54 protein-coding genes and 1 tRNA gene (1 of these 55 running past the window's edge) are annotated in these 53272 nt (G+C 59.2%); 30 read left to right on the forward strand and 25 right to left on the reverse strand.

Annotated elements, in window-relative coordinates; translation table 11 throughout:
* The 7 genes from AEQ63_RS10725 to AEQ63_RS10755 all read left to right on the forward strand — a co-directional run.
* Nucleotides 1–335 carry the final stretch of an ABC transporter ATP-binding protein gene (locus AEQ63_RS10725; RefSeq protein WP_064363370.1) on the forward strand. The gene continues 439 nt to the left of window position 1, outside the view, so only the last 335 of its 774 coding nucleotides appear in the window; its start codon lies beyond the left edge, outside the window; the stop codon is at nt 333–335.
* Nucleotides 336–348: 13 nt separating this feature from the next.
* Nucleotides 349–1101: an ABC transporter substrate-binding protein gene (locus AEQ63_RS10730; RefSeq protein WP_042608621.1), complete on the forward strand. Its 753-nt coding sequence runs from the start codon at nt 349–351 to the stop codon at nt 1099–1101.
* Between the two features lie 77 nt (nt 1102–1178).
* Nucleotides 1179–1874 (forward strand): ABC transporter permease, encoded by a 696-nt coding sequence (locus tag AEQ63_RS10735; RefSeq protein WP_064363371.1) that lies wholly within the window; start codon nt 1179–1181, stop codon nt 1872–1874.
* Complete coding sequence (locus AEQ63_RS10740) at nt 1871–2560, forward strand: ABC transporter permease (protein ID WP_064363372.1); 690 nt, start codon at nt 1871–1873, stop codon at nt 2558–2560. The genes AEQ63_RS10735 and AEQ63_RS10740 overlap by 4 nt, the downstream gene beginning before the upstream one ends.
* The gene (locus AEQ63_RS10745; protein ID WP_064363373.1) at nt 2541–3776 is read left to right on the forward strand and encodes a methyltransferase; all 1236 of its coding nucleotides are present in this window, start codon (nt 2541–2543) and stop codon (nt 3774–3776) included. The genes AEQ63_RS10740 and AEQ63_RS10745 overlap by 20 nt, the downstream gene beginning before the upstream one ends.
* A gap of 346 nt (nt 3777–4122) precedes the next feature.
* Complete coding sequence (locus AEQ63_RS10750; protein ID WP_064363374.1) at nt 4123–4959, forward strand: FkbM family methyltransferase; 837 nt, start codon at nt 4123–4125, stop codon at nt 4957–4959.
* A gap of 75 nt (nt 4960–5034) precedes the next feature.
* A tRNA-Thr gene (locus AEQ63_RS10755) sits at nt 5035–5110 on the forward strand.
* A 404-nt stretch (nt 5111–5514) separates the two neighbouring features.
* Here the strand turns inward: AEQ63_RS10755 and AEQ63_RS27940 are convergent.
* On the reverse strand, nt 5515–5775 hold the full coding sequence (locus tag AEQ63_RS27940; protein WP_152972346.1) for a hypothetical protein: 261 nt from the start codon (nt 5773–5775) through the stop codon (nt 5515–5517).
* Nucleotides 5776–6200: 425 nt separating this feature from the next.
* Here AEQ63_RS27940 and AEQ63_RS28935 point away from each other — a divergent pair, with 425 nt between their 5' ends.
* A complete protein-coding gene (locus tag AEQ63_RS28935; RefSeq protein WP_236705255.1) occupies nt 6201–6338 on the forward strand; it encodes a DUF3077 domain-containing protein in 138 nt (45 codons plus the stop codon).
* A gap of 43 nt (nt 6339–6381) precedes the next feature.
* Here the strand turns inward: AEQ63_RS28935 and AEQ63_RS10765 are convergent, their stop codons facing one another.
* The 4 genes from AEQ63_RS10765 to AEQ63_RS10780 form a co-directional block, all read right to left on the reverse strand.
* Nucleotides 6382–7062, reverse strand: a complete 681-nt coding sequence (locus AEQ63_RS10765) for an RES family NAD+ phosphorylase (protein WP_064363376.1) — start codon at nt 7060–7062, stop codon at nt 6382–6384.
* Nucleotides 7059–7466 carry an MbcA/ParS/Xre antitoxin family protein gene (locus AEQ63_RS10770; RefSeq protein WP_064363377.1) on the reverse strand — a complete coding sequence of 136 codons (408 nt, stop codon included), beginning with the start codon at nt 7464–7466 and terminating at the stop codon, nt 7059–7061. Before AEQ63_RS10770 ends, AEQ63_RS10765 begins: the two co-directional genes overlap by 4 nt.
* A gap of 134 nt (nt 7467–7600) precedes the next feature.
* Entirely contained in the window at nt 7601–7915 is a 315-nt protein-coding gene (locus AEQ63_RS10775) for a type II toxin-antitoxin system YafQ family toxin (RefSeq protein ID WP_064363378.1), read from the reverse strand.
* On the reverse strand, nt 7881–8171 hold the full coding sequence (locus AEQ63_RS10780; RefSeq protein WP_042608613.1) for a type II toxin-antitoxin system RelB/DinJ family antitoxin: 291 nt from the start codon (nt 8169–8171) through the stop codon (nt 7881–7883). Before AEQ63_RS10780 ends, AEQ63_RS10775 begins: the two co-directional genes overlap by 35 nt.
* 469 nt (nt 8172–8640) lie before the next feature.
* On the opposite strand from AEQ63_RS10780, the gene AEQ63_RS10785 reads away from it, so the two are divergent.
* Nucleotides 8641–9567: a LysR family transcriptional regulator gene (locus tag AEQ63_RS10785; RefSeq protein WP_042608612.1), complete on the forward strand. Its 927-nt coding sequence runs from the start codon at nt 8641–8643 to the stop codon at nt 9565–9567.
* Here the strand turns inward: AEQ63_RS10785 and AEQ63_RS27170 are convergent.
* From AEQ63_RS27170 to AEQ63_RS10825, 9 genes are all read right to left on the reverse strand, one after another.
* On the reverse strand, nt 9484–9801 hold the full coding sequence (locus AEQ63_RS27170; protein WP_042608611.1) for an AzlD domain-containing protein: 318 nt from the start codon (nt 9799–9801) through the stop codon (nt 9484–9486). The two genes, AEQ63_RS10785 and AEQ63_RS27170, sit on opposite strands and share 84 nt — an antisense overlap.
* The gene (locus AEQ63_RS10790; protein ID WP_064363379.1) at nt 9780–10496 is read right to left on the reverse strand and encodes an AzlC family ABC transporter permease; all 717 of its coding nucleotides are present in this window, start codon (nt 10494–10496) and stop codon (nt 9780–9782) included. Before AEQ63_RS10790 ends, AEQ63_RS27170 begins: the two co-directional genes overlap by 22 nt.
* Nucleotides 10493–10870 carry a GNAT family N-acetyltransferase gene (locus tag AEQ63_RS10795; RefSeq protein ID WP_042608609.1) on the reverse strand — a complete coding sequence of 126 codons (378 nt, stop codon included), beginning with the start codon at nt 10868–10870 and terminating at the stop codon, nt 10493–10495. The genes AEQ63_RS10790 and AEQ63_RS10795 overlap by 4 nt, the downstream gene beginning before the upstream one ends.
* Before the next feature lie 79 nt (nt 10871–10949).
* Nucleotides 10950–11696 (reverse strand): 2OG-Fe dioxygenase family protein, encoded by a 747-nt coding sequence (locus AEQ63_RS10800; RefSeq protein ID WP_064363380.1) that lies wholly within the window; start codon nt 11694–11696, stop codon nt 10950–10952.
* 231 nt (nt 11697–11927) lie between these two features.
* A complete protein-coding gene (locus AEQ63_RS10805) occupies nt 11928–13214 on the reverse strand; it encodes an OprD family porin (RefSeq protein ID WP_064363381.1) in 1287 nt (428 codons plus the stop codon).
* Between the two features lie 457 nt (nt 13215–13671).
* Entirely contained in the window at nt 13672–13890 is a 219-nt protein-coding gene (locus AEQ63_RS10810; RefSeq protein ID WP_064363382.1) for a hypothetical protein, read from the reverse strand.
* Nucleotides 13891–14134: 244 nt separating this feature from the next.
* Nucleotides 14135–15241 carry an agmatine deiminase gene (aguA, locus tag AEQ63_RS10815; RefSeq protein ID WP_064363383.1) on the reverse strand — a complete coding sequence of 369 codons (1107 nt, stop codon included), beginning with the start codon at nt 15239–15241 and terminating at the stop codon, nt 14135–14137.
* A complete protein-coding gene (aguB, locus tag AEQ63_RS10820; protein WP_064363384.1) occupies nt 15241–16119 on the reverse strand; it encodes an N-carbamoylputrescine amidase in 879 nt (292 codons plus the stop codon). The genes aguA and aguB overlap by 1 nt, the downstream gene beginning before the upstream one ends.
* 305 nt (nt 16120–16424) lie before the next feature.
* Nucleotides 16425–19337 (reverse strand): aminotransferase, encoded by a 2913-nt coding sequence (locus AEQ63_RS10825; RefSeq protein WP_064363385.1) that lies wholly within the window; start codon nt 19335–19337, stop codon nt 16425–16427.
* A gap of 212 nt (nt 19338–19549) precedes the next feature.
* On the opposite strand from AEQ63_RS10825, the gene AEQ63_RS10830 reads away from it, so the two are divergent.
* The 5 genes from AEQ63_RS10830 (at nt 19550) to AEQ63_RS10850 (ending at nt 24527) form a co-directional block, all read left to right on the forward strand.
* Nucleotides 19550–20074 (forward strand): DUF3916 domain-containing protein, encoded by a 525-nt coding sequence (locus AEQ63_RS10830; RefSeq protein ID WP_064363412.1) that lies wholly within the window; start codon nt 19550–19552, stop codon nt 20072–20074.
* A gap of 83 nt (nt 20075–20157) precedes the next feature.
* Nucleotides 20158–20703, forward strand: a complete 546-nt coding sequence (rfbC, locus tag AEQ63_RS10835) for a dTDP-4-dehydrorhamnose 3,5-epimerase (RefSeq protein WP_042608602.1) — start codon at nt 20158–20160, stop codon at nt 20701–20703.
* A gap of 184 nt (nt 20704–20887) precedes the next feature.
* Entirely contained in the window at nt 20888–22696 is a 1809-nt protein-coding gene (locus AEQ63_RS10840; protein ID WP_064363386.1) for a sensor histidine kinase, read from the forward strand.
* Nucleotides 22693–24075, forward strand: coding sequence for a sigma-54-dependent transcriptional regulator (locus tag AEQ63_RS10845; RefSeq protein ID WP_042608600.1), 1383 nt, complete (start codon nt 22693–22695; stop codon nt 24073–24075). Before AEQ63_RS10840 ends, AEQ63_RS10845 begins: the two co-directional genes overlap by 4 nt.
* Complete coding sequence (locus tag AEQ63_RS10850; RefSeq protein WP_064363387.1) at nt 24072–24527, forward strand: YiiD C-terminal domain-containing protein; 456 nt, start codon at nt 24072–24074, stop codon at nt 24525–24527. Before AEQ63_RS10845 ends, AEQ63_RS10850 begins: the two co-directional genes overlap by 4 nt.
* Nucleotides 24528–24730: 203 nt before the next feature.
* Here AEQ63_RS10850 and cysQ read toward each other — a convergent pair whose 3' ends face one another.
* Both cysQ and nudE read right to left on the reverse strand, forming a co-directional pair.
* Nucleotides 24731–25558, reverse strand: a complete 828-nt coding sequence (cysQ, locus tag AEQ63_RS10855; RefSeq protein ID WP_064363388.1) for a 3'(2'),5'-bisphosphate nucleotidase CysQ — start codon at nt 25556–25558, stop codon at nt 24731–24733.
* Nucleotides 25559–25565: 7 nt separating this feature from the next.
* Nucleotides 25566–26135 carry an ADP compounds hydrolase NudE gene (gene nudE / locus AEQ63_RS10860; RefSeq protein ID WP_042608597.1) on the reverse strand — a complete coding sequence of 190 codons (570 nt, stop codon included), beginning with the start codon at nt 26133–26135 and terminating at the stop codon, nt 25566–25568.
* Between the two features lie 88 nt (nt 26136–26223).
* On the opposite strand from nudE, the gene yrfG reads away from it, so the two are divergent.
* Nucleotides 26224–26886 (forward strand): GMP/IMP nucleotidase, encoded by a 663-nt coding sequence (yrfG, locus tag AEQ63_RS10865; RefSeq protein WP_064363389.1) that lies wholly within the window; start codon nt 26224–26226, stop codon nt 26884–26886.
* 97 nt (nt 26887–26983) lie between these two features.
* On the opposite strand, the gene lysM is transcribed toward yrfG, so the two are convergent.
* Nucleotides 26984–27424, reverse strand: a complete 441-nt coding sequence (gene lysM, locus AEQ63_RS10870; protein WP_042608595.1) for a peptidoglycan-binding protein LysM — start codon at nt 27422–27424, stop codon at nt 26984–26986.
* A gap of 137 nt (nt 27425–27561) precedes the next feature.
* Here lysM and AEQ63_RS10875 point away from each other — a divergent pair, with 137 nt between their 5' ends.
* The 4 genes from AEQ63_RS10875 (at nt 27562) to AEQ63_RS10890 (ending at nt 32558) form a co-directional block, all read left to right on the forward strand.
* Nucleotides 27562–28449 (forward strand): LysR family transcriptional regulator, encoded by an 888-nt coding sequence (locus AEQ63_RS10875; RefSeq protein WP_064363390.1) that lies wholly within the window; start codon nt 27562–27564, stop codon nt 28447–28449.
* Nucleotides 28450–28541: 92 nt separating this feature from the next.
* On the forward strand, nt 28542–29381 hold the full coding sequence (fdhD, locus tag AEQ63_RS10880; RefSeq protein WP_064363391.1) for a formate dehydrogenase accessory sulfurtransferase FdhD: 840 nt from the start codon (nt 28542–28544) through the stop codon (nt 29379–29381).
* On the forward strand, nt 29378–31726 hold the full coding sequence (locus tag AEQ63_RS10885; RefSeq protein ID WP_042608592.1) for an FdhF/YdeP family oxidoreductase: 2349 nt from the start codon (nt 29378–29380) through the stop codon (nt 31724–31726). Before fdhD ends, AEQ63_RS10885 begins: the two co-directional genes overlap by 4 nt.
* A 346-nt stretch (nt 31727–32072) precedes the next feature.
* A complete protein-coding gene (locus AEQ63_RS10890) occupies nt 32073–32558 on the forward strand; it encodes a glycine zipper domain-containing protein (protein ID WP_039756448.1) in 486 nt (161 codons plus the stop codon).
* 54 nt (nt 32559–32612) lie between these two features.
* Here AEQ63_RS10890 and AEQ63_RS10895 read toward each other — a convergent pair whose 3' ends face one another.
* The 3 genes from AEQ63_RS10895 to AEQ63_RS10905 all read right to left on the reverse strand — a co-directional run bounded on the left by AEQ63_RS10895 (nt 32613) and on the right by AEQ63_RS10905 (nt 36475).
* Nucleotides 32613–33044 carry an acyl-CoA thioesterase gene (locus tag AEQ63_RS10895; protein ID WP_064363392.1) on the reverse strand — a complete coding sequence of 144 codons (432 nt, stop codon included), beginning with the start codon at nt 33042–33044 and terminating at the stop codon, nt 32613–32615.
* A 145-nt stretch (nt 33045–33189) separates the two neighbouring features.
* Nucleotides 33190–34416, reverse strand: coding sequence for a 3-hydroxyacyl-CoA dehydrogenase (locus AEQ63_RS10900; RefSeq protein ID WP_064363393.1), 1227 nt, complete (start codon nt 34414–34416; stop codon nt 33190–33192).
* Nucleotides 34417–34540: 124 nt separating this feature from the next.
* Nucleotides 34541–36475, reverse strand: coding sequence for a RecQ family ATP-dependent DNA helicase (locus AEQ63_RS10905; protein WP_064363394.1), 1935 nt, complete (start codon nt 36473–36475; stop codon nt 34541–34543).
* A 297-nt stretch (nt 36476–36772) separates the two neighbouring features.
* On the opposite strand from AEQ63_RS10905, the gene AEQ63_RS10910 reads away from it, so the two are divergent.
* The 4 genes from AEQ63_RS10910 (at nt 36773) to nadS (ending at nt 39270) form a co-directional block, all read left to right on the forward strand.
* The gene (locus AEQ63_RS10910; RefSeq protein WP_064363395.1) at nt 36773–37915 is read left to right on the forward strand and encodes a hypothetical protein; all 1143 of its coding nucleotides are present in this window, start codon (nt 36773–36775) and stop codon (nt 37913–37915) included.
* 345 nt (nt 37916–38260) lie between these two features.
* On the forward strand, nt 38261–38560 hold the full coding sequence (locus tag AEQ63_RS10915; protein WP_064363396.1) for a hypothetical protein: 300 nt from the start codon (nt 38261–38263) through the stop codon (nt 38558–38560).
* Nucleotides 38561–38665: 105 nt separating this feature from the next.
* Nucleotides 38666–38980 carry a type II toxin-antitoxin system RelE/ParE family toxin gene (locus AEQ63_RS10920; protein WP_064363397.1) on the forward strand — a complete coding sequence of 105 codons (315 nt, stop codon included), beginning with the start codon at nt 38666–38668 and terminating at the stop codon, nt 38978–38980.
* Nucleotides 38981–38982: 2 nt separating this feature from the next.
* Entirely contained in the window at nt 38983–39270 is a 288-nt protein-coding gene (nadS, locus tag AEQ63_RS10925) for a NadS family protein (RefSeq protein ID WP_064363398.1), read from the forward strand.
* Nucleotides 39271–39395: 125 nt separating this feature from the next.
* Here the strand turns inward: nadS and AEQ63_RS10930 are convergent, their stop codons facing one another.
* Both AEQ63_RS10930 and hslO read right to left on the reverse strand, forming a co-directional pair.
* Nucleotides 39396–40937 (reverse strand): phosphoenolpyruvate carboxykinase, encoded by a 1542-nt coding sequence (locus AEQ63_RS10930; RefSeq protein WP_016772179.1) that lies wholly within the window; start codon nt 40935–40937, stop codon nt 39396–39398.
* A gap of 181 nt (nt 40938–41118) precedes the next feature.
* On the reverse strand, nt 41119–42021 hold the full coding sequence (hslO, locus tag AEQ63_RS10935) for an Hsp33 family molecular chaperone HslO (protein WP_064363399.1): 903 nt from the start codon (nt 42019–42021) through the stop codon (nt 41119–41121).
* 106 nt (nt 42022–42127) lie between these two features.
* On the opposite strand from hslO, the gene AEQ63_RS10940 reads away from it, so the two are divergent.
* Nucleotides 42128–42931, forward strand: coding sequence for a phosphatase PAP2 family protein (locus AEQ63_RS10940; RefSeq protein WP_064363400.1), 804 nt, complete (start codon nt 42128–42130; stop codon nt 42929–42931).
* A 158-nt stretch (nt 42932–43089) separates the two neighbouring features.
* Here AEQ63_RS10940 and AEQ63_RS10945 read toward each other — a convergent pair whose 3' ends face one another.
* A complete protein-coding gene (locus AEQ63_RS10945) occupies nt 43090–43494 on the reverse strand; it encodes an RNA-binding S4 domain-containing protein (RefSeq protein WP_064363401.1) in 405 nt (134 codons plus the stop codon).
* Between the two features lie 116 nt (nt 43495–43610).
* On the opposite strand from AEQ63_RS10945, the gene rimA reads away from it, so the two are divergent.
* Genes rimA through rimK form a run of 3 tightly spaced genes read left to right on the forward strand, consistent with a single transcriptional unit; the run spans nt 43611 to nt 45788 of the window.
* The gene (rimA, locus tag AEQ63_RS10950; RefSeq protein ID WP_064363402.1) at nt 43611–44390 is read left to right on the forward strand and encodes a S6 modification regulatory phosphodiesterase RimA; all 780 of its coding nucleotides are present in this window, start codon (nt 43611–43613) and stop codon (nt 44388–44390) included.
* A 16-nt stretch (nt 44391–44406) separates the two neighbouring features.
* Nucleotides 44407–44886, forward strand: a complete 480-nt coding sequence (gene rimB / locus AEQ63_RS10955; protein WP_016772184.1) for a retropepsin-like aspartic endopeptidase RimB — start codon at nt 44407–44409, stop codon at nt 44884–44886.
* Nucleotides 44883–45788, forward strand: a complete 906-nt coding sequence (rimK, locus tag AEQ63_RS10960) for a 30S ribosomal protein S6--L-glutamate ligase (RefSeq protein ID WP_024011184.1) — start codon at nt 44883–44885, stop codon at nt 45786–45788. Before rimB ends, rimK begins: the two co-directional genes overlap by 4 nt.
* A gap of 202 nt (nt 45789–45990) precedes the next feature.
* Here the strand turns inward: rimK and AEQ63_RS10965 are convergent, their stop codons facing one another.
* Together AEQ63_RS10965 and ompR are read right to left on the reverse strand one after the other, a co-directional pair.
* Nucleotides 45991–47304, reverse strand: a complete 1314-nt coding sequence (locus AEQ63_RS10965; protein ID WP_016770645.1) for an ATP-binding protein — start codon at nt 47302–47304, stop codon at nt 45991–45993.
* 113 nt (nt 47305–47417) lie between these two features.
* Complete coding sequence (ompR, locus tag AEQ63_RS10970) at nt 47418–48158, reverse strand: osmolarity response regulator transcription factor OmpR (RefSeq protein WP_042608581.1); 741 nt, start codon at nt 48156–48158, stop codon at nt 47418–47420.
* Between the two features lie 358 nt (nt 48159–48516).
* Here ompR and AEQ63_RS10975 point away from each other — a divergent pair, with 358 nt between their 5' ends.
* The 3 genes from AEQ63_RS10975 to gshA all read left to right on the forward strand — a co-directional run bounded on the left by AEQ63_RS10975 (nt 48517) and on the right by gshA (nt 53054).
* On the forward strand, nt 48517–50841 hold the full coding sequence (locus tag AEQ63_RS10975) for a Tex family protein (RefSeq protein ID WP_064363403.1): 2325 nt from the start codon (nt 48517–48519) through the stop codon (nt 50839–50841).
* Nucleotides 50841–51224: a PaaI family thioesterase gene (locus tag AEQ63_RS10980; RefSeq protein ID WP_052512482.1), complete on the forward strand. Its 384-nt coding sequence runs from the start codon at nt 50841–50843 to the stop codon at nt 51222–51224. The genes AEQ63_RS10975 and AEQ63_RS10980 overlap by 1 nt, the downstream gene beginning before the upstream one ends.
* Nucleotides 51225–51470: 246 nt before the next feature.
* Nucleotides 51471–53054, forward strand: a complete 1584-nt coding sequence (gene gshA / locus AEQ63_RS10985; RefSeq protein ID WP_064363404.1) for a glutamate--cysteine ligase — start codon at nt 51471–51473, stop codon at nt 53052–53054.
* Nucleotides 53055–53272 lie beyond the last annotated feature (218 nt).

Consider the following 53272-nt stretch of genomic DNA (forward strand, 5'->3'; position numbering starts at 1 on the left):
GCCACGCCTACCCGGCGCAACTGTCCGGCGGCCAGCAACAACGCGCAGCGATCGCCCGCACACTGGCGATGCAGCCGAAAGTCATTCTGTTCGACGAGCCCACCTCCGCCCTTGACCCGGAAATGGTTCAGGAAGTACTTAGTGTCATCCGCGCATTGGCCGAAGAAGGCCGCACCATGCTGCTCGTGACCCACGAAATGGGCTTCGCCCGTCAGGTCTCCAGCGAAGTGGTGTTCCTTCATCAGGGCCTTATAGAAGAGCAAGGATCGCCACAGCAGGTGTTCGACAACCCGCTTTCGGCGCGCTGCAAACAATTCATGTCCAGCAACCGCTAACGGAGCAACATGCATGCAGAATTTCAAGAAGGTCTTCCTGGCCGCCGCAGTCACCCTCGCGTTCAGCGCCGGTGCCATGGCTGAAACCCTGAAAATGGGCATCGAAGCGGCCTACCCGCCGTTCAACAACAAAGATGCCAGCGGACAGGTTGTCGGCTTCGACAAGGAAATCGGCGACGCCCTGTGCGCGAAGATGAAAGCCGAATGCTCCGTCGTCACCTCTGACTGGGACGGCATCATTCCGGCCCTGAACGCGAAGAAGTTCGACTTCCTGATCTCCTCGCTGTCGATCACCGAAGAGCGCAAAGCCGCGGTGGATTTCACTGACCCGTACTACTCGAACAAACTGCAGTTCATCGCGCCGAAAAATGTCGATTTCAAAACCGACAAGGACTCGCTCAAGGGCAAGACCATCGGCACCCAGCGCGCGACGCTGGCCGGCACCTGGCTGGAAGACACCTACGGTGATGACATCAAAGTCAGCCTCTACGATACCCAGGAAAACGCCTACCTCGACCTGACCTCCGGTCGTGTCGACGCGATCCTCGCCGACAAATACGCCAACTACGACTGGCTGAAAACCGACGCTGGCAAGAACTATGAGTTCAAGGGCGACCCGGTGGTGGAAAGCGACAAGATCGGCATCGCCGTGCGCAAGGGTGACAATGAACTGCGCAACAAGCTGAACGCTGCACTGAAGGAAATCGTCGCTGACGGTACCTACAAGAAAATCAACGACAAGTACTTCCCGTTCAGCATCTATTGATCTGACCTGTGGGATTGGCGCCGTTAACAAGCGGCGCCAGCTCCCGACTTTGCCTGCCGCAATTTGAACAGAAACCCATGATTATCGACCTCTACGGATTCGGCCCGGCGCTCGCCGCTGGCGCGCTGATGACCGTCCAACTGGCGCTCACCGCCCTGTGCCTGGGCCTGGTGCTCGGCCTGCTCGGCGCTCTGGCCAAGACTTCCCCGTACAAGCCGTTGCAATGGCTTGGCGGCAGCTATTCGACGCTGGTGCGCGGCGTCCCGGAATTGCTCTGGGTGCTGTTGATCTACTTCGGTACGGTCAACCTGATGCGCACCCTCGGTGAGTACTTCGGCAACCCCGATTTGCAACTCAACGCTTTCGCCGCCGGTGTGATCGCACTGGGCCTGTGCTTCGGCGCCTACGCCACGGAAGTGTTCCGTGGCGCCCTGCTTGCCATTCCCAAGGGTCACCGTGAGGCCGGCCAGGCTCTGGGCCTGTCGAAGTGGCGGATCTTCACCCGGTTGATCATGCCGCAGATGTGGCGCATCGCCCTGCCCGGCCTGGGCAATCTGTTCATGATCCTGATGAAAGACACCGCGCTGGTATCGGTCATCGGTCTGGAAGAAATCATGCGTCACGCGCAGATCGGCGTGACCGTGTCGAAACAGCCGTTCACCTTCTATATGGTCGCGGCGGTCATGTACCTCGCCCTGACGGTACTGGCGATGACCGGCATGCATTTCCTGGAAAAACGCGCCGCCCGCGGCTTTGCGAGGAGCGCGCAATGAACTGGGAAGTCATTATCAAGTGGCTGCCGAAACTGGCGCAGGGCGCGACCCTGACGCTCGAACTGGTTGCCATCGCAGTGATTGCCGGCCTGCTGCTGGCGATTCCGCTGGGCATCGCCCGATCTTCGAAGCTGTGGTACGTGCGCTCGCTGCCTTACGCCTACATCTTCTTTTTCCGGGGCACGCCGTTGCTGGTGCAGCTGTTCCTGGTCTATTACGGCCTGGCGCAGTTCGACGCCGTGCGTGAAAGCTCGCTGTGGCCGTACCTGCGCGATCCATTCTGGTGTGCCACGGTGACCATGACCTTGCACACAGCGGCGTACATCGCCGAGATTCTGCGCGGTGCGATTCAGGCGATTCCACCGGGCGAGATCGAAGCGGCGCGAGCGTTGGGCATGTCCAGGCCGAAAGCGATGTTCTACATCATCCTCCCGCGTGCTGCGCGGATCGGTCTGCCGGCGTACAGCAACGAAGTGATTCTGATGCTCAAGGCCAGCGCTTTGGCCAGCACCGTGACCCTGCTGGAATTGACCGGCATGGCCCGCACGATCATCGCCCGCACCTATTTGCCAGTGGAGATTTTCTTCGCCGCCGGCGTGTTCTATCTGGTCATGGCTTACGTGCTGGTACGCGGCTTCAAGCTGCTGGAGCGCTGGCTGCGCGTCGATGCCTGCCAGGGCCGCTGAAACTTCCTGCGTGCTGACGGGCGATGACTTGCTCGCCCGCTTCATCGCGCTGGATGCTTTTCTGATTGAGCATCAGGCGCTGTGGAAACCTCGACCGTTTACGCATCTTTCCCTTGCGTGGGAAACCAGTCACCCGGAATTGTCTTCCTGGCTTCGCGGGCGATCGCTGGAAGATGCAGAACGCGCGCATAACCATCTTGCTGATCTGACCGATGCGCCCGAGCCATTTGCCTCACTGGCGAAATTGTCGGCCCAACTGAGTGCAGTCGGCGAATTGCCAAGGCACGCGCTTGAGGTTGCCGGGCATCGCTTGAATGTCGATGTACCTGGGCGCAAGTGGCAGCAGATCGAGGCGTTTGCCAGTTGTCTGTCTTTCGCCTCGCAGCCGACGCATTGGCTGGACTGGTGTTCCGGCAAAGGGCATCTGGGTCGACGATTGTTAAATGAAGGGCAGCAACTGACTTGTGTCGAATATGATCCTTTGTTGGTTGCGAGCGGGCAGGCGCTGAGTCAGCGTCATGACTTGCATGCGCTGCATGTGGAGCAGGACGTACTCGCGGCGGACGCCGCTGCCGTGGTGAGCGCCAGTCACACACCCATCGCCCTGCACGCCTGCGGCGATCTGCACGTACGCCTCATGCGATTGGCGAGTGCCGCCGGATGTCAGCAGATGGCGATCGCGCCATGTTGCTACAACCGGATCAATCGCAGCGAGTATCAGCCACTGTCTTCTGAGGGTTTGCGATCAGCCCTACGGCTATCACTCGAAGATCTGGCTCTGCCGATGAGCGAAACCGTCACCGCCGGTGCGAGGGTCAAACGCCAGCGCGATACCTCGATGGCCCGACGCTTGGCTTTCGATTGTCTGCAACGGCAGTTGCGCGGTACTGACGAGTATTTGCCAACCCCATCTCTGCCGAGCGCCTGGCTGGATAAATCCTTCCCTGACTACTGTCGCGATCTGGCCGCGCTGAAAGAGTTATCCACAGTTGGACCGACGGATTGGGAAAAACTGGAAGCTACCGGTTGGCAGCGACTGGCCGAAGTACGCAACCTGGAATTGCTCCGCGGGTTGTTCCGACGGCCACTGGAGCTTTGGTTGAATCTGGATCGGGCACTGTTCCTCGTCGAACAGGGCTACACCGTACGCCTTGGCACTTTTTGCGCAGCCCCCCTTACGCCACGGAATTTGCTGGTGTTGGCCGAACGCAAATAAAACGTGACCACCCTGTGGATAACTCTGTTGATGAATCCATAGTGGATCCAATATTTACGCCTGTTTCACGCCATTAACATCCCTGTTCATTTTTTGTTCACATGGATAAAAAACCGTTAAAACAGGAATTTGCGAACAAAATGAGAACGCTTCCAGAAAATCCCGCCTGACCTGAGTCAATCCCAGCCGAATGTGCATAAGCCGCCAATCAAAACGACATAACCGCCTGATTGCACCCGCTCGCAGCGAATAATTGCGGCATCTCGCCCGCCTTGCTATACAAGGCCACAACGTGCCACCCGCACGCGTCCCAACAAGAACAAAACAAACCCGACAGGATGCGACCGTGACGTTTATTTCTTATGCGCAGAATTTTGAAGACGTCCGCTTGTGGCGTGCCCTCAAGCAAGTCGAAGACGGCTTCTATATCGATGTAGGAGCCAATGACCCGAATCACGATTCGGTTACCAAAGCCTTCTATGACCACGGCTGGAACGGCGTGAACGTCGAACCGATACAGAACTACTACGACGCCCTCTGTCAGCAACGTCCGCACGACACTACTGTGCAATGCATCGCCAGCGATCGGCCCGGCGAAATGACTTTCTACGCTATCCCCGATACCGGCCTGTCCACGGCCGACCCGGCGATCGCCAAACAGCACAAAGATCAAGGCATGGAGGTGCGCAGCCTCACAGTAGAGTCGCGCACACTGACGTCGATCTGCGAACAATATGCCGCTGATCGACCGATCCATTTCCTGAAAATCGACGTCGAAGGCCACGAAGAAAGCGTCCTGCGCGGCATGGACTTCACTCGCTTCCGTCCCTGGATCATAGTCATCGAGACCCCCTGGGAGCGCGACCACACGTGGGAACCGCTGGTCACCGACGCCGGCTATCAGGCGATCCTGTTCGACGGTCTCAACACCTGGTTCCTCGCCGACGAACACCTGAACCTCAAACCTGCTTTCGATATCCCACCGTGTAATCTCGACAACTTCCAGTTGTGCAAAGGCCACGCCTTCGCTCACCCGCTCAGCCCCAGCGAACTCGACACCGCCCAACAGCTGGCCAACGCCCTGCAACGCGCGGAGCAGGCCGAAGCGCGACTATCGGCCCTGCAGAACAGCCGCACCGTGAAGGCCGTGCAAACCCTGCGCAATGTGCTACGTAAGGCTTGATTAGAGCGGATGCAAAAATAGTCTGAATTCAGGGGTTTACAGGATCTTCCCAATCGCTATAATCGTCGCCCACACGCCGGTATAGCTCAGTTGGTAGAGCAACTGACTTGTAATCAGTAGGTCCCGGGTTCGACTCCTGGTGCCGGCACCATACAAAACAAAGGCTCGCAGCAATGCGGGCCTTTTGTTTTTGCGCTAGACGTATCAAGGGACGTAACAAGCACGTTGTTCACTGAGGGTGGCTGCATAATGGAATGGCTTAAGACTTTCTCCGCTGATTATGCAAATGCCGTTACAGCCGCTGTAGCAATCCTAGCGCTCATGATCACCAGCATTACCCTTTTCTACTTAAGGCGAGAGTACAGGGCGAAATATCGTCCGTACGTAGTGCCAGTCGTGAATGTAGAGCGTATCAGTCCAGTGCCCGAGGAAACGGTATACGTCACTAGCGTACGTCCGTTGAACATAGGGCCGCACCCCTGCTTTGTGATGCTTACCTCTCTTCAGTTGCAGATCGGCGATGAGACTTATGACACACCTAGTAACCAAAGGTGGTCATTGATCGGGCCTGGTGGTGCCGCATATACGTTCCCCATCGGCCATATCAATCAATTCGGGATTGATAGTGTCCGTGAGGGCAGGTACAGACACAATCGGATCGAGGTGAGATTTCAGCTTCACTCTAAGTCGGTAGATGACGGTCACGAGCAAACCCAGCAGTTCATTTTTGAAATTGTCGCTCAAGAAAATCCGATCGCGGTGATCCGGCCCGAGTGGATCACGGACGTAAAGCGGAACTGAGCCGGTGTGAGCCATTGGATGACTTTCTACAGTACCTATATGCGACGGCGGCGCGCATGGGAGCTTTTAGACGGCAGTCACCTTAAGTGAAACGCTTCACTGCACCATCCCGGCGAACCACAATCCTCGTCTTTTGTTGACCCGCGGGAAAAAGGTAATTTAGATAATCCGTTCTTCATTAGAAAACAATATCTTTAAGATCAATGGGTTAATACGATGTCTCAAAGGTAATAACATAGTAATTTTCTAGTAATCAGATTAACTTTTACCCTAGTCAAATCCTAACCTTGTAAAAGCCTTTTAAATCATGAACTTACGAAAAAATTATCTTTTCGATTACCCCCCAAATTACCTTCTTTGGTAATTGCTCAAAGCCACGTCACACAAGGCTTACAGCCCCCTCTAGCAGCATTGGGAACAGACTCCTTTTTCACAAGCTACTGACCGCTGACTCCACAGTCCCTCACGACCCTGACCTTCACGCTTTTGCCTCTCAGTACTTACAGGAATTAAGCACGGCGCTGATCGATGATGTAGTCAAAGTGATGGATGCGCCGTCGGATAAGCCGTTGATGTAAACGCCGGTGTAGGGCCCTCGCTGATGCGAGGGCTTTTTGCGTTTCAGACCTGACTGATCTCGAACACAAACGAAATCTTCTGCTGACCCGCACTCCACACATAGCGCAAATGTTTGCCCTGCTTCGGAATCGAAACCGCCGGGGGCCGAAACGCCGCAACGCATTCATGCCCCGCCAATCGCACGCTGTTATAGAGCAAGCCCCAAGATTCAGCATCGCGCAATTGCCGCGCAAATACCTGCGACGGCCCGTAGGCGTCCGGATCAGGCTGATGCAAATGATCAAAGCCATGACGAACGTCATGCAGCGGTTTGATCACCTGATTGACGTAAGTGCGCATGGTCAATTCGAGATCGGCTTCCTGGGTCGCGGCGAGGAAGCGTTCCTGGTGGTAACAGGTTTCGGCGATGGCTGCGGCCTGGCTGCTGGCAGCGTAATAGACGCCGAAGGTGCCGTCGCTGAACCGGCTGCGTTTGCCGACATGGGTAAACGCGGCCATTACTGGACTGGAACCGGGGCCGGACAGGCGATCTTCGGGGCGCACGCGGGCGAGCACGCCGGCCTGCTCGATCAGACGATCATTGGTTAGCGCTTCGATGGCGTAGGCGACTTCGAGGTCTTCTGGATCGAGCACATCTTCGAACAGCGCAATCGGCGGGAAGCTGCTGTTGACGATGCGATACGCGCGCGGCCATGGCACCTCGACCAGCGCCGGCGTTTTCAACCGCGCACTCCATCGAGGTAGCGGCGCACATCGGCGATGTCGACTACCCTGCCCGCCAGCATGTAATCCAGTGCAGTTTTGCCGTTGAACGGTGCCGCGGTGTTCGGGCTGCTGACCCAAGCGTAAGCGCGCTCGCGGCTGTTGCTGAAGATGATGCTCAACGCCTTGTGAATGCCCATCAGGTAAGAGATACGCTCGAGGGTGTCGTGGGGCAGGCGTATGTTTGGCAGGTGTTTGTATTTATAGAACGTGGTGTTGCCGACACCGCCCAGCAATGTGCGTTGCTGCTCGGCGCTGCAGCCCCAACGCTCCATAAGGTTGAAGAAGAACTTCAGCGCGACGCGACCGGCTTCGGGGGCGTCGAGTTGTTCGCGTGGGATGAGGGCTGGAGATGAGGTAGGCATAGACGCCTCCTGATTTTGTCTTAGCTCAAGACTAGTACAAAACTGTAATTTTTTAGAGTTTTGATACACAAACGAACAATCGCAACAAACAGCCGCACAGAAGCCGGAGTTAAGCCGGCTTATGTATTTCTGCGCTATTTAAACAATTCCGAATGGCTCCCCAAATCCACAAACGTGATCAGGTCTGGGCGTGTGTTCTCGTAAACCAACAGAAAATCGCCACCGATATGACACTCGCGGAATCCAGACCAATCTCCAGTCAGCCAATGATCCAGATATTCTGCGGGTAATTGCTGCCCCAAGAACAACATCGCCATCACATTCCGGACGTCGTTCATGTCTCGCCTTCCGGCACGGCTATAACGATCCCAAGACTTCTTGAATTCACAAGTCTGTGCACACTGTTCAGGCCGATCAGCGCGTTTTTGCGTTTTCTCCGGTTTCGCCATCAACAGTCCTCAGCATGTCGTCTATGGAGTCGAAACGCTCACGGATTTCTCGTGCTTCCATCATTGCGCGCGCCGTTTTCTCTGATGGAACTCGCACCTCGAAGGGAAGCCCCTGAGTGGCAACAACCTGTCGCAGAAAAAGTCGCATGGCGTCGCTGATGCTCAGCCCGCAAGCGTTTAAGACTTCAGTGGCACGCGTTTTCAAATCCTCATCAATGCGGCAACGCACATCGGTAGTTTTCAGTAGTGCAGCCATTACGATTACCTCGTTGTGATTTTGTAGCTACATCAGCGCTACCTCTACATTGTGGTCGGAGGGATCTTCGTCGGTCAACGCGAAGTTGATAGGTGGTTGTTAACCGCCATGGATCGAATGCCAGGCATCCATTTCAACTCCTTTGACAGGTAAGCGCTATCAGCTAAATCGCTACTCTGCCTGAGATCGTTCTGCGCGTGACGCTGGCAAAAACCTCGGAGGATGTAAGCCGTTTCTCATCGGAAAAACCGCCCCCACGCACCAAAACCCAGCACTTTTTATGACTTCCATCACCCCCACGCCACCAAAAACCCCGATCCTCTGTCAGCCTCCAGCCATCGGCGGGGGAATCAATTCGCTACTAAATCCGCGACAACTATGCTCAGGTGCAGGAATATAGCCGGCATATGGCGCCGGTTCGGTCGTTTCGTAAACAACAATACCCAGCCCACTTCAGAGGGCATTACCCATGGATAGCAGAACCTTACGCAACCTCATGCGCATCGTGCAGACCGGCTCGTTGTCGGCTGCAGCCGAGCATTCGTGCCTGACTGTGCAGGCGTTGGCCGCGCAGTTGAACAAGGTCGAAGAGCAGTTCGGTTTCCGCTTGTTTCGCCGTTCAAACAAGGGGCTGACGCTGACGCCGCAAGGCACGGAGCTGACGCCCTACATCGACAAAGTGTTGATCGCCACGCGGCAGATGGAGGAAAAGGTCGAGGCCCTGAAGGTGCCGGGGCAGCGGACGTTGAAGGTGGCGTTGAACAACACGCTGTCGCCTGACTTCAACCGGCGCATGATCGGACGTCTGATCGAGGTGTTTCCCGATTACCAGATGGAATTCAGCTACGCCGAGTCGATGGAAAATCTCAGCAAGCTGAAGAACGAAGATTTCGACCTCGCCGTGCTGATCGGCCCGCAGCGTCCCGGCTTGCCGAGCATCGTGCTGCCGGATGTGCAGGTGCAGGTGGTCGGTGCGCATTGCGGTCAGGAAAACGATCCTTTGACCTTGCTGGGCAACAAGTTCCAGGTGCGTCCTGCAGAAGACTGTCCGTATTCCCACAGCTTTTTGCGTTTTCTCGACGCCGGCCTGGGTAATCACGAGAACGGTCAGCGCATGGTCTATTCATGCAGCGAAACCTTGACGCTGTCGCTCATCACACAGATGGATGCGGTCGGTATGGTCTCGCGTGAAGCGGCGCAGAAGAACGGCCTGACGATCTTCCCCGGTTTCGAGGATTTTCTCGAAGTGCGCCTGGCGGTGAACAATCCGGAGTTGTCGCACCAGGCGTTGAACGATGTCGTCGATATGCCGCTACATGAACGAGCCGAGCGCAATGTACGCAGCCGTCCCCACCGCCACACTGAGAAAGAGGTTTTTGCTGAAATACGCACATAGCAACGTCGGAATCGCGGCATAGAATTCCGGGCGATCTAGCTGTATCTGCCGGTCCTTGATCAACAGGGGCGTGAGGCTGATCGCAGCGACGATCGCCACCGGCAAATATTCCAGCGCCCGCGCCACGAACGGCGGCCAGTGTTCGGTGTTGATCTGCAGCGGCAAGGCACGTGGCAGAAAGGTCACGGCCATCATCAATGCCACCACCAGAATCAGGAACGTTTGGTCAGGCATACACCCACTCCGCAGCCCACAAACGTGGCGATAAATACGTTGAAGGGCGAACTGCCGATCAGGCTCAGTGCTCCCATGCAGACCACGGCGGCAGCGGCGGCGATCAGTTTTCTGCGCGTGTTGCACAGCGAAACCAGCACGTAGAGCATCATCGCCGTCAGTGCGTAATCGAGCTGATATTTGATCAAGTGCGCCGCGTACTGCGCGCAGACCGCACCGAGCAAACCGCCGAGCACCCACGACGTGTGGCAGAACAGGTTGAAACCGATCAGATAACGCACATTGACCGGCGCGCCAGTGCCGAGCTTGACGCTGTGGAAGGCGAAGGATTCGTCGGTCAGGCCACCGGCGTAAGCCCAACGTTCCATGCGGCTCAAGCCAAGGGCGCGCAGGGCCTTGGCCATGTACACCGACATCAGCATGTGCCGCGCATTGATCAGGAACGTGGTCAGTACGATGGTGGTCAGCGATGCGCCGCTGGAGATCAGCGCCAGCGCGGCGAATTGCGATGCGCCGGCATACACGAACAAGCACATCGCCACCGGCAGCCACATCGGCAAACCAGCGTTGACCGCCATCAGCCCGAAGACAAACGACACGGTGAAATACCCGGCGACCACCGGGCTGGCTTCGGCAAACGTGCGCGACGGCTGATGAGTCGCCATCAACGGTGCGCTGCCGGACCTTTCATTCATAGATCCCTCTCAAATGTCCGTTCGCCGTGAGGTTCGCAAAAACCCTGGGCGGTCCAGAATCGCTTGCCCGCGAGGTTAGCATCGTCGACGAACAGAAACATCCGCAGAACCCCGACCCGCTTCATGTCGGATGACGCGGCTTCGACCAGGCGCTGACCCACGCCCTGGCTGCGGTAGCGCGGGCTGACGGCCAGATGATTGATCGTGCCGCGGCTGCCGAGCATGCCGCCCAGCACCGCGCCGACGATCTCGCCGTCGACATCGAACGCCAGGTACGCCGTGGTGGTTTTCTGGATCAACACGCCGCGCAGGCATTTGGCGTCCTGCCATTCGCAGAACGACACTTCGTCGAACTGGCGGAAGAAGCGCTCCATGCGTTGCGCATCCTTGGCCGTAGCCCGGCGCAGGACCACTGGCGTCGAGCATTCGACGCCGTCGATTGGGGTGATCTGATTAGCGAACAATGTCGAAAGCGGTCCCGGGCCGCGAGAAGGAAATTGCCAGAATCTGCCGGTATGCCATGGCATGCGTGTGAGTGTTGCGCGCCGGGGTCACGTAGTGACGCATGTCGCGATCGAGGAAGTAGGTGGTGTCGAGAATTTCCTCGTAGGTGGTCGCCGCCAATTGATGCTTGTGGATGTCGTACAGACGACTCTCCGCACCCTCGACGTTATTGCGTCCCCAGAAGTGCACGCCGCTGAACGGATAGCCATCGCAGTGAATGCCTTCGGGAGTGATCTCCAGCTGTTTGCCGGGTTTGATCTCGATGCGAATCTGATGGATCTGGCATTGCCAGATTTCATCGTGCAACTCTTCCGGCAGAACGCTCTTGTACACTTCGAAATCGGTGTCGATCAGGCTGCGCATCACCGGTGAAGAGATCACTTCTTCGGAAAAGTCCTGAAAGTGCCGTACCACGCCGCCGACATAGGCGTTGTTCGCTTTCGATTGCACATAGGCGCGATGCTCGAGTTGTTTGAGTTCGCGGGTTTTCGGGTTGTATTCAAAGTCGCTGTAACGACGGTAGCGCATGCCGGCTTCGGCCTGACCGTAATAGCTGTCAGGCTCCATGTTTTCCCAACTCTTGGTCAGTCTGACGAAGTCGGCAAAATGACCGTAGAGATTGAAGTCACCACCCTGGACGTTGACAAACTTGTCGCGCCGTAGCGATTCGCCCACTTCTCTGTTCAAAACGATCATTACCAGATTCTCCGTTGCGTTGAACGCCTTAATCTATTAGGTGGAGAATTTGCGTCCATGAGAAAGAATTTCAGGCATTTGAAGTGTTGTTTGAAACGAAACCTGCAACGCATCGAAAACAACTTTTACATGACAAAAACACTGGTTATTTCCCGTTTCGACTGAAAAACCGTCGAAAAAAAACCCCGAACGAATCGGGGTTTTCTCATTTTTCTTACAGCATTTCGATCATCAGAAGATATTGATCGGATAGTCCACGAATACTCGCACTTCGTTACCGCTGACGTTGTACTCGCTGGATTTCTGCGAGACACGCAGAATCGAGCTGCGCAGTTTCACGCTCAGGTCTTTGGCCGGACCACTTTGCACGACGTACTTGAACTGGTTGAAGATCTCGCGCTCGGTGCCGCCTTCGCTGGTGGAGGTGGTGATGTTGTCGCCACGCACGTAAGCGAAGTTGTAGCTCAGGCCCGGAACGCCGAATGCACCGAAGTCCAGGCCGTAGCCCAGCTGCCAGCTGCGTTCATCTTCGGCGTTGAAGTCCGACCAGTAGGAGTTGGCCAGGTAGATGGTATTGCCACCGTCACCGACACGCCCCTGACCTTTCTGATAACCGCCGTAGGCGTAACCCAGGTTGCTGTCGCCGGTGGAACGCTGGTGCGCCACGGTGAACGAGTGCGGGCCGGTGGCGAAGGTCGCCGCCAGGCTCCAGATCTTGTTGTCGTCGCCGGTTACACCGTTTTCGCGGACATAGGAGTTGTCCAGTTTGGTGCGATAGCCGTTGAAGTCCAGGGTCAGCGACTGGTCCTTGTTGAACGGAATCACGTAGTTGGCGTTCACGTACTGTTTCTTCAAGACGTCTTCAACGTCCGACGCATAGAGCGCGCCTTTGAAGCGTTCGGTGAACTGATAGCTGCCGCCCAATACATTGATCGACTTCAGACCGCCGCTGTCACGGCCTTCATCGCTCTTGCGCGATTCAGCGGTAAAACGACCGGCATTCAACTCCAGACCTTTGATCTCACGGGAAGTGATCAAAGTACCGGTGTAGCTTTCCGGCAACAGACGCACGTTGTCGTAACTCAGCACCGGCAGGGCCGGCATCTGGTCGCCGTAGGTCAGCACGGTGTTGGAGAAGCGGAATTTGACCGCTGCGCCGCCCTTGGCGATGTCGTGGTTGGCGCGACCGTCATTTTCCTGCTTGAAGAAGTCGATGCCTTGGGCGCCGGTGCGTCCCTTGCCACCGTCCAGACGCAATGCGTACAGACCAAAGGCGTCAACACCGACACCCACGGTGCCTTGGGTGAAGCCGGACGAGAACGTCCCGATCGCCGCCTGGCCCCACTCGGCTTTGTCCGGGCGACCGTCTTTGTAATCACGATTGATGTAGGCGTTGCGCAGCAGCACTTTGAGGCTGCTGTCTTCAACGAAACCCTTGGATTCGGCCTGGTCGTTAGCCATGGCCTGTGTAGCACTCAACATCCCCAGTGCGATCAGACTGATTCGCTTGTTCAACATTTTGTTTTCCTTATTACGGGTTGAAACGCGCTGTGTCGAACGGCTGAAACGGCGCTTTTGCACTCTTGTATTCACCCCGAAACAAAAAGACCCGTCGACGGATACGTCATGGCGGGCCTGCTCCTTATTTTGAGTCATGGCGGTTAGCCACAGGCGTTGGGCGGAATCGTAGCCGCGCCCTTAACAGTGTGTCAATTTCAAGAATCGTCTTTAAATAGGCGAAAAACGTCTAAGAAACGTAAATTCTTAGCTGGGCAATTGCAGGAAAACCAGATTAAGCAGGGAGTTTTGATTTGTGGGAGCGAGCCTGCTCGCGAAAAGCGATGAATCAGTCAACGAGTCATTGGCAGGGCGGACGCCTTCGCGAGCAGGCTCGCTCCCACCTTTGAATACCTGTAGATAAAATTCAGGCAAAAAAAAGCGCCGCCAATCCCGGCAGCGCTTTGATCAATCCCTGTTACTCCTGTCCTTCCATCACATCCCACAACGCTTCCAGTTCGGCCTCGCTGAACAGCCCAGCGGGGTAGCGCTCGATCATCATCCGGCGCGGATCAGGTTCTCTGATCTGACGCGTTCCATTGGACTTCAACCAGTGCGCGACAAGCTGGAGCGATTCGCCATTGACGGCCATGGGATGCACAGTCCGCTCGCTGACTACGTTCACTTCGGCGTTCATTTCAGCGCTCTCCCCCGTTCATGAGCGGCTAAGTTATCCAAGGTTTGTGACAGAACTGTTGAAGTTCCCCGCCCTCCCTAGTGCAACAGAAGCAATACAAGAGCTATGCCAAAGCGCGCCGAACAGCGACCGGCGGATACAAACAAGCCCGCGGTCCTGACGGGCTGCGGGCTTGCTTTCATGCGTAGCGAGCTAATCATTGCCAGGCTGATTTGTTAACCAACTCAAGCTGTTACGACTCAACTCACTCTTTGTGCGGCGCCGACTGTTGCTGGGTAAGGCAGTGAATATTGCCGCCACCCAGTAACAGTTCGCGGCCCGGCACCATCACCACTTCGTGCTGCGGGAACAGCTTCTGCAGGATTTCCTTGGCTGGCGCGTCCATCGGGTCATCGAAGCTCGGCGCGATGATGCCGCCGTTGACGATCAGGAAATTCACGTAGGAACCGGCCAGGCGCACGGACGGATTACGCTCCTGCGAGCCGTCCACCGGATCGACCCCGGCGCACTCTTCCTCGGTCGCATACAACGGCCCCGGAATCGGCATTTTGTGCACCGTGAACGGGCGGCCCTTGGCGTCGGTGCTGTCTTGCAGCACGCGCATTGCGGCCTGGCAGCGTGGATAGTTCGGATCCTGCGGATCATCGGTCCACGCCAGCAATACTTCTCCCGGGCGCACGTAACAGCAGAAGTTATCCACATGGCCGTCGGTTTCGTCGTTGAACAGACCATCCGGCAGCCAGATGATCTTGTCCACGGACAGGTTGTCACTGAGCACCGCTTCGATTTCTTCGCGGCTCAGGTGCGGGTTGCGATTGCGGTTGAGCAGGCATTCTTCGGTGGTGATCAAAGTGCCTTCGCCGTCGACATGAATCGAACCGCCTTCGAGCACGAAACCTTCAGTGCGGTAGCGCGGGCTGCGCTCGATCTCGAGGATTTTGCCGCCGACCTGCGAGTCACGATTCCACGGCGCATACAGACCGCCATCGAAACCACCCCAGGCGTTGAAATCCCAGTTCACACCGCGCACTTCGCCACGATTGTTGATGACGAAGGTCGGGCCGCTGTCGCGAACCCAGGCGTCGTCGCTGGACATTTCCACCACGCGGATATTCGGCACATCGAGGCGCGCGCGGGCGTTTTCGTATTGGCCGGCGGAGACGGCAACGGTCACCGGCTCGAAGCGGGCGATGGCTTTGGCCACTGTGGCGTGCGCGGCCTGCGCCGGTTTGCCACCCAGACGCCAGTTGTCCGGGCGCTCGGGCCAGATCATCCAGGTCTGGGTTTGTGGCGCCCACTCGGCCGGCATGTAGAAGCCGTCGGCGCGTGGGGTACTTTTCAATGTGGTCATCAGGACTCCAGGGAACCGTCGAGGGTTTTCAACGCGCCGTACAGATTCGGCCGGCGGTCGCGGAATGAACCCCACGCGCTGCGAATATGCTCGAGCTCGTCAAGGTTGAACGTGTGCACAAGAATACCTTCTTCGGTTTTATTCAGCTCCTGCACTTTTTCACCGAACTGGTTGGCGATGAACGATGAGCCATAGAAGGTGATGTCATAACCGTCCTGTTCTTCGTTGCCGATGCGGTTGCTGGCGATCAGCGGCATCAGGTTGGCGCCGGCATGGCCCTGCTGCACACGTTGCCAGTGATCGCGCGAAGAAATGCTGTTGTCGTGTGGCTCGCTGCCAATGGCGGTCGGATAGAACAGGATTTCCGCGCCTTGCAGGGCCATGCTGCGGGCCGCTTCCGGAAACCACTGATCCCAGCAGATGCCTACGCCGATTTTCGCGTAACGGGTGTTCCACACTTTGAAACCGGTGTCGCCCGGGTTGAAGTAATACTTCTCGTGATAGCCCGGGCCGTCCGGGATGTGGCTTTTACGATAAATCCCGAGATTGCTGCCATCGGCGTCGATGATCGCGATGCTGTTGAAGCGCGCCCGCCCGGCCAGCTCGTAGAAGCTGATCGGCAACACCACTCGAAGTTCTTGGGCGATTTTCTGGAAATGCCTGATGGCGACGTTTTCTTCAACGGTCGTTGCCAGTTGCAGGTAATCCGGATTCGGCTTCTGGCAAAAGTACGGTGCCTCGAACAGCTCTTGAATCAGGATGATCTGCGCACCTTTGGCGGCGGCTTCACGCACCAGCCTTTCAGCAGTTTCGAGGTTGGCTTCAAGATCCCACGAACAGGCCATCTGCGTGGCGGCGACGGTAACGATACGGCTCATGAATCATCTCCGGGCTAGTGCTTTGACGGTCGACGAATTCGACCGAAAAGAAACGCGCGCACCGGACAAGAGATCGCCAAGGCCGGGGCAATGGCGACTTTATAACCGATAAATATCGGCTTTAAAACCTATAAATCAGAAAATACGCTATTTAAACGCTTAGTAAATCGATACAAATCGAACTTTAGACCGAATACAAATGTGGGAGCGAGCCTGCTCGCGAATGCGGTGTGTCTGTCACCGCATCTGGCGACTGATACACAGCTTTCGCGAGCAGGCTCGCTCCCACATGGGATGTGCCTTGCTTACAAGCCTTCGGTAAGCACCCGATCCAGCATATCGACAAAGAAATCCACGCTCTGGCGCGACGTCACCATCGGTGGTTTGATCTTGAGGATGTTCAAGTCATCGCCGGTCGGCTGCATGAAAATCCCCAGCTCACGCAGGCGATCACACAGCAACGCAGTCTCTGCAGTCGCCGGCTCCAGCGTCTGCCGATTGCGGATCAGCTCGAGTCCCAGATAGAACCCTGAGCCGTGTACCGCGCCAACCAGCGGATGTTTATCGATCAACGCTTCCAGTCGCGCCTTGAAGTGGCCGCCGACGACTTGGGCGTTTTCCCAGAGCTTTTCTTCTTCCATAACGTCCAGCACTGCCATGCCGATCTGACAACTGACCGGACTGCCGCCCGCCGAGGAGAAGAAGTAGCCCTCGGCCTCCAGCGCCTCGGCTATCTCTCGACGAGTGATCACCGCGCCAAGAGGCTGACCATTGCCCATGCCTTTGGCCATGGTGATGATGTCCGGCACCACGCCCTGATCTTCGAAGCCCCAAAAGAATTTGCCCATGCGCCCATAACCGACCTGCACCTCGTCAGCGATGCACACCCCGCCCTGTGCACGCACCAGCGCATAGACCTTTTGCAGATAACCCGCCGGCAACGAAATACCGCCGGCATTGCCGTACACCGGCTCGCAAATGAAACCGGCCAGTTGCCGCTTCTGCTCGGCAAGTTTTCGCAGATGATGTTCGACGCTGCGCACGTATTCAGGCGCCGATTCGGGGCCACGGAATTCGCCGCGATAGGTGTTCGGCGCCGTCACTGGGTGCACCCAGTCCGGGCGGCTTTCCAGAGCTTTCGGGTTGTCGGCAATCGACGTTGAAACCGCATCGGCGCCGACCGTCCAGCCGTGATAGGCCTCGAGGACACTGATCATGTCGCGCCCGCCGCTGTAGGCCCAGGCCAGGCGAATCGCCAGGTCATTGGCCTCGCTGCCGCTGTTGACCAGGAACACCCGGTCCATGCCCTTCGGGGCGAGCTTGAGCAAGCGTTCGGAAAACTCGGCGACTGCCGCATAGTTGAACCGCGAGTTGGTATTGAGCAACGACCATTGCCGCGCCGCGACCGCCGCCATGCGCGGGTGGCCGTGGCCCAGGACTGCAACGTTGTTGAGCATGTCCAGATACGATCGGCCGTGCATGTCGATCAGATGATTGCGCCAGCCGCGCTCGATGCGTGGCGGGTCGACGTAATAGTGTTTTTGCGTACGGGCGAAACTGGCATCGCGACGCGCGAGCAGGGTTTGCGCGTCCAGCTCTGGCTCGGCGTCGCAGGCGAGGCCAAGCAACGTCGCCGGTGACGGGCACAACGCCTGCCAGGCCAGTGCCCGGGACGGCGTGCAGAACAGCGGCGCGTCGAGCTCTGCTGCTCGGCACAATTGCACGAGCAAAGGCCCGCTGACCTCACCGATTCGCTGGCCATGGTCCAGCGCTGCGCCAGGGTCAGGGAATGGCGTCACGCCCCATAGCCGAACACTGAACTGCGGCCCGTCAAGCCGCAGCGCACCGTCCGCCGTATGACTCAGAACACCCGCGAACGGTGCTTGCACGTCGGTTCCAGGCAGCACATGCAATTCGACATGCAGCGGGAACGTATCCGGTTCAGTCGCGCTGTCCGGCCGCGTGCGTGACAAGCGGTACTGGCCATAACGCGTGGCCGCCAGCCCGTGCACCGTTGCGGCCTCTGTCAGCAAACGCTGATCAATGCCCTGCTGCTCCCAATTGCCGGCCTCGAAGTGCGGGCTCAGCACACCCAAGTCGATCAGGGCAAATTCGCGCCCGACCAGGCCGGGCAGCAGTGGCGCAAATTGAATGTTTTCGACACCGGGCAGGGACTGGCCCACGGCCGTCAGAATCGCCGCCTCCATCAGCGCCAGTGGCACCGAGGTCGCGACGCGGAAGATCTCCCACTCATGACTGAGGTTGTCGCGGCTGTAGGTATTGCCCGGATCGACGCTCACCTGCTGCTCGCCACTGAGCACCAGCACCGCCGCTCGCGCGACGATCAACGGCCACAGCGCTTGCAGCTCTTCGTAGTGCAGCGGATTGACCGCGTGATACGCCTTGACCGCCGGCAGGATGACAAACGGATCGCCATCGGCGTGATGCAGCAAAGCCGCACAGGTCACCGAGAGATCGGTGATACGCCACGTACGCACCAGATCACCGAAATCGATCACCCCTTGCAACTGCCAATGGCGCTGAACATCGCGCTGCCAGACGACATTGTCATCGGTGATATCCATGTGAATCGCCTGCACCGGCAACTTGCCCAGCAGCGGCCGCAAATGGCGCTCGGCCCGCTCGGCGGCAGCGCCTATCGCCGCGCGCTGCTGCTCGTCGCTGATCACCGGCAACAGGTGATTGATCAACGCGTTGGCATGGCGCGCGTCCCACTGCAAGGTGCGCTCGAGGCCGGGGTGATCGAAGCCTGCCAGCGCCAGATCCATCTCGCCACAGAGTCGGCCAAAACCGGCGACCACGTCCTGACCAAGATGATCGAAATCGGTCAACGGCTGCCCGTCGATGTACTCCAGCAACCGCACATGTACCGCTTCGCCATTGGCGTGCAGCGACAACAGGTCTTCGCCGTTATTGGCAGCGATCACGCGTGGTACCTTGATCGCCGAGTGCTCGGCCAGATACTTGAGCCCGGCGTGCTGGGCCTGCAGCTCCGAAAGCGCGTAGTCACCCCGACAGACTTTCAACACGAAGCGCCCACGCGCACTGTCGACGCGATAATTCAGATCCTGCTGGCTGCCCAGCGCCTGCAAGGTGCCGCCAAGCCCGTAATATTCGGCCAGCCATTGCAGCGCCTGCGCTTCTGAAACCTGCGGACCGGGCAAACTGGCGCGATGAATCAACGTGGCGAGCGGCATGAAACGACCCCTGACATTTTATTAGGCGCTTATATCGCCATTGCTCCCGGCGATACGCAACCCTTTATAACGAAGACCGACCAGAAGAAGGCCGCCCCGCCGTCGCGAAAGCCGTCCAGTCAAATTTTCCTACATGACTTTCAGATTGTGTTTCCGCGCAGCTCTGTGCAACCTGCGCCCTGAATTTCACAGCACGGATGCAAGACCAAGTCATGTCCCATCGTCGCCTCGCCCTTTCGAATAAAAAAGTCCGCAACATTCCGCGCCGCTTACGAGCTCTGGCGGCCTGGGCCGCTGATTTCGAGGGATACTTTCCAGCGGATCTCACGCTCGAGGACAAGTACTGCAACTGGAAAATTCCAATCCACATGTCGATGGTCGAAGGAAAACAGGCGACACCCGACCTGAAAAGGCAATGCGCCCAGCACCTGATCGACGCGGCGCAGCATCTACGCCTGGCCCGACCGGAGCATGCGCTTGACTGCAGGGTGGTCGCAGCCATTTGTGTTCCCGGTATGTTTTCCAGCGAAATCTGTATCTATGCGGATCTGGAATATCACCGCGGTCATATACCTGCCTCCGACAGCGAATATGTGGAAACCGGCAGAAGCCTGTCTCTGGAATGGGGGCTGGTTTTGCCACAGGGCATGGGAGAGCGAGGCTTGCGCTACGAGGTTGAAGGCTGGGATGGCCAGTATTACCACGAGGAACGCTGGTATTTTGGCGAGGTGGATTGACACCTCCACGCAGTCGGCACTCGCGCCTCGCAGCGCTTTGCGCAAGAATGTCGCCCGTTCGCCTTGAATCTATGGAAATACTCATGAATGTAATCACCACCGACCTGCCCGGTGTTCTGATCATCGAACCGAAGGTGTTTGGTGACGAGCGCGGTTTTTTCTACGAGAGTTTCAACGCCAAGGCGTTTCTGGAAGCAACCGGCCTCGATGTTCAATTTGTGCAGGACAACCATTCGCGGTCACAAAAAGGCGTACTGCGTGGCCTGCATTACCAACTGCAGCAAACCCAGGGCAAACTGGTTCGGGTGACCGCCGGTGAAGTGCTCGATGTTGCCGTGGACATCCGCCGCAGCTCGCCCGATTTCGGCAAATGGGTGGCCGTGCGTCTGTCTGCCGACAACCACCGGCAGATGTGGATACCGGAGGGTTTTGCCCATGGCTTTGTGGTGCTGAGCGATTACGCCGAATTTCTTTACAAGACCACTGATTACTACTCACCCTCAGCCGAACGCGCGATCCGCTGGGATGACCCGGACCTGGGCATCGACTGGCAACTGGACGCAGCGCCTAAACTGTCGACCAAGGATCAGGCGGCCGCACTTTTCAAGGACGCTGACGTCTTCGCCTGAGGCAAGGTCTGGACAAAAACTCGCCGAGCGGTGATCAGGCAAGGCAAAAACAGGCGAGGAGCGGAGTCCAGGCCCCCTAAATGAGCATTCCGAGCCTGTTTTTAACGCAGCATGATCGACGCGCAGGCAGTTTTCGTACAGAGCAGAGGCATAATGCGCCTGTCCCTACAGGCGTATCCGGCTCATGAAACCAACACTCCCCCGCAGACCCCGCTGGCGCAGCCTCGCGCTGTTGGCCCTGTGCCTGGCGCCGCTGCTGTGGCCGCTGGAACACCTTGCCGAACGCTATTACCGCAGCGAACTCGCCGGGCAGAATCGCCAGACCCTCGACCTCTACGTCGCCAACCTGCTCGGCACCCTGCATCGCTATGAAGTGCTGCCGCAGATCCTCGGCGACCTGCCCGCCCTGCGTGCGGTGCTCGGTGCGCCGGACGACGGCGTGACCCAAGGCAACGCCAATCGTTTGCTGAAAAACATCGCCGCGCAGACCGGCGCCGAAGTCATGTACCTGATGGACACGTCCGGCCAGACACTGGCGGCGTCGAACTGGGACAAGCGTGACAGCTTCGTCGGCCGCAACTTCGCCTTTCGCCCGTATTTCAGCGAAGCCATGGCCGGACGCCTCGGACGCTTCTTCGGCCTCGGCACCACCTCGGCCAAACGCGGTTATTTCTTCGCCGCTGCCGTGCGCAACGGCGAGAAAATCATCGGCGTGCTGGTGATCAAGGTCGACCTCGACCACACCGAAAGCCTGTGGGGCAAAACCCCTGAGCAATTGCTGGTGACCGACCACAACGGCGTGGTCATTCTTACCTCGCGTCCGGAGTGGCGTTTCCGATCAACCCGGGAACTGAGTGATTCCGAGCGCGCCGCGATCACCGCGATCCAGCCCTACCCGACCCGCGAACCCAGATCGCTGAACCTCAGCCCTGACGCGTGGCTGACGCAGACCCACGACATTGCCGAAACCGGCTGGAGCGTGAGCATTCTCGCTCCGCGCACATTGATCGATCGCCCGGTGCGCACCGTAGTCGCGATTGGCGGCGCCACGCTGCTGGTGGTCATGCTGCTGGTGGGTTTGATGATGCAGCGGCGTCGGCATTATCTGGAGCGCATCGCCTTCGAAGCCAAGGCCCGCCGCGAGCTGGAAGGCCGGGTCGCCGAACGGACCAGCGATCTGGAAGGCCTCAACCGACGCCTGAAGCAGGAAGTGCTCGAGCGTGAGCACGCGCAGCAGGAGCTGGTGCGCGCCCAGGACGATCTGGTTCAGGCCGGCAAGCTGTCGGCGCTGGGCACCATGTCGGCGAGCATCAGCCACGAACTCAATCAGCCACTGGCGGCGATTCGCAGTTATGCAGAGAACGCCGAGGTGCTGCTCGACCATCAGCGCACCGACGACGCCCGCGGCAACCTCAAACTGATCAGCGAACTGACCGGGCGTATGGCCTCGATCATCGCCCACCTGCGCGCCTTCGCCCGCCGCGATCGCCACGCACCGGAAAGTGTCGCGCTGCAACCGGCGCTGGACGATGCGCTGGCATTGCTGGCCAAACGTCGGCGCAGTATGGAAGTCGAGCTGATCCGCGACCTGCCTGCCGCCACGCTGTGGGTCGAGGCCGGCGAAACCCGATTGCGCCAAGTGCTCGGCAATCTGCTGGCCAACGCGCTTGATGCGCTGACCGAAAAAGGCCCGCCGCGCAAATTGTGGCTGAGCGCCGAAGCCACCGCCGAAGGCGTCAATCTGTACATTCGCGACAACGGCCCCGGGTTCTGCATGGAAGCCCTTGGCCGCGCCAGCGAGCCCTTCTACACCACCAAGACCCGCACGCAAGGCCTGGGTCTGGGGCTGGCCATTTGCGAAACGCTGATGCGCGCCTTCGGTGGTGAGCTGTCGTTCGCCAACCACAAGCAAGGCGGCGCCCTGATCACCCTGCGCCTGCGCGCCGGTGCGCCCGGAGTCAGCCTGCAACCGTCCGAGGATCGAAGTGCATGACCATCGACAATCGCATCCAGGTAGTGTTGATCGACGACGATCCGCACCTGCGCCAGGCCCTCGGCCAGACCCTGGACCTGGCCGGTCTGAAAATCCTGCCACTGTCCGAAGCCAAAGGCCTGGCCGCACAGCTTGAGCGTGACTGGCCGGGTGTGGTGGTCAGCGACATTCGCATGCCGGGTATGGACGGCCTCGAACTGCTCAATGAATTGCATGCACAGGATCCCGAGTTGCCGGTGCTGCTGATCACCGGCCATGGCGACGTACCGCTGGCGGTGCAGGCGATGCGCGCCGGCGCTTACGACTTTCTGGAAAAACCCTTTGCCAGCGATGCCCTGCTCGACAGCGTGCGTCGTGCGCTGTCCTTGCGCCGCTTGGTGCTGGACAACCGCAGCCTGCGTCTGGCCTTGAGCGACCGCAACGAACTGAGCGCGCGACTGGTTGGTCACTCGACGCCGATGCTGCGCCTGCGTGAGCAGATCGGCGCGCTGGCCGCGACCAAGGCCGACGTGCTGATCCTCGGCGAAACCGGCGCCGGCAAAGAGGTCGTTGCCCGTGCGCTGCATGACTTGTCGAGCCGCCGCAACGGTCCGTTCGTGGCGATCAACGCCGGCGCACTCGCCGAATCGGTGGTGGAAAGCGAGTTGTTCGGCCACGAGCCCGGCGCCTTCACCGGCGCGCAGAAGCGCCGCATCGGCAAATTCGAATTCGCCAACGGCGGCACGCTGTTCCTCGACGAAATCGAGAGCATGAGCATGGACGTGCAAGTGAAATTGCTGCGCATGCTGCAAGAGCGGGTCGTCGAACGCCTGGGCGGCAATCAGTTGATCCCGCTGGACATCCGGGTGATCGCCGCGACCAAGGAAGACCTGCGCCAGGCGGCGGACCAGGGCCGCTTCCGCGCCGACTTGTATTACCGCCTCAACGTCGCACCGCTGCGTATCCCGCCCCTGCGCGAACGTGGTGAAGACGCATTGGTGCTGTTCCAGCATTACGCCGACGAAGCCAGCGCTCGCCACGGTTTGCCGCCCCACGAACTGCAACCGGCGCAACGCGCATTGCTGCTGCGCCACACCTGGCCGGGCAACGTACGCGAATTGCAAAATGCCGCCGAGCGTTTTGCGCTGGGCCTGGAGCTGGCATTGGATAGCAGCGCTGACGGCAGCGGCGCCGCGCCTGTGGAAGTGGTCAACGGCGGCCTCAGCGAGCAAGTGGAAAACTTCGAGAAGTCGTTGATCGCCGCCGAACTGGCGCGCTCGCACAGTTCGGTACGCAGCCTCGCCGAAGCCTTGGGTATTCCGCGCAAGACTCTGCACGACAAGTTGCGCAAACACGGCCTGAATTTCGGCGACAGCAGCCACGGGGAAGAGAGCGAATGAGCAGCGCAAGCGAATACCTGGAAACGGTGCTGCATCACGACATTCCGCTGACCGTCGAAATGGGGCTCAAGGTGCTTGAGTGGCGAGAGCAGCAATTGAGCCTGCACCTGCCCCTCGCGCCCAACGTCAATCACAAGAGCACCCTGTTTGGCGGCAGCCTCTACTGCGGCGCGGTGCTGGCCGGTTGGGGCTGGTTGCATTTACGTCTGAAAGAAGAAGGGATTACCGACGGACACATCGTCATCCAGGAAGGGCAGATCAGTTATCCGCTGCCCGTGACCGGGGACGCCGTGGCCATATGTCCGCCGCCGGATGCAGCGGTGTGGAAGCGGTTTTTGGCGATGTATCGGCGTTATGGGCGGGCGCGGTTGACGCTGGATACGCGGATCCTGAATGCGGGAAGTCAGGCCGAGGCGGTGAGATTTACCGGGCAGTACGTGTTGCACCGCTGAAGATCAAAAGCCCCCTCACCCTAGCCCTCTCCCGAGGGAGAGGGAACCGATACGGGGATGCTGCAGATTCAAGTCGACCTGAAACTGCTTCGCCGAATCCACAATCGACTCGATTCTCCAGGTCCATGCATAGCGCCAGACCCCTCACCCCAGCCCTCTCCTGGGGGAGAGGGCTGGGGTGAGGGGGAATTCCGGATCAGCAGTTAACCTCGAGCCAACTCCAACAATCTCTCGCGCCACGCAGCCTTCGCCGGCAGCGCCAGAAAGAACTCGTTCAACAGCGATTCCCGCGGCGGATAACTGAACGCCTCGCCGCTCAGATCCAGCACCTCGCCACCCGCCCCTTCCAGCACCCCCTGAGCTGCCGCCGTGTCCCACTGCGAAGTGGGCGCCAGGCGTGGATAGCAATCGGCAGCACCTTCGGCCAACAGACAAAATTTCAACGAACTGCCAATACTGGTCAGTTGCAGCTCACCGAGACTCGCGCTCAACCCGGCCAGCAGACGCTCTTGCTCAGGACTTGAATGACGGCGGCTGGCGACCACAGTAAACGCCTCGCCCGGCGCAGGCACGTCGCGCACCTGAATCGGCACCGGCGTTGCGCCCTTGTCGCCACGCCAGGCACCCAGTTCGGCGCCGCCGACGTAAAAACGACCGTTGGTCGGCATCGTCACCACGCCAAACACCACCCGGCCGTTTTCGATCAGTGCGATGTTGACGGTGAACTCCTCGCTGCCGCTGATGAACTCCTTGGTGCCGTCCAGCGGATCCACCAGCCACCAGCGCTGCCAGCCGGCGCGCACATTCTGCGGGATATCGGCGTCCTCTTCGGACAGCACTGGAATGCTCGGATCAAGCGCCGTCAGCCCGGCAACGATCAGGTGGTGTGCTGCCATGTCAGCAGCCGTCACCGGCGAATCATCGGACTTGGCCGTGACTTCAACACCGGCACGCCAGAACGGCAGAATCGCCTCGCCGGCCTGTAACGCCAGCTCGACCACCGGTGCCATCAACGGATGGGGAAAATTCATCAACGTCTCACTCATAGCTGAACACCCCGCGCTGGGTCAGCAGGTCACGGGTCAAATACAGCGCCGCCAACGCGCGGCCTTCGGTAAATTGCGGATTCAGCGCCAGCGCCGACAGTTCGCGCAGATTGACCTTATCGACGCGCATCGGCTCAGGCTCATCGCCTTCCAGCCGTTCCTCGTAAAGATCAGTGGCGAGGACGACTTGAATCTTTTGACTCATGTAACCGGGCGACAGCGACAGCTCGGTCAGATGCTCCAGTTGGCGCGCGCCATAACCGGCCTCTTCCTTGAGCTCCCGCTCGGCCGCCGCCAGCACATCTTCGCCCGGCTCGATCAGGCCTTTGGGCAGAGACAGTTCGTACTCCTCGGTCCCGCCGCAATACTCTTCGATCAGCACCGCATGTTCGGCGTCGAGCATCGCGACGATCATTACCGCGCCATACCCCGCGCCTTTGCCGACCAGACGCTCGTAGGTGCGCTCCACGCCATTGGAAAATCGCAGCTTGAGTTCTTCGACGCGAAACAGGCGACTGGTGGCGACGATCTCGCGGGCAAGTACGGTGGGTTTCTGGCGCATGCAAAGCTCCTTGGCGTGAACGCGCTACTATAACGCGGCTTTCCCGATTGTTTGCGTCGGATATCCTTTCACCGTTCGAGACGTTGCCATGCCCTCTTTACCGTGGTCCGACATCGATACCGTTCTGCTCGACATGGACGGCACGCTGCTGGATCTGCACTTCGACAACCATTTCTGGCTCGAGCACCTGCCCCAGCGCTACGCCGAACTGCACGGCATCAGCCGGGCGATGGCAGAGCTGGAATTGCAGCCGTTGTTCGAACGCCACGCCGGCCAGTTGCAGTGGTACTGCCTGGATTTCTGGAGCGCGGAGCTGAAACTGTCGGTGCGGGAACTGAAACAGGAAACCGCGCACTTGATTGCCCTGCGCGCGGATGCCGACACCTTTCTCGCCGCGATCAAGCGTGCCGGCAAACGGGTGATCATGATCACCAATGCGCACCGCGATTCGCTGTCGTTGAAACTGGAACGGATCGAACTGGCGCCCTACTTCGAGCGGCTGATCAGCTCGCATGACTATGGTTTTCCCAAAGAGAACCCACAGTTCTGGGACGCCTTGCAGGCGGACATCGGTTTTGATCCGGCGCGCAGCCTGTTTATCGACGACACCTTGCCGATCCTGCGCAGTGCACGGGATTTTGGCGTGGCGCATTTGCTCGCAGTGAAAGAACCCGACAGCCGCAAAGGGCCGAAGGACACGGCGGAGTTCGCCGCAGTCGGGGATTATCGCGAGCTCATTACCGGACTCTGATCCCTGTAGGAGCTGCCAAAGGCTGCGATCTTTTGATCCTGGTTTTAAAAATCAAAGTCAAAAGATCGCAGCCTTCGGCAGCTCCTACATGACTGCGTTATTTTGGAATGCGCAGTTTTTGTCCCGGATAGATCTTGTTCACATCCTTGAGCATCGGTTTATTGGCATCGAATATTTTCTGGTACTGGTTGGCATTGCCATAGACGCGCAGTGAGATCGCACTAAGCGTGTCACCTGCCTTGACCTCGACAAGCTCGGCGGCCGCCACAACCGGGCCGGTCACGGTGATCTGATCATCGACGCTGCCTACGCCCGCAATGTTGCCTAGCGCAAGCAGAACCTTTTCCTTTTCTTCCTGGCTCGCCACTTCACCGGTCACCGTCACCTTGTCGCCATCCACGGTCGCCTGCACGTTGGGATTGCCCAACCCGACCTTGCTGATATGTTCCTTCAACTGCTCACTCGCATTGGCATTGCCTGGGGTCAACAGATCAATCAGCTTCTCACCGGCCTCTTTCACAAAGCTCAACAGACTCATAGCACACACTCCTTGATTTGGGTTCCAGTCGTCCAAGCCTAGACCACCCCGGCCAAACCCGGTTCCAGTCCGACCAATGACGCTGCCGCGCCGCAGGCGGTAGAATCGCCACACCCCGCCAACCGCCCGGAGCGAAGATGGACATCAAGCAGCTGAAATTCCTCATCGCCCTCGACGAAACCCGCCATTTCGGTCAGGCCGCCGCGCGCTGCCACATCACCCAGCCGACCCTGTCGATGCGTTTGCGCAGCCTTGAAGAAGAACTTGATCTGCCACTGGTCAACCGCGGCCAGCGCTTCGAAGGCTTCACCGCGCCGGGCGAGCGTGTGCTGGCCTGGGCGCGTACGGTACTGGCGGCCTACGACGGCTTGCAGGCGGAAGCGGCGGCCTGTCGCGGCAACCTGATCGGTACGCTGCGCCTGGGTGTGGTGCCGCTGTCGAGTTTCGATCCGTTACCGCTGATGCAACGTCTGCACGCAGCGCACCCGGAGCTGCGCTTCGAGCTGTCCTCGCTAAGCTCCGAGCAGGTGCTCGAACACTTGGCGAACAACCGCATCGACATCGGCGTTTCCTATCTGGAGCGTCTGGACAGTGAGCGCTTCGATTCGCTGGCCTTCAACGAGACCCGCATGGGCCTGCTCTACGACGAGCGCTCGTTCAGCTTCGGCGAAGCGCCCCTGAGCTGGGAATCACTGATCGAGCTGCCGCTGTGCATGCTCACCAGCGGCATGCATTTTCGCCAGTCCATCGACCACAACTTCCACAGTCGGGGCCTGACGCCGCAGCCGCTGCTGCAAACCGACGCCGTGCATCAATTGCTGCAAGCGGTGCACGGCGGTTTTTGCTGCGCGATCATGCCGCTCGACGGCGGCGCGGAAACCCTCGCCGATCATCTGCGTCTGCAACCCATCGAGAATGCCCACACCCTCGCCCCGCTGGGCCTGATCATGCGTCGTGGTGCGCCGCGTTCAGCGCTGGCTGAGGCATGTTTCGCGCTGTATCAAAAATCGCCAAAAGACGCTTGATCGACGGCATCTATCGGTAGATCGGTAATAGCGATTAGACGCGACAACTTGCCGCGCCTAGTCTTGACCTAGATCAAACCGTCGGTGATGCCATGAACGCCAAGCGTCCAGCCTGCGCGGCGCCAGCAATCGAAACGCCCGCGCCTGCCGCCAGCCAGACCTACAGCTACAGCGATTTATCCTTCGAGGCATCGGCCAGCACCGCGCTGGCCGAGGAAGTCGCGTTGGCGATCGCCTACAACGGCATCAGCCAGGCAGTGATGCTGGTCACCCCGACTGACCTCGAAGATTTCATCGTCGGTTTCAGCCTCGGCAGCGGCATCATCGAAGACGCCAGCGATATCTATGATCTGCAACTGACGGGTGCAGGCTCGGCGCAATACGCGCAGGGGACCATCGCCAACCGGGCGCTCTGGAATCTCAAGCAGCAGCGTCGGCAGTTGGCCGGCACCAGCGGTTGCGGATTGTGCGGCGTCGAAGCTGTGGAACAGGCGTTGCCCGATCTTAAAGTGTTGCCGGGCGCAGCCTTGCCACCGATCGAATGGCTCGACGGCTTGCGCCAGCGCATCGGCGCGTTCCAGCCGCTGGGCCAGCACTGCGGCGCGGTGCATGCGGCGGTGTTCATGAATGCCAGCGGTGAATTGCTGCTCGGCCGCGAAGACATCGGCCGGCACAACGCGCTGGACAAGCTGATCGGCGGTTTGATTCGCCAGAAAATTTCCACCGAGGGTGGGCTGGCGATTGTCACCAGCCGTTGCAGCCTCGAACTGATCCAGAAAGTCCTGCGTGCCGGCATCCAGACCCTGGTCAGCCTGTCGGCACCCACCGGCCTGGCCGTGCAATGGGCCCGGCGCCACAACCTCAATCTCATCCACCTGCCGCAGAAAAGTGCGCCGCGGGTGTACAGCCCCGCGATGGAGAATCAAGCGTGAGCCAACATCATCAAGCCGACCAGAAACCTGTTCCGCGCTACAAGCCTTACAAAGGCGCCGCCGGCGGCTGGGGCGCCCTGATCAGTGTGGCCCAGGCGTGGTTGACCAGCGACAACGCCTTGAAAAACCTGCGCATGATGCTCAAGACCAACCAGAACGGCGGCTTTGACTGCCCGGGTTGTGCCTGGGGTGATTCGCCGGAAAGCGGCATGGTCAAGTTCTGCGAGAACGGCGCCAAAGCGGTGAACTGGGAAGCGACCAAGCGCCGCGTCGATGCGAAATTCTTCGCCAAGCACAGCGTCACGTCGCTGCTGGAGCAGAGCGACTACTGGCTGGAATATCAGGGCCGTCTGACCGAGCCGATGGTTTACGACGCCGAGTCCGATCGCTACAAGCCGATCAGTTGGGAGGATGCCTTCGCCCTGATCGGCAAGCACCTGCGCAATCTGCCGAGCCCGGATCAGGCCGAGTTCTACACCTCGGGCCGCGCCAGCAACGAAGCGGCGTATCTGTATCAGTTGTTCGTACGGGCTTACGGCACCAACAATTTCCCTGACTGCTCGAACATGTGCCACGAGGCCAGCGGCGTGGCGCTGGCGCAGAGCGTCGGTGTCGGCAAAGGCACGGTGACCTTCGATGACTTCGAACACGCCGACGCGATTTTCGTCTGGGGCCAGAACCCCGGCACCAACCATCCGCGCATGCTCGAACCGTTGCGTGAAGCGGTGAAACGCGGTGCCCAGGTGGTGTGCATCAACCCGCTGAAGGAGCGGGGCCTGGAGCGTTTCCAGCATCCACAGCACCCGATCGAAATGCTCACCAACGGCGACAAGCCGACCAACACCGCCTACTTCCGCCCGGCACTCGGCGGCGACATGGCCGTGCTGCGCGGCATGGCCAAGTTCCTTCTGCAATGGGAGCGCGATGCGCAGAAAGCTGGCGAGCCGGCGGTGTTCGACCATGATTTCCTCAATGCCCACAGCGCCAACGTGCTGGAGTATCTCGCCACTGTCGACGACACCTCGTGGGAGCAGATCGTCGAGCAGTCCGGCCTGACGCTGGTCGAGATCGAGCAAGCCGCGCGCATGTACGCCAAAGGCAAGAACGTGATCATGTGCTGGGCCATGGGCATCACCCAGCACCGCCATTCGGTGCCGACCATTCAGGAGATCGCCAACCTGATGTTGTTGCGCGGCAACATCGGCAAGCCGGGCGCCGGTCTGTGCCCGGTACGCGGTCACAGCAACGTGCAGGGCGACCGCACCATGGGCATCAACGAGCGTCCGCCGGTGGCGTTCCTCGATTCGCTGGAACGTCGCTTCCAGTTCAAGGTGCCGCGTCATAACGGCCACAACGTGGTCGAGGCAATTCATGCGATGGCCGAAGGTCGCGCCAAGGTGTTCATTGGGTTGGGCGGCAACTTTGCCCAGGCCACCCCGGACAGCTCGCGTACCTTTGAAGCACTGCGCAACTGCGACCTGACCGTGCAGATCAGCACCAAACTCAACCGCAGCCACCTCGCTCACGGCAAGGATGCGCTGATCCTGCCGTGCCTGGGGCGTACCGATATCGACATCCAGACCGAAGGCGCGCAAGCGGTGACCGTGGAAGACTCGTTCAGCATGGTCCACGCTTCCAACGGCCAATTGCAGCCGCTGTCGAACCAGATGCGCTCGGAGCCGTCGATCATCGCCGGCATCGCCGCCGCCACTCTGGGCAGCCAACCGGTCGACTGGAACTGGCTGGTGGCTGATTACGGACGCATTCGCGAACTGATCGCCGACACCATCCCGAACTTCAAAGACTTCAACGAGAAGATCAAAAACCCGGGCGGCTTCTATCTGGGCAATTCCGCTGGTGCACGCAAGTGGAACACGCCGTCAGGCCGGGCCAACTTCCGCGCCAACCAGTTGCCGAAAGATCTGGTCCACGAGCGCACTCGTGCCACCGGCCAGGTGCCGGATCTGATCCTGCAATCGATGCGTTCTCACGATCAGTACAACACGACGATTTATGGACTTGATGACCGTTATCGCGGCGTGAAGGGCCAACGTGACGTGCTGTTCGCCAACGAGGCCGACATCATTCGTCTGGGCTTCCGTCCGGGGCAGAAGGCTGACATCGTGTCGATCTGGGACGACGGTCGCGAGCGCCGGGTGAAAGGGTTTACATTGTTGGCGTTCGACATTCCTGCCGGGCAGGCGGCGGCGTACTATCCGGAAGTCAATCCGCTGGTGCCGCTTGAAAGCACTGGCGATGGCAGCCATACGCCGACCTCGAAGTTCATTGCGATCCGGCTGGAAGCGGCGAGTGAGACTGGGTTGATCATGGCCAAGTCTGCTTGATGCGGTGACTGGACGATTGCTATCGCGAGCAGGCTCACTCCTACAATTGACCGTGTCCTGTCTGTAGAAACGCGGTCACTGTAGGAGTGAGCCTGCTCGCGATAGCGGTAGCCGATTCACCGAATGTCTCACTCAACATTTTTCGACCGCCCACAAAAAAGGCCGTTTTTGTATAAAAACGGCCTGTCCGAAGTAGCTAAAGACCGGCGAAAATCGGTTAAGTTCCGGTGAAAAAACAGTAACTTGCAATATTGTATACATGTCGTGTTATTCGTCGGATTTTGATTGTCACGCCCAATGCAGAGCCTCAGGATCGGCGCCGTCATCCCTTTGAGGCTCATCCTCTATGAAGTTCTCCTCGATTCTCTTGTTGTCCCTTGGCCTGGTCAGTGGCTTCGCTTCTGCCGGAGGCACCACCGAAGCAGGTGTGGGCGGCGCATTGGGCGGGGTTCTTGGCTCGGTCGTCGGTCAATCGTTAGGCGGCAATACAGGTTCCACCATCGGCGCAGCCCTGGGCGGCGCGGGTGGTAGTGCGGTCGGCGCAGACAAGCGCAGCCGTGGCGAAGCGGCCATCGGCGGTGCACTGGGTGCAGCCGGCGGTAACGTGGTTGGCCGCAGTCTTGGCGGCACCACCGGCAGCCTGATCGGCTCCGCAGCAGGTGGCGGCGCGGGCGGCGCGCTGGGTAACTACATGGGCAACAAGAGCGACGACGATGATCGTCGTTACGACCGTCGCCATGATGACCGTCGCTACTACCGCGACCGTGGTCACCCGGGTCGCGGCCACGCTTACGGCCACCGCAAGCATCACAAGTACTATCGCCACCATTGAGGCGAAAGCTTGAACGAAAATCGCAGCCCCTTGGGCTGCGATTTTTTTGCGCGATCAGATGACCAACCGTTCCAGCGCCCCGCGCAGACCTGCAGGAATCGGCACCGGCTGATTGCTCGCCCGATCGACAAACACATGCACGAACCGCCCCGCCGCACACGCCTCGCTTTCGCCGACCTTGAACACCGCCAGCTCGTACTGCACCGAACTGTTGCCCAGCTTGCCGACCCGCAGTCCGATCTCGATCAGATCGGGGAAAGCGATCGAGGCAAAGTAATCGCACGCCGAACTGACCACGAATCCCACTACTTCGCCGTCATGAATATCCAGGCCGCCGACCTGAATCAGATAAGTGTTCACCGCCGTGTCGAAGAAGCTGTAGTAGGTGACATTGTTGACGTGACCGTAGGCATCGTTGTCGTGCCAGCGTGTGGTGATGGGCTGGAAGTGAGGGTAGTCGGAGCGTTGTGGTGTCGGGCTGGACATTGACCAAGGATTCCTTCGGATTTTTCGGCGAGTCTAATTCAAACCGTGGCAGCACCTTCGCGAGCAGGCTCGCTCCAATATTGAAAGGCGCGAACCTGTGGGAGCGAGCCTGCTCGCGAAGGCGATGTATCAATCGCAGCATTGTTCAGCGATCAGCAAACCCCCTCCCCTGCGCCGCCAGCTCGCCAATCAGCCGCGCCGGCTTCCACTGATCGCCCTGGCGCGTCTCCAGCGCCAGCAGGCGCTGATGGATATCCGCCAGCCCCTGTTGATCCGCCCAGGCCATCGGCCCACCCTTCTCCGCTGGAAACCCATAGCCATTCAAGTACACCAGATCGATGTCATGGGCCGAGCCGGCAATGCCCTCCTGCAGGATCTTCGCGCCTTCATTGACCAGCGCCAGCAAACAGCGCTCAAGGATTTCTTCAGGACCGATGTCGCGACGCTGGAAACCCAATTCCTCACTGACCCGCAGCACCAGTGCATCGACCTCGGGATCATGCTCGGCCTGCCTACTGCCCGGCTCGTAGTGGTAATAACCATTACCGGACTTCTGCCCGAACCGGCCCATTTCGCACAGGCGGTTATCGATCTGCACCTCCGGCGCATCCTGGCCCTTGCCAGCGAGCTCCCGAGCACGCCACTCCAGATCGATACCGACCACGTCGTACATGCGAAACGGCCCCATGGCGAAGCCGAAACCTTGCAGCGCGGAGTCCACCTGCTGTGGATAAGCGCCTTCGAGAAGCATCTTGCGCGCTTCGATTACATACGGATGCAGCATGCGATTGCCGATAAAACCGTGGCAGTTGCCCGACACCACGCTGACCTTGCCCATACGCTTGCCGAGGGCCAAGGCGGCTTCGAGTGCCGCCGGCGACGTTTGCGCGCCGCGTACGATTTCCAGCAGTTTCATGATGTGCGCCGGGCTGAAGAAGTGCAGGCCCAGCACCTGTGCCGGGCGCCGGGTCGCAGCGGCAATGGCGTCGATGTCCAGCGCCGAGGTGTTGCTCGCCAGCAGAGCTTCAGGCTTGAGCAGGCCATCCAGCTCACGAAAGATCTTCTGCTTGAGCTCGAGGTTTTCGTACACCGCTTCGATCACCAGGTCGACATTGCGGATCGTCGCGTAATCCGCCGCCGCAGAGACGCGAGCGATACGGGTATCCGCTTCGGCCTGATCGATGCGGCCCTGACGCACGTTGTGTGCATAAGTTTCGGCGACCGCCATCAGCGCCTGCTCGAGCATCTGTGGATTGTTATCCACCCACTGCACGCTCACGCCGGCATTGGCCAGGCACATGACAATGCCACGGCCCATGGTGCCTGCGCCGATCACCGCAGCCTGCTGGATTTCGAAGGATGTCTGGCTCATGTTGTTCTCTTGTGAGTGGCCCGAAGACAGATTCCAACCTTAGTCAGGCCACGACGCTTTTTGAAGTCTATTAGCGTGATGATCGACATTCAGCGGATGGATGCAGCGCCCACAGATCCTCTGCCTAATCGAGCAAGTGATTGTCTGCCCATTCCCGGACTTCAGCGTAGGGATACTCCTCCAGCGCTGCGAATCCTGGAATCGCGCGCGCCTTGAGCCTGGTGAACAAAGGCACGCTGATACCGCAGAGGAATCGCGTCAGGCGTTCGGCCGACGGAATGCGCCCAGTGTGCTGCTCATGCCTGTGGATAAATTCATCACACAATTCTGCGAAGTTTTTATCCACAAGCGGCGGCAACGCTGGCGGCTCGGGCAACCGGGCGACATGGCCGTGACACACCGAACAATGGCCACAACGCTCGGGGGCATTGTGATCACCGAAATATTCGGCCAGGCGATAACCCAGGCAGCGTTCGGTGGCGAACACCTCGAGCATGGCGTGAATCCGCGCCACCTCAGTCTGTTCGTGGCGGGTGAAATACTCGTGCAGCTCAGCGCTCAGGGCATCGCTGGCAAAATCACTGTGCAGCAGGCTGTAAACCTCGGTCATCTGCTTGCTCTCAAGCTCGACCCAGCCTCTTTCCTGGAAGTAATCCAGCGCTGTCACCACGCGATTGCGCTCCGCGGAATACTGCGAGTACATCGCCTCGAAATCTACCGTGGCCCAAGTGCGTGCTCGCGCGGACGTTCTGATGATCGCCGCAACGAAATCCCTGCGCTCGCCTTCAAAACGCTCGAGCAGTGCCTCCGGCTCGAGCAAATATTTGAAGCGATACTCGGCGTAATAGGCGTAACGCGGAGCGATCAGACCGCGCAGTTCCAGCTGCACCAGCAGCGTCTTCAATGGCAACGAGCGAATATTGCTCTGATCCGCCAATGGCCCGAGCAGAAACTCCCACTGCCCCTCAGGCACCGAAGCTTTCAGTTCATCGAGTACATAACGAATGCCATCGCGCTCGGGTGTGTCGCCGTAAACGAAGTTCTCCAGCACATTGAGGCTGTCGCGATTGGCCAGCACCAGGCAGTCAGAGGGCTGACCGTCACGGCCGGCACGACCGATTTCCTGGCTGTAGTTTTCGATGGATTTGGGCAGATCGAAATGCACAACGTTGCGAATGTCGCTCTTGTCGATGCCCATGCCGAAGGCAATGGTGGCGACGATGCAATTGGACTGCCCGGCCATGAAGCGGCGTTGAATGTCCTCACGCTGATCGTGGGGCAAACCTGCGTGGTAAGCCTCGGCCTGGATACCGTTGCGCTCGAGATGCTCGGCAATGTGCTCGGCGGTCTTCTGCAACGTGACGTATACAATGCTCGGTTGCCCGGGGCGCTCGGCCATCCATTCCACCAGCCGCCGGCGCTTGTCGTGGCCGCGCACAGGCTCAACGAGCAGGTTGAGGTTGGGTCGGTAAAAACCAGTGGTCACCACATCTGCCGGGGCAATGGCGAACTTGGTCTGCATGTCGGCGATGACTTTCGGTGTGGCCGTAGCGGTAAGCAGCAGGGCCTGGGGGATGTTGAACTGGCGCTGGTAGTCCAGCAGTTTCAGGTAGTCGGGACGAAAGTTGTGGCCCCACTCGGAAATGCAGTGTGCTTCATCGACCACCAGCAACGAGATCGGCACCTGTTGCAGAAAATTGCGGAAGCGCTCGTTTTTCAGGCGCTCGACGGAAATCATCAGAATTTTCAGCTCGCCCGAACGCGCACGGGCCATGACGTCGTTGGCATCCTCGCGGCTCTGCGCCGAATCGATACTGCCTGCCGAGATGCCGTGGCGCTTGAGAAACGCCAGTTGATCCTGCATCAACGCCAGCAGCGGCGAGACCACCAAGGTCAGATGCGGTAGCAGCAGGGCCGGCAGTTGGTAGCAAAGCGACTTGCCGGAGCCCGTGGGAAAGATCGCCGCCGCCGAGCGCCCCGCCAGCACCGCGCTGATGGCGGCCTCCTGACCGGGTCGAAACTGTGGATAACCAAAAACCTGTTCCAGGGTGTTGTGCATTCGCTGTCACTCCTTTGACTGCTGCCATGCCCAAAGCCTAGCGGGCGATCGCAGCGAGTCGAGAAAAGGTTGGGGGCAAATCGATACGGAATGATACAGGGTATCAAGCGTACACGAGGGATCGTCAGGTAGATGAAGTATCCGGACAACTAACGATTCCGCTCAATAAACTTTCATTACAGAAAAAACAAAAAACAGATTTATTCGAATCTACAAGAATCGAAACAACCAGGCACTTTATCAAGCGAACCCACTCAAACTAATTTACTTGCTCTTAAAACAAACGAGAGCAACAACATGACAACGTTAACCATTTTTTTCTGCGGTACCGGTTCAAACAAGTTTGATGACAAACATAAAAGCTTCTGGGATGGCGAAATCGTTTCTACGCTTGCTGCACACCACGGCGGACGCGAATTTGCCGATTGGATCGTGGTCGACGGCCCTGGCAGCGGCAATCTGCAAGCCGATGACCTGTTCACCAAGACCTCCGAATACGGCCTGTCTGGAACCCTGTTCGGTAAAGGCTGGGACGAAAACGTGCAACACGCCATAAATGTCATCAAAGGCAAATGCGACTGGCAGCGTAAACAACTTACCGAGGCAGAATATAACCGTCTGAAAGCCGCAGGCATTCCTATTGAAGATGTGAAAGTGGAAGGCTCCTGGTTGTGGCGCCAATACAACTATGGCGAGCGGAGTATCACGCAGCAGAAATTACAGGAACAGATCATCAAGACTTTCCGCAAGGACAGCATCATTCCCACCCGAGTCAATATGGTCGGCTGGAGCCGTGGGGGGATCAGTTGCCACATGTTGGCCAATGCCATGTTCAAGGACGCTGCCCTCAAACATATTCCGGTGAATATATTTGCGATTGATCCAGTTCCGGGTATCGGCAACTTTCAGGAAAACCGGGTGAAACTTCAGTCCAACGTCAAGGAATACATCGCTTTCTATGCCCGCGACGAGCGCTCGAAAGGCTTCAGTTGCGTGATTCCACAAACAGCCACGGGTACCAGGACCTCGATCTACCCAATGGCCGGTCGCCACGCCACCCTCGCTGGCAACGCTACAGCCCTTGGGGGCGACCCCACCAGCGGCAGCGACCTCAACGCCCTGATCGAGCCCGGCCGCATCGTTCGCCATTTCGCCGAAACCTGCCTCAAACGCTGGGGCGTCCCACTGAGCAAGACCCTCAACCTGAGCAATGCCGACCTGCTCCGATTCACCGGCGCCATCGTCAGCGACGAAGCTCGCTACAAGAAGATGCACAGCCAGTCCTACACCTATTTCACCGAGCTGGACAAAGGCGAGCGCTATGTCTCGCTGGGCAGCAAAGGCGTGCCGTTCTCGGCAGTCAAAGGCACGATCTACCGGCCGGCAACCGGACTGACCACGAGCCTGCTGGATATTTCCGGTTACCAGCATCTGCGTTGAAAAACGTTGAAGAATCGATAGCAACGTCCGGCAAAGAGTTCGTCCCGTTCCTACTTCACGTGATGCCTTGTCGGCTATCGCGAGTTGGTGGTGCGAACCTATAGTCGTGGGTGTCGCTGTGTGTTCAGCGACTCGGGCTTGGTCACCCGATTGGTTCGTGTATACGCATGCACTGTATGCTGCGGGCACTCATTTGCCTGCAGTTTATGGTGACTGTGTTTGGGACACCCTCGGGTGTGCCGGGTATGTGCACGATCCTCACCGGTTGACCAACCCGAACACAGTCGCCTCCTGTCGCTTGGTCACGATGTGGCGGCTTCATTTGCAGCATCCGAGGGTCGAAAAATGAAAGCACGCAGTCAATACACCACCGATCGCTACCGCCCACTCGAATCAAACCTCACCGACAGCAAACCGCTGATCATCGACACACAAGCCAATCCGCAGGACATCCTCGAGTGCGCCGTCCAGCGCCTGCGCGCCTCCAGCGACCTTCTGCAAACCCTGTACTGCCTGAGCTTCAAACAAGCCGACGTCGAAGACATCCCCCACATCACCCACGCCCTGTACCTGCTGACCCAGGACGGCTGCGACCTGCTGCAAGTCGCACAGACACAAATGCTCAACTGGAAAGCGCCGGCCTAAGCCGAGCAGCCTTATCACCGCCGATCCCTGTCGGCGATCAACCACCAATCATCCTCATCAACACTTCAGCATTGCCTGAAAGTAAGTCACTGGCGTACATTGACCATGATTTTTATTGAGACTTCAGTCTTTACCCGCCGAGTAAGAGAGTTACTGGACGACGATGCCTACGCCACCTTTCAAAAGCAGCTGGTCGCAGACCCGTCCATTGGCGATGTAATCGAAGGGACCGGGGGGGTGCGTAAAGCACGAGTCGCCTCCAAAGGCCACGGTAAACGAGGAGGAGCAGGGGTCATCTACTACCACTTCGTTTCAGCATCACAGATCGCGTTGTTGATGATTTACTCAAAAAATGAGCAGCAGGATCTTACTCATGACGAACGGAAAGCACTGAAGGCCATGATTGGAAACTGGAGGTAACCATGAGCAAATTTTTTGATGAGCTGATGGAAAGCGTGCAGGAAATGGATGAGATTCTTCGGGGTGAAAAAAAACCTTCCCGCGAATTTCATGTGGATGCATTACAGGTTAAACAGATTCGCAAAGCGACGGGAATGACGCAGGCAAAGTTCGCAGCCTTGATTGATGTCCAGCTCGGGACGTTACGCAATTGGGAGCAAGGTCGTCGTCAGCCGACTGGCCCGGCTAAAGCACTGCTCAAGGCCATTCATAACGATCCTGTCCATGTGCTCAGTGCACTTGCTGATTGACAGGTTCTGAAGAAGTAGCCAAGCCAAAGCCAAAGTCCAGTTTTTGAGGCCAACCAGGCTGCATTTTAAATCGAAAATAAAAAACCGCCCCAAAGGGCGGTTTTTTATTCACTGCAAACCACTACTTACAACTTCGGCCCAGCAGCCTTGATCGCGTCGCTCACTTCGAACTTCTTGAAGTTCTCGATGAACAGACCGGCCAGTGCTTTCGCTGCCTCGTCGTACGCAGCCTTGTCAGCCCAGGTGTTGCGTGGGTTGAGCAGGTTGGTGTCGACGCCCGGAACGGCCAGTGGCACGTCGAGGTTGATGGTGTCGAGGTGCTCGGTGGCTGCACCGATCAGAGCGCCGCTCTGGATAGCGGCGATCACTGCGCGGGTGGTCGGGATGTTGAAGCGTTGGCCGACGCCGTAGCCACCGCCGGTCCAGCCGGTGTTGACCAGGTAGACCTTGGAGCCGAAGCCGCGGATGCGCTTGATCAGCAGCTCGGCGTATTCACCAGCCGGACGCGGGAAGAACGGTGCGCCGAAGCAGGTCGAGAAGGTCGACTTGATGCCGCTGCCCGAACCCATTTCAGTCGAGCCCACCAGTGCGGTGTAGCCGGACAGGAAGTGGTAGGCCGCTTGTTCTTCGTTGAGGATCGACACTGGCGGCAGTACGCCGGTCAGGTCGCAGGTCAGGAAGATCACCGCGTTTGGCTCGCCACCCAGGTTCTTCTCGGAACGCTTGGCAACGTGCTCCAGCGGATACGCCGCTCGGCTGTTCTGGGTCAGGCTGACATCGGCGTAGTCGGCGTGCTTGGCATCGTCAATGACGACGTTTTCCAGCACCGCGCCGTGCTTGATGGCTTTCCAGATGACCGGCTCGTTCTTCTCGGAGAGGTCGATGCACTTGGCATAGCAACCGCCTTCGATGTTGAACACCACGCCTTCGCCCCACCCGTGTTCGTCGTCACCGATCAGGTAACGGCTTTCGTCGGCCGACAGGGTGGTTTTACCAGTGCCCGACAGACCGAAGAACAGGGTCACGTCGCCGTCTTCGCCGATGTTGGCAGCGCAGTGCATTGGCAGCACGTCAGCGGCCGGCAGCAGGAAGTTCTGCACCGAGAACATGGCTTTCTTCATCTCACCGGCGTAACGCATGCCGGCGATCAGCACTTTTTTCTGCGCGAAGTTGATGATCACGCAGCCGTCGGAGTTGGTGCCGTCACGCTCAGGCACGCACTCGAAGTTGGCGACGTTGAGCACTTGCCATTCTTCGCGGCCAGCCGGGTTGTACTGGGCCGGGTTGATGAACAGGCAACGACCGAACAGGTTCTGCCAGGCAGTCTGCGTGGTCATTTTCACGGCCAGGTAGTGATCTTCCGCCGCGCCTACATGCACGTGGGAAACGAAGTGCTCTTGCGCATTGTTGAAGGCCTCGACGCGAGCCCACAGGGCATCGAACTTGTCGGCCGGGAACTTGCGGTTGATCGGGCCCCAGGCGATAGCGGCCTGGGTGGAAGGCTCTTCAACGATGAAACGGTCGACTGGCGAACGGCCGGTGCGGTGACCGGTGCGAACAACCAGAGCGCCGGTATCGGCAAGCTCGCCTTCACCGCGATTCAGGGCTTCTTTTACCAGATCATCAACACTCAGATCGGTGTACACGGCGTTATTGGCTTGCGTCATGAGGTTCCCCGTCGGCCAGTGGCCGAGTGTGCTCCAAACGTTTTGTAGTAGAAAGTCGTGCACTACTACCGCGAAAAAAGTGGGCCGGATTATGCCAGAAAAGCCCAAAAAGAGTAGGGTCCTCCCGTCGTAACGGCGATATTCCGTCATTACGCAGTGAATTTACCTGCGCTGAACCGTTTTAGTGACGGGTATCTGACGGCGTATCGACGCCCGCGCCAGCGAACAATTGAGCGATATCGGCCGCGTCGAACAGGTACTGCTGATTGCAGAACTGGCAATCGATCTCGACTTTGCCGCCCTGCTCGGCTGCCAGCGCCAGCGCATCTTCCAGCCCAAGACTGACCAGCGCATTGCCAGAGCGTTCCCGCGAGCAGCTGCAACTGAAGCGCAGATGCTGCACATCGAACAGGCGCACCTGCTCTTCGTGGTACAGGCGATGGAGCACGGTTTCGTTGTCCAGGCTGAGCAGCTCATCGGCGCTCAAAGTGCTGGCCAGTGCGGTGAGGTGCTGCCAGCTGGCGGCCCGTTCTTCTTCGTCTTTCAAGCGATCGGCGGGCAATTGCTGCAGCAGCAGGCCACGGGCACGACGACCGTCGGCGAACAGCTTGAAGCGCGTGCCGACTTGCTGCGACATGACGAAATAATTGGTGAAGCAATCGGAGAGGGTTTCGCCGTCGAGATCGACAATGCCCTGGTAGCGCTGGCCCACAGTCGGATCGACAGTCAGGGCGAGAACGCCGTTCGGCATCAGGTCGCTGAGGGTGGCGTCCGCCGCGATCTGCGAGGCGTCATAGCGCGCCAGGCCACGGATTTCGCGCTCGCTGGAGCACTCGATCATCAGCAGCGGAATCGGCCCTTCCGAACGCGCCTGCAAGATCAGCAAGCCATCGAACTTCAGCGTGCCGACCAGCAACGACGCGGCCGCCATCAGTTCGCCGAGCAACTGCGCGACTGGCTCCGGGTACGGGTGCTTGGCGAGGACTTCGGCGTAGCTGCGCTCCAGCGCTACCAGTTCGCCGCGAGTGTCGCTGTCATCGAAGATGAAGCGTTGAGTGAAATCGGTATCCGCTAGGTCGGTCATAGGTCTGGGTATCTGAATGTGATGACAAAATGGTTACAAAACGTGAAAATTTGCGCTTGCTGGCACTTTTTTTGGTGCCGGCGCTTTTCGCCATGGGAGGCATTTTATGAACAATCCGGGTTTGTTCCAATCAAGGTGGAACCTCGGCCGGCTGGTTCTGTGTAACGTAGTGCCGTTGGCGCTACTGGCTTTCTGGTTATGGCCTACCGGTCAGATGCTGTGTGTGATTTTCGACGAGTGGCTGTTCCGCTCGCTGAATGCACCGCTGGCCAGCAACCCGATATGGCTCCACATCTGGGCAATTGCAAGTCTGCGTCCGTTCGACATTGTCGTTGGCCTGATTCTGCTGACGCTGCTGATCAAGGGCGACTGGGTCTTCAGGGCAATCGACGTGCGCCGCGCATTCTTCGGTTTTTTCTCGATCCTGCTGTTGATGGTGGTGATTCGCGCGCTGTTTTCCAAATTCGCCGATCACATGGGCTGGCAGCACAGCAGCCCGTCGATGGTGATCGAGGGCGCCGTGCACATCAGCGATTACTTTCCGCATCTGGAAAAAACCTGGGAGCTGAAGGATCGTTCGGGCCAGAGTTTCCCGGGTGATCATGCCTCGGTGCTGTTGATCTGGGCGTTGTTCATGGGCGTGTTCAGCCGCACCGTCGGCCAGTTTTTCACGATCTGGGGTCTGGCAGTGCTGTTCATGTTGCCGCGCCTGGTGGCTGGCGCGCACTGGGGCCAGGACGATTACATCGGTGGCGTGCTGCTGGCGGTCTGGGCGTTGGGCTGGGGTTACTACACGCCCTTTGCCTGGCACGCGTCGAACTTCTGGTTGAAGCTGACCGCACCGGTTTTCGCACTGCTGGGCATGTTGCCGCTAGTGTCGCGGATGAGTGTGGTGTCTGCCGCACGCTGATGAACCTGTGGCGAGGGAGCTTGCTCCCGCTCGGTTGCGCAACAGTCGCCATACCGGTCGGTGCATTTGTCGCTTGAGGCGCACTGCTCGACGGTACAGGGCGTCCTTCGGCCGCCAGCGGGAGCAAGCTCCCTCGCCACAATAGTGTTCAACTCACGTCATTCGTTGCTGCTACCGCGAAACTTGAACAGATCGCGCCGCTGCTTCTTGCTCGGCTTGCCATCGGTGCTCACGCCCAACGACCCTGCCCTGCGCATTGCCGCAGCCGCTTCACGCTTGGCGATACTCGCCTCGGTCTCGGCGTACAAGGTCTGCGCCTCGGGTGCGCCCCGACGCACGATCGACAAGGCCTCGACCCTCACGGTGCGCACTTCGAAGCCGGTGCGAATTTCGAACTCATCGCCTATGCGTGGTTCCTTGCCCGGTTTGCAGCGTTCGCCACGACAGTGCACCTTGCCACTTTCAATGGCCGCTTTGGCCAGGGCACGGGTTTTATAGAAGCGTGCCGCCCATAGCCATTTATCGAGGCGGACCTTGTCGTCCTCCTCCTGTTTCTGCGCCATATGAATTCCTCGTTCAGCCAGTAGTCGGAACTGTACTACCGTTTCTGTCGGGCGCAAGAACTCGGCCCACCAGATAGACTGTGATCTTCGCCGCATGACCGGCCTGGAGTGACCGAGTGACAAAATTCCCGACTTCATTGACCTCGCCCAAGGGCGGTTGCCAGGGCTGCCAGCAAAGCGAGCCGCTGGACTTCGATTTTGCCTTCGCCTTCCAGCCGATCGTCGACCTGCGCGATCAGTCCGTGTTTGCCCACGAAGCACTGGTGCGAGGCATGGCAGGAGAAGGCGCACTGTCCGTGTTAAATCAGGTTACAGAAGACAACCGCTACCGTTTCGACCAGCTCTGCCGGACCCGCGCCATCGAAGGCGCGGCTAACCTTAATATGCAGACACACTTGTCGATCAACTTTTTGCCCAACGCCGTCTACCGTCCAGAGTTATGCATTCGCAGCACGCTGGAGGCCGCACGAAAACACAACTTTCCGATCGACCGGCTGATTTTCGAAACCCTGGAAATCGAGCACGTAGATAATTATCGCCATTTGACCAATATTCTGCGTGAATACCGCGAATTCGGCTTCAAGACCGCCATCGACGATTTCGGTGCCGGCTATTCGGGGCTCAATCTGCTGGCTGATTTCCAACCGGACCTGATCAAACTCGACATGGCGCTGATCCGCGATGTCGATCAAGACCGTGTCCGTCAGGTGATCGTGCGGGGGATTGTCACAATGTGTGCGGAGTTGAACGTTACAGTCATCGCCGAGGGCATCGAGAGCATCGGGGAACGGGATTTCCTCGCAGACTGTGGAATATTTCTGATGCAGGGCTACTGGTTCGCCAAACCTGCGTTCAAAGCGTTGCCCCGGGTGCCAGACGAGGCCTGGAAGCGTTAACTCTTGGTTTTTTTCTTTGAAGACATTTGATCATTTGACCGTTGTTGGTCTGCGCGAGTGGGTGGCGCTCCCGGGCCTGGGAGTCGCCGGTCTGCGCGCGAAAATCGACACCGGCGCCAGCACTTCCAGCCTGCACGCCACCGATATCGAACCGTTCGAGCGCGACGGCGAGAAATGGGTGCGCTTCACCGCGCACCTGGGCACGGTGGTGCAATTGCGTCACCGGCGCTGCGAAGCCCCGCTGGTCACGCGCAAAACCATCAAAAGCTCCAATGGCCATGCGCAGGTGCGCTACGTGATCAGCACCACGCTGGCCCTGGGTGATCGGGTCTGGCCGGTGGAATTCACCCTGGCCTGCCGCAAGTCCATGCGCTATCGCCTGTTGCTCGGCTCCAAAGCCCTGATCGATGGCCAGTTGGTGGTCAATCCGGGCATCAAATATGTACAAGACAAGCCGGTGTTCCCGGTATCTACCTCTTCCACAGGTGTTGCATGAAGATCGCTGTGCTGTCGCGTAATCCGCGTCTGTATTCCACCCGCCGTCTGGTCGAAGCCGGAATCGAGCGCGGGCATGAAATGGTGGTGATCGACACCTTGCGCGCCTACATGAACATTGCCAGCCACAAGCCGCAGATCCACTACCGCGGCAAACCGCTGGAAGGTTTTGATGCGGTGATCCCGCGGATCGGCGCGTCGGTGACGTTCTACGGCTGCGCGGTGTTGCGTCAGTTCGAAATGATGGGCGTGTTCCCGCTCAACGAGTCGGTGGCCATTGCTCGCTCCCGGGATAAATTGCGTTCGTTGCAGCTGCTGTCGCGGCGCGGAATCGGTTTGCCGGTCACCGGTTTTGCCCACTCGCCAGACGATATTCCCGACCTGATCGCCATGGTCAACGGCGCACCGCTGGTGATCAAGGTGCTCGAAGGCACTCAGGGCATCGGCGTGGTGCTGTGCGAAACCGCAACAGCGGCAGAGTCGGTGATCGAAGCGTTCATGGGCCTGAAGCAGAACATCATGGTCCAGGAATACATCAAGGAAGCCGGCGGCGCGGATATCCGCTGCTTCGTGGTCGGCGACAAGGTGATCGCCGCGATGAAGCGCCAGGCCAAACCGGGCGAGTTCCGTTCCAATCTGCATCGCGGCGGCAGCGCCAGCCTGATCAAGATCACCCCGGAAGAACGCATGACCGCGTTACGCGCCGCCAAGGTGATGGGTCTGGCGGTGGCGGGCGTGGATATCCTGCGTTCCAATCACGGGCCGCTGGTGATGGAAGTGAATTCGTCGCCGGGACTGGAAGGGATCGAGACTACCACCGGCAAGAACGTGGCCGGGATCATCATCGAACACCTGGAAAAGAATGGCGGGCCGAATATGACCCGGACCAAGGGCAAGGGCTAAAGCGAAGAGCAAGAGCCCCTCACCCTAACCCTCTCCCATAGGGAGAGGGGACCGATTGGGGGATATCGGAGAACTACGCCGACTTGAACGAGCAACACTGAATCCATACTCGACCGAATTTTGCAGGTCGATGCATGACGTCAGACACTTCGGTCGGCCCCCTCTCCCTCTGGGAGAGGGCTGGGGGTGAGGGGCTTTTGATCTACACAGCATCCCGGGGCAACATCAATCCCAGCGGCAATCTCACCCGCGCCTCAAGCCCACCTCCGGACCGGTTGCGCAATTCGACATTGCCGCCATGCATCGCCGCAATGCGCTTGACGATCGCCAATCCCAATCCGGTGCCCTTGCCCCCCCGCGCCCGATCGCCTCGGGTGAACGGGTTGAAGATCGCCTCAAGCTCCGACGGATCGATCCCCGCGCCACGGTCCATCACACTCAGGACTACGTACGGCGCGCTGGTATCTCCCGACACATAGGCCGCCACTTCCACGCCGGTGCCGGCATGGTTCAAGGCGTTGCCGATCAGGTTGTTGAGCAGGCGTTTCATCGACACGCGACGCAGCGGGAATGGCTGGATCGGTTCCAGACGCAAACGCACTTTTTCTTCGTTCTGGTTATACGGCGCGGCGACTTCACGCACCAGATCACTGAGGTCGACTTCTTCCACCGATTCGTCGCGACCGTCGCGAATGAACGCGAGGAACTGGTCGAGAATCGCGTCCATGTCCTCGATGTCGCGGACCATGTCGTCGGTGAGGTCGGTGTGGTCGCCCATCAATTCCAGCGACAGGCGCAAGCGTGTCAGCGGCGTGCGCAAGTCATGGGAAACCCCCGCCAGCATCAGCTCACGTTCGCGCCCGGCCTGTTCGACGTCTTCGGCCATCTGGTTGAACGCGCGGTAGACCTCGGTCATTTCGCTGGGCGTATCGCTGATCGGCAGGCGTACGCTGCGGCCCTGGCCAAGTTGCCGCGCGGCATAGACGAGTCGCTTCAACGGCTGGTTGAGCTGGCTGACGAAAATCCATGCCGATGCAGTGGACAAGAGGCCGATGGCAAGGAACCAGCCGAGCACGTTCCAGATTTTCTGACCGCGCAGCGGATGTGGATACAACGGTACTTTCAGCCAGCCATCGCCCAGGCTCGGCGCGCGAACCCACAACGCCGGCGGCGAATGCATGCGCAAACGCACTTCGGTGTCGGCACCCAGTTCCGCCTGCATCTGCCGCTGATAGATTTCGCTGTACGGCCAGTGCTGTTCGCCTTCCGGCACACCGGCACCGACCACACGAATCAGGGTCGCGGCATCGGCAATTTTTGCGCGGTTTTCTTCATCGGCGGCCCAATAGGCGCGCAGCGTCAGAGCGACACCGTGACTGTATTGGCGATCCACCAGCACGTCCTCGTTCATCAACAGATAAACCAGGGTCAGCGCCTTGGAAAACAGCACGACGATAAGCACCAGCCAAAGGGTGCGAGAGAAAAAGCTTTGGGGGAACCAGACGGGGGTTTTCATCTTTAACCGCTACACACTTGCAGGAGCGAGCAATGCTCGCATATTGCGGATTGCGAGTCTGTGGCAATGGCCGTGCGACCAATACCGGCAGACCCGCTCCTACAAATCACCGATCACTTGGTGGCGGTGCCATCCGGTACGAACACGTAGCCCACGCCCCAGACGGTCTGGATGTAGCGCGGTTTCGACGCATCGGGTTCGATCATCCGGCGCAGACGCGAGATCTGCACGTCGATGGAACGCTCCAGTGCATCCCATTCCCGGCCACGGGCGAGGTTCATCAGTTTGTCGCGGGTCAGCGGCTGACGCGCGTTCATCACCAGCGCCTTGAGCACAGCGAACTCACCGGTGGTGAGCATGTGCACTTCATCGCCCCGCTTGAGTTCGCGGGTGGCCAGTGACAACACGTAATCACCGAAGGTGACGTTTTCGTCTTCACTGCCCGGCGCGCCCGGTACCGGTGCGGCCTGACGGCGCAATACGGCTTTGACCCGCGCCATCAGCTCGTCCGGGTTGAACGGCTTGGCCAGGTAATCGTCGGCGCCCAGTTCGAGGCCCTTGATACGGCTCAGCTCATCGCCCTTGGCGGTGAGCATGATGATCGGAATCTGGTTGTTCGCGCCACGCAGGCGGCGGCACGCGGTCAGGCCGTCTTCGCCCGGTAGCATCAGGTCGAGGACGACCAGATTGAACACTTCACGCGCCAGCAGACGATCCATCTGCTCGGTGTTCGGAACGGTACGGGCACGGTAGCCCTTGCTGACGAAGAAACGCTCCAGCAGGCTGCTCAGCCCCGGATCGTCATCAACGATAAGAATTTTTTCGCCTTCAGCCGTTTGTGCAGTGCTGCTCATTGGATGCTCCTTTTAGCTCGGCGCGCATTATGGCGTAGCTGCCGTTATACGCACCGTGTGCATTGTTAGCAGATTTTTCCTTCACTGCCAGAAAACCGGGGTTTATGCCTACAGCCTGCAACGCCCCCGAATGACAGAACGCTGGTTATAATGCGCGGCGTTTTGCGCCAGGCAACGTCTGAATCGTTACCGTAAGTGGCCGGTATTTTTTCCGGCCCTGTGCAGCAACTGTTCGATTTCACGGGTCAATGGACAGCCTCTTGATCCAGGCAGCGGCCATTTTCCAGCCGCTCAATCAGCCTCCAGGCCTTTATCAGCGTGCCTGTGAGCCTGCTTTCACACTATGTCAGGTGGTTTTATGGACAGCATCAACAGCCGCATCGCCGAGGAACTCGGCGTACGCCCACAACAGGTCGAAGCGGCCGTCGCGCTACTCGATGAAGGTTCTACCGTTCCCTTCATCGCCCGTTACCGAAAAGAAGTGACCGGCAGCCTCGATGACACCCAGTTGCGTCATCTGGAAGAGCGCCTGCGCTACCTGCGAGAACTCGACGAACGGCGCATCAGCATCCTCGCCAGCATCGAAGAGCAAGGCAAACTCACCCCGGCCCTTGAGCGTGACATCAAGCTCGCCGACACCAAGACGCGCCTCGAAGACCTGTACCTGCCGTACAAGCAGAAGCGCCGCACCAAAGGCCAGATCGCCCTCGAAGCCGGCCTCGGCGAACTGGCCGACGGTCTGTTCAACGACCCGAACCTGGCGCCGGAAACCGAAGCCGCGCGCTTCGTCGACGCCGAAAAAGGCGTGGCCGACGTCAAGGCTGCGCTGGAAGGCGCCAAGTACATCCTCATGGAGCGTTTCGCCGAAGACGCCGCCCTGCTGGAAAAACTGCGTAATTTCCTCAAGCAGGAAGCGATCCTCAGTGCCCGCGTCATCGCTGGCAAGGAAGAGGAAGGCGCCAAGTTCCGTGATTACTTCGAACACGACGAGCCGCTGAAAAGCATGCCGTCGCACCGCGCCCTGGCGATTTTCCGCGGTCGCAACGAAGGCATTCTCAGCTCCGCGCTGAAGGTCGGCGATGAGCTGCCCGGCACCATGCACCCGTGCGAAGGCATGATCGCCCAGCAGTTCGGCATTCAGAACCAGAACCGCCCGGCGGACAAATGGCTGAGCGAAGTGGTGCGCTGGACCTGGAAGGTCAAACTGTACACCCACCTGGAAACCGACCTGCTCGGTGAGTTGCGCGACGGCGCCGAAACCGAAGCGATCAACGTTTTCGCGCACAACCTGCACGACCTGCTGCTGGCCGCTCCGGCCGGCCCGCGCGCCACCCTGGGCCTCGACCCGGGTCTGCGCACCGGCTGCAAGGTTGCCGTAGTCGACTCCACCGGCAAGCTGCTCGATCACGCCACGGTTTACCCACACGTGCCCCACAACAAATGGGATCAGACCATCGCCATTCTTGCCGCTCTGTGCGCCAAGCACTCGGTGGACCTGATCGCCATCGGCAACGGCACCGCCAGCCGTGAGACCGACAAGCTGGCGATCGAGCTGATCAAAAAATATCCAGCGATGAAGATGACCAAGGTCATGGTTTCCGAAGCCGGCGCCTCGGTGTACTCCGCATCGGAACTGGCGGCCAAGGAATTCCCGGACCTCGACGTGTCGATCCGTGGTGCCGTGTCGATCGCCCGTCGTCTGCAGGACCCGCTCGCCGAGCTGGTGAAAATCGACCCGAAATCCATCGGTGTCGGCCAGTACCAGCACGATGTCTCGCAGCTGAAACTGGCGCGCGGTCTTGACGCGGTGGTCGAGGACTGCGTGAACGCCGTGGGCGTGGATGTGAACACCGCCTCCGTGGCACTGCTGGCGCGGATCTCCGGCCTCAATGCAACGCTGGCGCAGAACATCGTTGCTCACCGTGACGAACACGGCGCATTCAAGACCCGTGCGGCGCTGAAGAAAGTGGCGCGACTGGGCGAAAAAACCTTCGAACAGGCCGCCGGTTTCTTGCGCGTGATGAACGGCGACAATCCGCTGGACTCCTCGGCGGTGCACCCGGAAGCCTATCCGCTGGTGCAGCGCATTGCTGCTGAAACCGACCGCGACATCCGCTCGCTGATCGGCGATGCCGCGTTCCTCAAGCGCCTGGATCCGAAGAAATTCACCGACGAAACCTTCGGTCTGCCGACCGTTACCGACATCCTGCAAGAACTGGAAAAACCCGGTCGCGATCCGCGTCCGGAGTTCAAGACCGCCGAGTTCCAGGAAGGCGTCGAAGACCTCAAGGACCTGCAACTGGGGATGATCCTCGAAGGCGTGGTAACCAACGTTACCGCGTTCGGTGCATTCGTCGACATCGGCGTACATCAGGACGGTTTGGTGCACATCTCGGCGCTGTCGGAGAAGTTCATCAAGGACCCACGCGAAGCGGTCAAGGCCGGTGACGTGGTGAAAGTGAAAGTCATGGAAGTCGATATCCCGCGCAAACGCGTCGGCCTGTCGATGCGCATGAGCGACACCCCGGGCGAAAAAATCGACGGCGCCCGTGGCTCGCGTCCGGGCTCGGCACCGCGCCAGTCCTCCGGCAACGCGCCGCGCAAGGAAACCGCGACCGCCGCGCCGGTGAACAACGCGATGGCCTCGCTGTTCGCCAACGCCAAGCAGTTGAAGAAACGCTGATGGAAATGCCGGCCGGGCTCGTCGAGAGCGCGTTTTTCAAGCTGTTGGGCTGCCGCCTGCACAGCCTCGAAACCGGGGTCGCACAAGTCGCCCTGGCGCTTGAGCCCGAGCTGCGCAATCGCGGCGGCAAGCTGCACGGCGGCGCGCTGTTCAGTCTGGTCGACATTGCCATGGGCCTGGCTTGTTCCAGCAGCCATGGCTTTGATCAGCAGAGCGCAACCATCGAGTGCAAGATCAACTACATCCGCGCCGTTTCCGACGGCGAGGTGCTGTGCACGGCCCGGGTGATCCACCCGGGCCGGCGCACGCTGGTGGTCGAAGCCGAGGTGATGCAAGGCGACAAGCTGGTCGCAAAAGCGCAAGGCACCTTCGCTGTCCTGTAGATGTTGCTCATCATTTTGAGTTAATTTCGGCGCAACGAATCCTGTGGGAGCTGCCGCAGGCTGCGATCTTTTGATCTTGCTGTTGAAAAACAACATCAAAAGATCGCAGCCTTCGGCAGCTCCTACGGGTTATGTGTGCGGCTGACAGGCTAGAAAACCAGGCGATCACGCCAGTTTCAACTTCACCCTTGTAGACCGTCCTGCCCACCCCCATATTGGGGCGACTGACGCGTGAAGGAATCCAAATTGAGCGAACTTCTCAACCGCCGCCTGGCTCTGCTCGGCGAGCGCGCCAACCTCTCTCTGCTCAAGCAGTGCCTGCACGGTATCGAACGTGAATGCCTGCGTGTGACCAGTGAAGGTCGCCTGGCGCAAACGCCGCACCCCGAAGCCCTGGGTTCCGCGCTGACCAACGAACAGATCACCACCGACTACTCCGAGTCGCTGCTGGAATTCATCACGCCTGCCCTGCCGGATCCGGCTGACACGCTGGCGAGCCTGGACAAGATTCACCGCTTTGCCTACAGCAAGCTCGGCAACGAGTACCTGTGGAGTCCATCGATGCCGTGCCCGTTGCCGGCCGAGGAAGACATCCCGATCGCCTATTACGGCACCTCCAACATCGGTCAGCTCAAGTACGTCTATCGCAAGGGCCTGGCCCTGCGCTACGGCAAGACCATGCAGTGCATCGCCGGGATTCACTACAACTTTTCCCTGCCGGAACAGCTCTGGCCATTGCTGCGCGAGGCCGAAGGCTTCGTCGGCACTGATCGCGATTTCCAGTCGGTGTCCTATATCGCCCTGATCCGCAACTTCCGCCGCTACAGCTGGCTGCTGATGTACCTGTTCGGCGCCTCGCCGGCACTGGATGCCGGTTTCCTGCGCGGGCGTTCGCATCAACTCGAACAGCTTGATCCGGACACGCTGTATCTGCCGTATGCGACCAGCCTGCGCATGAGCGATCTCGGTTATCAGAGCAACGCCCAGGCCGGCCTGACGCCCTGCTACAACGATCTGGCCAGTTACACCGACAGCCTGCGCGAAGCGGTGGCCACGCCTTACGCGCCGTACGTTGAAGTCGGCACGCACAAGGATGGGGAGTGGGTGCAGCTCAACACCAACATCCTGCAGATCGAAAACGAGTACTACTCCAACATCCGCCCGAAACGCGTGACCTACACCGGCGAACGGCCGATCCAGGCGCTGATGGCGCGCGGCATTCAATACGTCGAAGTGCGCTGCCTGGACATCAACCCGTTCCTGCCGATGGGCATCGACCTCACCGAATCGCGCTTCATCGACGCTTTCCTGCTGTACTGCGCGCTGAACGACAGCCCGCTGCTGACCAACACTTCGTGTGGCAACGCCACCTCGAACTTCCTCAGCGTGGTCAAGGAAGGCCGCCGTCCGGGCCTGCGATTGCAGCGTGACGGTCAGCCGGTCGAGATGAAGCAATGGGCGGCCGAGCTGCTCGAGCAGATTGCTCCGCTGGCGGCGATGCTCGATCAGAGCGTCGGCGGCGATGCCCACAGCAAGGCGCTGGATGCCCAACTGGCCAAGGTCAACGATCCGTCCCTGACGCCATCGGCGCAGGTGCTGGCCGCCATGGCCGAGCACAAGGAAAGCTTCGCGCAGTTCTCCCTGCGCCAGAGCCAGGTCCATGCCGAGTTCTTCCGTCGCGAACCGCTGGCGGCTGACGAGCAAGCGAAGTTTGAAGAACTGGCCCGGGCGTCGCTGGCACAGCAGACCGAGCTTGAGCAGAACGAAGTCGGCGATTTCGATGTGTTTGTCGGCGCGTATCAGGCGAGTATCCTGGCGATCAGTAACTGATCAAATTTCTCTGTGGCGAGGGAGCTTGCTCCCGCTCGGCTGCGCAGCAGTCGCAAATTATCCAATGCGGCGCATCAGATGAAAAGCGTTAAAGGATTTGGGAGTTCTTCGGCCTCCCCCCGGGGGAAACCCCCTCGCCACAAGTCCCAACCGCCCGCTGTGCTTAGATTTTTCCGCTCATAAGCTCATTCGAAAAAGTTATTTATTTCTAGATTCTT

This window comes from Pseudomonas sp. RIT-PI-o (assembly GCF_001297215.1).
Classification (GTDB): domain Bacteria; phylum Pseudomonadota; class Gammaproteobacteria; order Pseudomonadales; family Pseudomonadaceae; genus Aquipseudomonas; species Aquipseudomonas moraviensis_A.

What these genes read in the sequence shown, in the direction of transcription:
- aguB (WP_064363384.1), bottom strand. Translation starts at nt 16,119, where the DNA reads ATGAGCCGTATCGTTACCGTCGCCGCCACGCAGATGGCCTGTTCGTGG.
- AEQ63_RS10805 (WP_064363381.1), bottom strand. Translation starts at nt 13,214, where the DNA reads ATGTTGAACAAGCGAATCAGTCTGATCGCACTGGGGATGTTGAGTGCT.
- nudE (WP_042608597.1), bottom strand. Translation starts at nt 26,135, where the DNA reads ATGCGCCAGAAACCCACCGTACTTGCCCGCGAGATCGTCGCCACCAGT.
- AEQ63_RS10740 (WP_064363372.1), top strand. Translation starts at nt 1,871, where the DNA reads ATGAACTGGGAAGTCATTATCAAGTGGCTGCCGAAACTGGCGCAGGGC.
- AEQ63_RS10905 (WP_064363394.1), bottom strand. Translation starts at nt 36,475, where the DNA reads ATGCACAACACCCTGGAACAGGTTTTTGGTTATCCACAGTTTCGACCC.
- AEQ63_RS10830 (WP_064363412.1), top strand. Translation starts at nt 19,550, where the DNA reads ATGTCCCATCGTCGCCTCGCCCTTTCGAATAAAAAAGTCCGCAACATT.
- AEQ63_RS10895 (WP_064363392.1), bottom strand. Translation starts at nt 33,044, where the DNA reads ATGTCCAGCCCGACACCACAACGCTCCGACTACCCTCACTTCCAGCCC.
- AEQ63_RS10745 (WP_064363373.1), top strand. Translation starts at nt 2,541, where the DNA reads ATGCCTGCCAGGGCCGCTGAAACTTCCTGCGTGCTGACGGGCGATGAC.
- AEQ63_RS10920 (WP_064363397.1), top strand. Translation starts at nt 38,666, where the DNA reads ATGATTTTTATTGAGACTTCAGTCTTTACCCGCCGAGTAAGAGAGTTA.
- ompR (WP_042608581.1), bottom strand. Translation starts at nt 48,158, where the DNA reads ATGAGCAGCACTGCACAAACGGCTGAAGGCGAAAAAATTCTTATCGTT.
- AEQ63_RS10980 (WP_052512482.1), top strand. Translation starts at nt 50,841, where the DNA reads ATGGAAATGCCGGCCGGGCTCGTCGAGAGCGCGTTTTTCAAGCTGTTG.
- AEQ63_RS10945 (WP_064363401.1), bottom strand. Translation starts at nt 43,494, where the DNA reads ATGGCGCAGAAACAGGAGGAGGACGACAAGGTCCGCCTCGATAAATGG.
- AEQ63_RS10730 (WP_042608621.1), top strand. Translation starts at nt 349, where the DNA reads ATGCAGAATTTCAAGAAGGTCTTCCTGGCCGCCGCAGTCACCCTCGCG.
- AEQ63_RS10975 (WP_064363403.1), top strand. Translation starts at nt 48,517, where the DNA reads ATGGACAGCATCAACAGCCGCATCGCCGAGGAACTCGGCGTACGCCCA.
- AEQ63_RS10840 (WP_064363386.1), top strand. Translation starts at nt 20,888, where the DNA reads ATGAAACCAACACTCCCCCGCAGACCCCGCTGGCGCAGCCTCGCGCTG.
- AEQ63_RS10790 (WP_064363379.1), bottom strand. Translation starts at nt 10,496, where the DNA reads ATGAATGAAAGGTCCGGCAGCGCACCGTTGATGGCGACTCATCAGCCG.
- AEQ63_RS10845 (WP_042608600.1), top strand. Translation starts at nt 22,693, where the DNA reads ATGACCATCGACAATCGCATCCAGGTAGTGTTGATCGACGACGATCCG.
- AEQ63_RS10850 (WP_064363387.1), top strand. Translation starts at nt 24,072, where the DNA reads ATGAGCAGCGCAAGCGAATACCTGGAAACGGTGCTGCATCACGACATT.
- rfbC (WP_042608602.1), top strand. Translation starts at nt 20,158, where the DNA reads ATGAATGTAATCACCACCGACCTGCCCGGTGTTCTGATCATCGAACCG.
- AEQ63_RS10825 (WP_064363385.1), bottom strand. Translation starts at nt 19,337, where the DNA reads ATGCCGCTCGCCACGTTGATTCATCGCGCCAGTTTGCCCGGTCCGCAG.
- AEQ63_RS10810 (WP_064363382.1), bottom strand. Translation starts at nt 13,890, where the DNA reads ATGAACGCCGAAGTGAACGTAGTCAGCGAGCGGACTGTGCATCCCATG.
- AEQ63_RS10775 (WP_064363378.1), bottom strand. Translation starts at nt 7,915, where the DNA reads ATGGCGAAACCGGAGAAAACGCAAAAACGCGCTGATCGGCCTGAACAG.
- AEQ63_RS27170 (WP_042608611.1), bottom strand. Translation starts at nt 9,801, where the DNA reads ATGCCTGACCAAACGTTCCTGATTCTGGTGGTGGCATTGATGATGGCC.
- AEQ63_RS10780 (WP_042608613.1), bottom strand. Translation starts at nt 8,171, where the DNA reads ATGGCTGCACTACTGAAAACTACCGATGTGCGTTGCCGCATTGATGAG.
- AEQ63_RS10915 (WP_064363396.1), top strand. Translation starts at nt 38,261, where the DNA reads ATGAAAGCACGCAGTCAATACACCACCGATCGCTACCGCCCACTCGAA.
- AEQ63_RS10940 (WP_064363400.1), top strand. Translation starts at nt 42,128, where the DNA reads ATGAACAATCCGGGTTTGTTCCAATCAAGGTGGAACCTCGGCCGGCTG.
- AEQ63_RS10910 (WP_064363395.1), top strand. Translation starts at nt 36,773, where the DNA reads ATGACAACGTTAACCATTTTTTTCTGCGGTACCGGTTCAAACAAGTTT.
- aguA (WP_064363383.1), bottom strand. Translation starts at nt 15,241, where the DNA reads ATGACCACATTGAAAAGTACCCCACGCGCCGACGGCTTCTACATGCCG.
- AEQ63_RS10930 (WP_016772179.1), bottom strand. Translation starts at nt 40,937, where the DNA reads ATGACGCAAGCCAATAACGCCGTGTACACCGATCTGAGTGTTGATGAT.
- fdhD (WP_064363391.1), top strand. Translation starts at nt 28,542, where the DNA reads ATGAACGCCAAGCGTCCAGCCTGCGCGGCGCCAGCAATCGAAACGCCC.
- AEQ63_RS10735 (WP_064363371.1), top strand. Translation starts at nt 1,179, where the DNA reads ATGATTATCGACCTCTACGGATTCGGCCCGGCGCTCGCCGCTGGCGCG.
- AEQ63_RS10785 (WP_042608612.1), top strand. Translation starts at nt 8,641, where the DNA reads ATGGATAGCAGAACCTTACGCAACCTCATGCGCATCGTGCAGACCGGC.
- AEQ63_RS10770 (WP_064363377.1), bottom strand. Translation starts at nt 7,466, where the DNA reads ATGCCTACCTCATCTCCAGCCCTCATCCCACGCGAACAACTCGACGCC.
- AEQ63_RS27940 (WP_152972346.1), bottom strand. Translation starts at nt 5,775, where the DNA reads ATGGCTCACACCGGCTCAGTTCCGCTTTACGTCCGTGATCCACTCGGG.
- AEQ63_RS10795 (WP_042608609.1), bottom strand. Translation starts at nt 10,870, where the DNA reads ATGGAGCGCTTCTTCCGCCAGTTCGACGAAGTGTCGTTCTGCGAATGG.
- AEQ63_RS10900 (WP_064363393.1), bottom strand. Translation starts at nt 34,416, where the DNA reads ATGAGCCAGACATCCTTCGAAATCCAGCAGGCTGCGGTGATCGGCGCA.
- AEQ63_RS10965 (WP_016770645.1), bottom strand. Translation starts at nt 47,304, where the DNA reads ATGAAAACCCCCGTCTGGTTCCCCCAAAGCTTTTTCTCTCGCACCCTT.
- yrfG (WP_064363389.1), top strand. Translation starts at nt 26,224, where the DNA reads ATGCCCTCTTTACCGTGGTCCGACATCGATACCGTTCTGCTCGACATG.
- AEQ63_RS10890 (WP_039756448.1), top strand. Translation starts at nt 32,073, where the DNA reads ATGAAGTTCTCCTCGATTCTCTTGTTGTCCCTTGGCCTGGTCAGTGGC.
- rimK (WP_024011184.1), top strand. Translation starts at nt 44,883, where the DNA reads ATGAAGATCGCTGTGCTGTCGCGTAATCCGCGTCTGTATTCCACCCGC.
- hslO (WP_064363399.1), bottom strand. Translation starts at nt 42,021, where the DNA reads ATGACCGACCTAGCGGATACCGATTTCACTCAACGCTTCATCTTCGAT.
- lysM (WP_042608595.1), bottom strand. Translation starts at nt 27,424, where the DNA reads ATGAGTCTGTTGAGCTTTGTGAAAGAGGCCGGTGAGAAGCTGATTGAT.
- nadS (WP_064363398.1), top strand. Translation starts at nt 38,983, where the DNA reads ATGAGCAAATTTTTTGATGAGCTGATGGAAAGCGTGCAGGAAATGGAT.
- cysQ (WP_064363388.1), bottom strand. Translation starts at nt 25,558, where the DNA reads ATGAATTTTCCCCATCCGTTGATGGCACCGGTGGTCGAGCTGGCGTTA.
- AEQ63_RS10800 (WP_064363380.1), bottom strand. Translation starts at nt 11,696, where the DNA reads ATGATCGTTTTGAACAGAGAAGTGGGCGAATCGCTACGGCGCGACAAG.
- AEQ63_RS10875 (WP_064363390.1), top strand. Translation starts at nt 27,562, where the DNA reads ATGGACATCAAGCAGCTGAAATTCCTCATCGCCCTCGACGAAACCCGC.